The following is a 57,211-nucleotide window of genomic DNA, read 5'->3' on the forward strand; positions in this document are numbered from 1 at the left end:
GCTCCGGTGCTGCTGGCGCCGCCGCGCGGAGTGCGGGTGCTGTTCTCCAAACCCGGCGTCACCGCCGACGAGGTGATCCGCCAGCTGGTGCGCGCCGAGCCGCCCGGCAGGCCCGTCATCGTCGCCTCCACCGACCGTGAGGTGGCCGACGGAGTGGCCCGCGCGGGGGCGCGGCCGGTCGCCTCGGCGATGCTGCTCAAGCGGCTGTCCTGAGCCTGTGCCGAGCCTGTCCCGGGCGTCTGTCCCGGGCGTCTGTCCCGGGCGTCTGTCCCGAAGGTCGAACTTCTAGGTTTAATGCCCGAATTGGCGGGATCGTCACGCAACGTAGCGTCAATCGAGGATCACTGCATGTGAGTTGTGTGCAAAGAATGCATTGCGTGACGGGATTTTTTGGTGTGAGGATTTGATCTGATCACAGGAACATCACTAGGGTCTGGGCTCGAACCTCCGAGCGGGTGATCACTCAGAAGAAGGAGTTCACCTCCGTGCCGTCCCACCGTCGACCCAAGCAGCCGAGTCGCACACGCGTGACCGTGCTGACCACCGCAGCCGCTGCCGCCGTCGCTTTCAGCGCGCAGGCCGCCAACGCCGCGCCGAGCGAGAAGCCCAGCAAGGACGAGGTCAAGGCGAAGGTCGACAAGCTCTACGAGGAGGCCGAGCAGGCCACCGAGAAGCTCGACGGCGCCAAGGAGAAGCAGCAGAAGCTGCAGAAGGAAATCTCCACCATCCAGGACAACGTCGCCCGCGGCCAGGAGGAGCTCAACACGCTGCGCGACTCCATCGGCATGGCGGCGGCGGCCCAGTACCGCACCGGCTCCATCGACTCCTCCCTCCAGCTGTTCCTGTCGTCGAACCCGGACGACTACCTGGACAAGGCGTCCACCGCGGACCAGCTCAGCTCCCAGCAGGTCGAGGCGCTGAAGAAGATCCAGGAGAAGCAGCGCGAGCTCGCCCAGGAGCGGTCCGAGGCCTCCGACAAGCTCAAGGACCTCGCCTCCACCCGCACCGAACTGGCCAAGAAGAAGAAGGAAGTTCAGGGCAAGCTCGCCCAGGCGCAGAAGCTGCTCAACTCCCTGACGGCAGCCGAGCGCGCGGCCCTCGCCGCCGCCGACGCCCGCGCCAGCCGTTCCTCCGCGGACCGCGTGGACCTCGGCAACACCAGCGCCGCCTCCGGCCGTGCGCTCGCCGCCTTCCAGGCCGCCCAGACCCAGCTCGGCAAGCCGTACGTCTACGGCGCCACGGGCACCGCCTCCTACGACTGCTCGGGCCTGACCTCCTGGGCCTACGGCCAGGCCGGCGTCTCCATACCGCGCACCTCGCAGGCGCAGGCCAACGCCGGCACGAGGATCTACAGCCAGAGCCAGCTCAAGGTCGGCGACCTCGTCATCTTCTACAACGACCAGCACCACGTCGGTCTCTACGCGGGCAACGGCCAAGTGCTGCACGCCCCGCGCACCGGCACCGTCGTGCGCTACGAGTCGATCGCCGACATGCCGTTCCAGTTCGGCGTCCGGATCTGACGCTCATCCCCTCGGGGATGCGTTTCAAGATCAGGACACCGAACCGCCCGAACGGGCGAATTGCGTGAACCCGCGCTGACCCCACGCCCCGCCGATGACCTGCGTCAGAGGCGGGGCGTCACGTTGTGTGCCCACGGAGGTCTTTGGCCGGTGCCCTCCCGCGGGGCTACTGTCTGCCGCGTTTCCCTGCTGCGGCGGGGAGGCAGTCCTTGTCGCCAGCGGAAGGAGCGCGGCTTCCCGTGGGGTCTCATCGCCGCCTTGCACCGACGTCCGGGTTCAACCGGGGCGCCGGCGCCGCCCTGTGTGTGTTGTCCGCCGCGGCCTCCGCCCTCGGCGCCGTACCGGCGAACGCCGCTCCGCACGACCACACCAAGGCCGAGGTGGACCGCCTCTACGAGGAGGCCGAGAAGGCCACCGAGGCCTACAACAAGGCCGACGAGAGTGCCGACACGCTGCGCAGGCAGGTGAGCGACGCCCAGGACCGCATCGCCCGGCAGCAGCAGCGCATCAACTCCATGCGGGAGTCGCTCGGTTCGCTGGCCGGCGCCCAGTACCGCTCCGGCGGCATCGACCCCTCCCTTGCCCTGCTGTTCTCCGACGACCCGGCCGACTATCTCGACAAGGCCTCCGTCATCGACCGCATCACCGCCCACCAGGCCGGCGAACTCAAGGACCTCCAGTCCGCGATGCGCGAACTCGCCCAGGAGCGCGCCGAGGCGGCCGGCAAGCTCGCCGACCTGGACAAGAGCCGCAAGGCCGTCGCCACCCACAAGAAGGCCGTCGAGAAGAAGCTCGCCAAGGCCCGCCGACTGCTCAACTCCCTGCCGTACGCCGAGCGTGCCGCCTACGACCGCGCCTCCCGGGCCGGCCGTGACGTCATCCCCGACCTCGGCAGCGCCCTCCCGGCCTCGGCCCGCGCAGCCGCCGCGATCGCCGCCGCCCGCTCGGCACTCGGCATGCCGTACATCTGGGGCGCCACCGGCCCCTCCGGCTTCGACTGTTCGGGCCTGATGCAGTGGTCGTACGCGCAGGCCGGAGTCCATCTGCCGCGCACCTCGCAGGAGCAGCGGTACGCCGGCCGGCAGATCCCGCTGTCCCAGGCGCGCCCCGGCGACCTGGTCGTCTACCGGTCCGACGCCAGCCATGTCGCGATGTACATGGGCAACGGCCAGGTGATCCACGCGCCCTACCCCGGCGCGCCCGTGCGCTACGACCCGGTGGGAATGCTGCCGGTGTCCTCGGTCACGAGGGTCTGACCAACCGCCCCGTCGGCCGTACGATCGGAAAGGTGGCTGGTCGTAGGCGGGCGTCGAGGTCCTCAGTGGTGGCGCTCGTGCTGCTGCTCGTCTCTCTGGTGGCGTGCGGCGGGCAGCCCGGCGGCGGCAGCGCCAAGGTCGATCTGCAGCGGGTCCTCGACCGGCGCTCCACCGCCGTCCTCGACCGCGACCGGGCGGCCTTCCTGAAGACGGGCGCGCTCAGCTGGTTCGAGAACCTGCGCGGGGTGCCCCTCGCCGCCTGGTCGTACCGCGTGACCGCCCTGCACCGCAGCGGCGACAAGGCCACCGCCGACGCCGAACTGCGCTACCGCGTCGAGGGGTACGACAAGGCCCCCGTCACCGTCGGCCGCACCCTGACCCTGTCCCGGGAGATGGACGGGCACTGGTACGTGGACGCCGACGTGCCCGCCAAGAAGTCCGCCCAGCAGCTGTGGGACCAGGGCGAGGTGACCGTCGTACGAGGCAAGCACAGCATCGTCCTCGGCGTCGGACAGTCCAGCGAGGCGCTGCACAGCTACGCGGATCTGGCGGACCTCGCGGTGCCGGACGTGTCCGGGGCGTGGGGCACCGCCTGGATCCGGCGCGTCGTCGTGCTCGTACCGGGGTCGGTGGAGGGCATGGCGGGGCTGCTCGGCTCGCCCGCCTCCCAGTACCGCGGGATCGCGGCGGTCACCACCGGCGAGGTGGGCGGCCCGCCGAACGCGCCCGCGGACCGGATCATCGTCAACCCGGACGCGTACGCCCTCCTCGGTCCCCTGGGCAAGCAGGTCGTCCTCACCCACGAGACCACCCACGTCGCCACCCGCGCTCACACCACGGCCGCGACCCCGCTGTGGCTGTCCGAGGGGTACGCCGACTGGATCGGCTACCTCGGCACCGGCCGCACCCCGGCCGAGGCCGCGCCCGAGCTGGCGCGCGCGGTGGCCGCGGGGCGGGTGCCGGCGCGGCTGCCGACCGACCGGGACTTCGGCTTCAGTGGCGACGCGACAAAGCTGGCGCAGGCCTACGAGGGCGGCTGGCTGGCCTGCCGGCTGATCGCCCAGCAGTGGGGCCAGGAACGGCTGGGCCGGTTCTACCGCGCCGTCGGCGACCACAAGCAGCGGGCGGGCTCGGTCGAGAACGCGCTGAAGACGGTGCTGGGGACGACGCCGGAGGAGTTCACGAAGGAGTGGCGGGGCTACCTGCAGTCTCAACTCAGCTGATCCAGGAGGGCGATGGCCTCCCTGAGCCATGTGCGCTCCGCCTCGCCCGTGGCCCGAGCGACCCGCAGCATGCCCTGCCGGAACAGATCGTCCGTCCCCTCCGCACGGACGGGTCGTCCCTTGTCGTAGAAGAAGCTCGCCGGCGTTTCGAGGAACTCCAGGCGGCGGCGCAGCACTTCGGCCTGCTCCCGGCGGTCCGGAAGGTGCCGCAGGAAGGCGAGGACCGTGTTGAAGCGGACGTGATCCGTGATCTCCGCCTGTTTGGGGTGGCGCAGGCGCTCCAGCAGGTCCTCGCGGCCCTGGTCGGTGAGGGAGAGCATGCGGCGCGGGGCCGCGCTGGTGCCCGGCTCGGTCCGCTGGTCGAGCTTGCCCGCGGTGACGAGACGGGTGAGGGCCGGGTAGAGGGCGCCGTCGCTGACCGGGCGGACGTGGCCGCTCAGCGCCTTGACACGCTCCTTCAACTCGTAGCCGTGGAGCGGTTCTTCGGCCAGGAAGCCGAGGATCGACAGTTCGAGCAATGTTCCCTCCTTGCGGGTGCGGCGAGGCCATGCTACCTCTTATCGAGCTACATCGTTTAGAGGTAGCTCGTTTCGAGGGGGTCGGATCGTGAACTCTCATCGCAATCAGCTCATCTCGCTCGCCCGCCCTGTCTACTTCTCCCTTCTCGCCACCGTCGCCGCCGGGATCATCAACACCGTCTGGGTCTCCCGGCTCGGCAGTCCGGCCGTGGCCGCCGTGGCCGTGGCGACCAACACCGAGAACGTGCTGCTCGGCGTCTCGATGGTCTTCGCCACCGGTACGACGGTGCTGGTCGCGCACGCCAGGGGAGCGCGGGATCCGGCGGCGGTGCGGTCGGCCGTCCGCGGGGGCTGGGCCCTGTGCGCGCTGGTCACGCCCGTCGTCGTGGCGGGCGGGCTGCTGCTGCGCGAACCGCTGGCCCGGCTGGTGCTGGGCGGGGGCGCGGCGCTGCCGCTCGCCGTCGCCTACTTCGCGATCTCGCTGCCGGGCATCGCCGTCTTCTTCGCGCAGAACCTCGTCGACGGCATCCTCAAGGGCGCCGGCGACACGAGGACCCCGATGCGGCTGGCGCTGCTGGCCAACGGGCTGATTCTGGTCTGCGACCCGTTTCTGATCCACTGGTACGGAGTGCGGGGCGCCGCCGCCTCGACGGTGCTGTGCCGGTGCGTGGCCCTTGGGGCGGGGTTGTTCGCGGTGCGGCGGAACGCCTTGCTGCGCAAGGCCGTTGAGGTCCGGCTCGCCGAGCCGGTCCGGGCCGCGCTGCGGCGGACGCTGGCGACCGGGCTGCCCATGTCCGCCGACTTCACCGTGCGGCAGGGCGGTGCGCTGGTCCTGGTCGCCGTCGTGGCGCGGCTCGGGGTGACGGCGGTGGCCGCGTACTCGATCGCGTACAAGGTCATGTACGTCGCCACCATGGCGTTCTACTCGGTGCGGCAGGCCGCCTCGATCCACACCGCGCACACGCGGGGAGCCGGTCGGGACGCGGGGCGGGCGATCGGACGGCAGGCGCTGCTCGTGTCCGGGACGGTCGGGCTCGGGGCGGCCGTGCTGCTGTTCGTCACCGCCCCCTGGCTCATGGCCGCCTTCGGCGCGGGCTCCGGGGTCGCCCACGACGGTGTCCTGTTCCTGCGCTGCATCGGGCCCTACCTGCTCCTGATGGCCTGCTTCATCGCGCTCGGCGGCGTCTTCGAGGGGAGTGGGGGAGCGCCGGTGCTGCTGCGGGTGACGGTGCTCGGCACGGCGGTCCAACTCCCGCTCGCGTACGGCCTGTCGGGGCTCGGCCTGCCAGGGGTGTGCCTGGCGCTGGCACTCGCGATGGCCGTGCAGTGTGCTGTGGTGGCCGTGCTGTTCCGGCGTGCTCGGCGTCAGGACGAGGTCGACGTCTCCCTGGTGCGGGTCGCCTGAGTGGGGAGGGCGGGTACGGGCTCGCGGGAGACCGTCGAGCGCCACAGCTCCACGGCCGCGAGCAGGGCGGCGACGACCAGCAGGCCGTTGCGGACGGTCAGGAGCGTGACGCCGAGGGTGTCGCTCATGACGACGTGCTGGAACCAGATGGGGAACTCCAGCACCGTCACGAAGGCGGCCGCGAGGACCAGGCCCACGGGCAGCCCCATCCGGCTGCTCCGGAAGCACAGGCACACGGCCGCCGTACCGACCAGCCACACCATGTACTGCGGGCTGATCACGCGGCTGGTGGCCGTGAACATCAGCACCCCCGTGAAGGCCGCGTCGGCGAGCGTGTTCGGCAGGAAGCGCGTCGCCATCAGCCGCCACAGCAGCAGCCAGCCGAAGGCGACCCCGGTCAGGAACAGGGCCGCCGAGCTGACGAGGTTGACGTACGGGCCGACGAACTCCACCGAGCCGTAGTTGAACAGCACCCGGCCGTCCCAGCCGAACTGCCGGGCGATGTGGAAGACGAGGGAGCCCAGCGACTCCACCTCGGTGCCGCGGTTGCGCTGGAAGGTCAGGAAGGAGAACGCGCCGGGCATGGACACCGCGAACAGGGCCGAGAGCGCGACGACGGTGCCGGCGGCCCAGCCCCAGGCGCCGCGCTTGCGGACGCCGACCAGCAGCAGCGCCGGCCACACCTTCACCATGGCCCCGAAGCCCACGAGGACGCCCATCACGCGGGGATGCCGGGCGCCCGCGAGCAGGCCTGCCACGGCCACCGCGGTGACCATCACGTCGTAGCGGGCGTACACGGTCGGCCCGAGCAGCGGAACGCCCACCACCCACACCCAGGCCCCGCGCAACGCTTTCCCGGGGCGCAGGCCCGCATACAGGAGCAGCGAGAGGACGGCCAGGTCCGCCACGAAGGCGAGGACGAAGAACGCCGTCGGATACGAGAGGAAGCCCAGCAGGGCGGGGGAGAGGATCGCCAGGGCGGCGGCGGGCGGGTACTGCCAGGTGACGTCGTCCAGCGGGAAGGTGCCGGTGCGCAGCGTCTCGTACCAGCCGTGGTAGATCACGGACACGTCGGTCGTGACGTCCGGGCCCGGGAAGACGAACACCTTGAGGACGAACAGCAGCAGCAACAGCCTGGTCAGGCCCCAGGTCCCCAGCAGTCCCGCCAGGGACCGCCTTGTACCTGCAATGTCCACCGGAGCCCCTGTTCGTCCGCGTCCCCTTGAGGGGAACATGATGTCCTGCCTAGCTGTGTGCTTGCCATAAACGTGGCCGTGCCGAGCTGTGCGCGCCCGTTGGATAGGGTCGGCCGCGATGCACAAGACCCTGATCGTGACGAACGACTTCCCGCCCCGGCCGGGCGGTATCCAGGCGTTTCTGCACAACATGGCGCTGCGCCTGGACCCCGAGCGCCTCGTCGTCTACGCCTCCACCTGGAAGCGGAGCCGGGAGGGTGTCGAGGCGACCGCCGCCTTCGACGCCGAGCAGCCCTTCACCGTCGTACGCGACCGTACGACGATGCTGCTGCCCACGCCGGGCGCGACCCGGCGGGCCGTCGGGCTGCTGCGCGAACACGGGTGTACGTCGGTGTGGTTCGGGGCGGCGGCGCCGCTCGGGCTGATGGCGCCTGCGCTGCGGAAGGCGGGCGCCGAGCGGCTGGTGGCCACGACCCACGGTCACGAGGCGGGGTGGGCGCAGCTGCCCGCCGCGCGCGGACTGCTGCGCCGGATCGGGGAGTCGACGGACACGATCACCTACCTCGGGGAGTACACGCGTTCGCGGATCGCCTCCGCCCTGACGCCGGAGGCGGCCGGGCGGATGGTGCAGCTGCCGCCGGGGGTCGACGAGAAGACCTTCCACCCCGAGTCGGGCGGTGACGCCGTCCGGGCGCGGCTCGGGCTGAGCGACCGGCCGGTGGTCGTGTGCGTGTCCCGGCTGGTGCCGCGCAAGGGGCAGGACACCCTCGTCCTCGCGATGCCGCGCATCCTGGCCGCCGAGCCGGACGCGGTGCTGCTGATCGTCGGCGGCGGTCCGTACGAGAAGGAGCTGCGCAAGCTGGCCCGGGAGACCCAGGTCGCCGACTCCGTGCGCTTCACGGGCGCGGTGCCCTGGTCCGAGCTGCCCGCGCACTACGGCGCCGGGGACGTGTTCGCGATGCCGTGCCGGACCCGCCGGGGCGGGCTCGACGTCGAGGGGCTCGGCATCGTCTACCTGGAGGCCTCCGCGACCGGCCTGCCCGTCGTCGCGGGCGACTCGGGCGGCGCCCCCGACGCGGTACTGGACGGCGAGACCGGCTGGGTCGTCCGCGGCGGCTCGCCCGAGGAGGCCGCGGAGCGCATCGTCGTACTCCTCGGCGACGCGGAACTGCGCCGCCGGATGGGGGAGCGGGGGCGGGAGTGGGTCGAGGAGAAGTGGCGGTGGGACCTGCTCGCGGAGAGGCTGAAGGCACTTCTGTAAAAAGCTGCGCCAAAGGTCCGATCCAACTCGGTGGTAGCTCTAGGCGGAACCGGAAAATCCGCACATGCTGCGCGCATGACAGCAAAACTGATGCAGCGTCAGCTGACGAGACGTCAAATCCTGGGCATGGTCGCCCTGCAGACGGCCGCCGCCTCCGGTCTCACCCGCATCGGACTCCAGTCGGCACAGGCGGCCGAACCCGCCGCCGTCGACAACGCCCCCGCCATCGTGGTCGGTTCGGGCTACGGCGGCGCCGTCGCCGCCCTCCGCCTCGGCCAGGCCGGCATCCGTACCGTCGTCCTGGAGATGGGCCGCCTCTGGAACACCCCCGGCTCCGACGGCAAGGTCTTCTGCTCCACCGCCGCCCCGGACCAGCGCTCCATGTGGTTCCGCACCCGCACCGAGGCACCCTTGGCCACGTTCCTGTGGCTGGACGTCGTCAACAAGGACATCAGCTCGTATCCCGGCGTCCTGGACCGCGTGCACTTCGACAACATGTCCGTGTACGTGGGACGAGGCGTCGGCGGGGGTTCGCTGGTCAACGGCGGGATGGCGGTCACCCCGCTCCAGTCGTACTTCACCGAGCAGTTCCCGGGCGTGGACGCGACGGAGATGTACAACACGTACTTCCCGCGCGCCCGTTCCATGCTCGGTGTCAACACCGTCGACCCCACCTGGTTCGAGTCGACCGAGTGGTACCAGTTCACCCGGACCTCCCGGAAGGCCGCGGCGAACACCGGGCTGAAGACCACCTTCGTGCCGAACGTCTACGACTTCGACTACATGCAGCGCGAGGCGGCCGGAACGGCGACCAAGTCCGCGCTCGGGCAGGAGGTCATCTACGGCAACAACTACGGCAAGCGGAGCCTCGACAAGACGTATCTGGCCTCCGCGCTCGGCACCGGGAACGTCACCATCCACACGCTGGAGCGGGTCAGGGCGGTCAGCCGCGCGAGCGACGGGACGTACCTGCTCACCGCCGACCGGGTCGACAACACCGGCGCGGTCGTCGAGACCAAGCAGTACAGCTGCACCTACCTGTTCCTCGGCGGCGGCAGCGTCGGCACCACTGAACTCCTCGTCCGGGCACGGGAGACGGGCACCCTGCCCGCGCTCGACTCCAGCGTCGGCGCCGGCTGGGGGACCAACGGCAACACCATGCTCGGACGCGCCAACCACATCTGGGACACCACCGGTGCCAACCAGTCGACCATGCCGGTCATGGGCATCGACGACTGGGCCAACACCGACAACCCCGTCTTCGCCGAGATCGCCCCGCTGCCCATCGGGTTCGAGACCTGGGTCAGCCTCTATCTGGCGATCACCAAGAACCCGCAGCGCGCGACCTTCACGTACGACTCGGCGAGCGACGGGGTCAAGCTCGGCTGGACCGCCGCGCAGAGCGCCGTCTCGGTCGCCATGGCCAAGAAGCTCTTCGACCGGATCAACTCGGCCAACGCCACGATCTACCGCTACGACCTGTTCGGCTCCGGGAGCAAGGTCTTCGCCGACGACTTCTGCTACCACCCGCTGGGCGGCTGCGTGTTGGGGAAGGCGACCGACAACTACGGCCGGGTGAAGGGGTATTCGAAGCTGTACGTCACCGACGGCTCACTGGTGCCCGGATCGATCGGGGTGAACCCGTTCGTGACGATCACCGCGCTCGCCGAACGCACGATGGCGCGGGTCCTCGTGGAGGACACCGCGCCATGAGCCGTAGGACCGGGGCGTACTACTTCTGGTAGATCGCCTCGATCTCGTCCGCGTAGTCCTTCGCGACCACATTGCGCTTGAGCTTCAGGGACGGCGTCAGGTGGCCCGACTCCTCCGTGAACTGGGAGGACAGAATGCGGAACTTCCGCACCGATTCCGCCTTCGACACCGCGGCGTTGCCGTCGTCGATTGCCGACTGGATCGCGGCCTGCAGGTCCGCGTCCTCACGCAGCGACGCCGCGGTGGCACCCGCCGGCTTGCCGTGCTCGGTCGCCCAACGGCCCAGGAACTCCTCGTCGATGGTGATCAGCGCGCCCACGAACGGCCGCCCGTCGCCCACCACCATGCACTCCGCGACCAGGGCGTGCGCCCGGATGCGGTCCTCGATCACGGCCGGGGCGACGTTCTTGCCGCCCGCGGTGACGATGATCTCCTTCTTGCGGCCGGTGATCTTGAGGTAGCCGTCCTCGTCGAGGGTGCCGATGTCACCGGTGTGGAACCAGCCGTCGGCCAGCGCCTCCGCGGTCGCGGCCTCGTTGTTCCAGTAGCCCTTGAACAGGTGCTCGCCGTGCAGCAGCACCTCGCCGTCGTCGGCGATGCGGATCACCGAGCCGGGCAGCGGCTGGCCGACCGTGCCGATCTTCTGGCGGTCCCAGGGGTTGAAGGCGGTGGCGGCGCAGGACTCGGTCAGGCCGTAGCCCTCCAGGACCGAGAAGCCGATGCCGCGGAAGAAGTGCCCCAGGCGCTCGCCCAGCGGGGCGCCGCCGGAGATGGCGTACTCGCCCCTGCCGCCGAGGACCGCGCGCAGCTTGCTGTAGACGAGCTTGTCGAACGTCTTGTACTTGATCTTCAGGCCGAGCGGCGGGCCGGACGGGGTGTCCAGCGCGCGGCTGTAGGCGATCGCGGTGTCCGCGGCCTTGTCGAAGATCTTGCCCTTGCCGTCCGCCTGCGCCTTGGCGCGCGCCGAGTTGTAGACCTTCTCGAAGACGCGCGGGACACCGAGGATCAGCGTCGGGCGGAAGGACGCCAGCTCGTCGGTGAGGTTCTTGATGTCCGGGACCAGGCCCAGCTTGATCGGCGCCATCATCGGCGCGATCTGCACCAGCCGGCCGAAGACGTGCGCGAGCGGCAGGAAGAGCAGGACCGAGCAGTCACCGGTGCGGAACAGCGGGCGCAGCCGCTCCACGATGTTCCCGCACTCGGCGAAGAAGCTGCGGTGGGTGAGCACACAGCCCTTGGGGCGGCCGGTGGTGCCGGAGGTGTAGACGATCGTCGCGGGGTCGTCGGCCCGGGCGAGCGAGCTGCGGTCCTCCACCATCGCGTCCGTGACGTCCTTGCCGAGGCGGCCCAGCTCCTCGAGCCCGCCGCCTTCGATCTGCCAGACGTGCTTGAGCGCGGGCAGTGACGCGCGCACCGACTCGACGGCGGCGGTGTGGTTGTCCAGCTCCACGATGCAGGCGGTCGCGCCCGAGTCGGACAGGATCCACTGGACCTGCTCCGCCGAACTGGTCTCGTACACCGGCACGGTCACCGCGCCCGCGCTCCAGATCGCGAAGTCCAGCAGCGTCCACTCGTAGCGGGTGCGGGACATCAGGCCGACCCGGTCGCCGGGCTGGACGCCGGAGGCGATGAGCCCCTTGGCGGCCGTGTGCACCTCGGACAGGAAGACCGTGGCGGTCACGTCCTGCCACTCGCCGCCCACCTTGCGGGCGATCACGGCGGCGTCCGGATGCTGCGCGGCGTTTCTGCGGACGATGTCGGTCAGATTGCCGTCCGCAGGGACCTCGTACAAAGCCGGAAGGCTGAACTCGCGCAAGACTGCTGCTCCTCATAGGGCGCCGGCGCCACGACGTTGTGTGATGCGACGGTGCGGTCCAAGGCTCGGGCGGGTGCTCGGGTCCACCGGAGGGGCTCGGCCCGACTGGTTGAAATCCTGAGCACGACTGGACTGCCCGGACGTTACCCGCCGGTATGGCTTTTTCGACAGGGGGTTCCGGCGAGATGTTCGCTGCGTCACACAGATTGGTGTTCCTTCGCGTACGGTAGTCCACCCGCTAACTGACTGGCCAGTAACCGCAAGGTCGGCCAGCACTGTTCACGTATGCCGCACACGTTTACCCTTGATCGCCATGGCATCCACACCAGCCGGCAATCGCCGGGCACGTGTTCATGTGGTGAGTGACGTGCACGGCAACGCCCGTGACCTGGCCGCGGCCGGCGACGGCGCCGATGCCCTGATCTGCCTGGGTGACCTGGTCCTCTTCCTCGACTACGCCGACCACTCGCGCGGAATCTTCCCCGATCTGTTCGGCGAGGAGAACGCCGACCGCATCGTCGAACTGCGCACCGCCCGCCGCTTCGAGGAGGCACGGGAGTTCGGGGCCCGCCTCTGGAGCGGCATCGGCGCGGACCGGGCCGCCGCGATCGAGCAGGCGGTACGCAAGCAGTACGCCGAGATGTTCGCCGCGTTCCCGACGCCGACGTACGCCACCTACGGCAATGTCGACATGCCGCCACTGTGGCCGGAGTATGCCGGGCCCGGCACGACGGTGCTGGACGGGGAGCGAGTGGAGATCGGGGGCCGGGTCTTCGGCTTCGTCGGCGGCGGGCTCAAGTCCCCCATGCGCACGCCGTACGAGATCAGCGAGGAGGAGTACGCGGCCAAGCTCGAGGCCGTGGGCGAGGTGGACGTGCTGTGCACGCACATCCCGCCGGAGGTCCCCGAGCTGGTCTACGACACGGTGGCGCGCCGTTTCGAGCGCGGCAGCCGCGCTCTGCTGGACGCGATCCGCCGCACCCGCCCCCGGTACGCGCTGTTCGGCCACGTCCACCAGCCGCTGGTCCGGCGGATGCGGATCGGAGTCACGGAGTGCGTGAACGTGGGGCACTTCGCAGGGTCGGGAAAGCCGTGGGCACTGGAATGGTGACCACCCCTTCGAAGCCCGGTCCGTCCCAGGGGTATGCGGGTGAAGTCGGCTGGTCGGGCGCGCGGTAGCCTTCACGCGGCACACACGTGCGCACCATGACCTGAGTAGCGGCCCGCATCTGGAGGAGCCACAGCGATGGCGGAACACACCAGCTCGAGCATCACGATCGAGGCGGCACCGGCCGATGTCATGGGGGTGATCGCCGACTTCGCCCGCTACCCGGACTGGACCGGCGAGGTGAAGGAGGCGGAGGTCCTCGAGTCGGACGCCCAGGGCCGCGCCGAGCAGGTCCGCCTCGTCATGGACGCCGGTGCGATCAAGGACGACCAGGTGCTGGCGTACACCTGGACCGGCGAGCACGAGGTCTCCTGGACCCTGGTCAAGTCCCAGATGCTGCGCTCCCTGGACGGCTCCTACCTCCTCAAGGCGGCGGGCCAGGGCGCGACCGAGGTCACGTACCAGCTGACGGTCGACGTCAAGATCCCGATGCTGGGCATGATCAAGAGGAAGGCCGAGAAGGTCATCATCGACCGGGCGCTGGCGGGGTTGAAGAAGCGGGTGGAGTCGGGGGAGAAGTAGTCCCCGCCGCAGGGGGGCTTGCAGGAGTCCGCGCGCGGGTGCGTTGCGGCTGGTCGCGCCCACGCGGCGGAGCCGCGCATTGACGCAGCCCCGCGCCCCTGGGGTGGTCTCGGTTACCGTTCACCCTCATGCGCACCATCCTGATCACCGGCCCCGGCGGCAGCGGACGTACGACTGTCGCGGCCGCCACCGCCCTGGCCGCCGCCCGCGAGGGCATCCGGACCGTTGTCCTGAGCGCCGATCGAAGCGACACCCTCGGCGCCGCACTCGGTACGGCGACGGGTCCGGCGCCGCAGCAGGTCGCCCCGAACCTCACCGCCTGGCGGCCCGACGCCGCGGCCGGTTTCCGGGACGACCTCACCGCCTTCCAGGAACGCGCAACAGGTGTCCTCGACCTTCTCGGCGCCTCCCGCCTGGACGCCGAGGAAGTCACCCCTCTCCCCGGTGCCGAGGAGCTGACGCTCCTGCGTGCGGTCCGGGACGCGGTCCTCGCCGAGGCGCACGACCTGCTCGTCGTCGACCTCCCGGCCACCCCGCACGCGCTCGCCCTCCTTGCCCTCCCCGAAGAGCTGCGCCGCTATCTGCGCCGCCTGCTCCCGGCCGAGCGGCAGGCCGCCCGCGCCCTGCGCCCCGTACTCGGCCGGCTGGCCGGTGTCCCCATGCCCTCGGAATGGCTGTACGAGACGGCCGCCCGCTGGGACACGGAGCTCGCCGCTGTCGAGGCGGTCCTCGCCGACCGCCACACCGTCGTACGACTGGTCGCCGAACCCGGCCCGGCCGGCGCCGACGCCGTACGCGACGCCGGCCTCGCTCTCGCCCTGCGCGGGCTGCGCCCCGACGTCCTGGTCGCCAACCGGCTGCTGCCCGAGTCCGCCGCGGACGGCCTGCTCGCCGGGCTCGTCGTGCAGCAGCGCAAGGTCCTGGAGGAGTGGCAGGAGTCGTACGACGTCCGGCCGGTCGCCCATCTCGGCCACGACCCGCGCGGCACCGACGACCTCGCCGCGCTCGCCGCCTCCGGTGTCCTGGACGTCAACGACACGACCTCCACCGTCGAGTGGCCCGTCGTCGACCGGCTCGCCGACGACGGCGTGCTCGTCTGGCACCTCCCCCTGCCCGGCGCCATACGCGACGACCTCGACCTCATCCGGCGCGGCGACGAACTCGTCGTCGCGGCAGGCCAGTTCCGCCGTATCGTCCCGCTTCCGTCCGTCCTGCGCCGCTGCACCGTCGACGGGGCGGCGCTGCGCGAGGGCGAGCTGCGCATCCGGTTCGCGCCCGACCCGGATCTGTGGCCGGAGACCCGGTGAACCACGTACGCCCATTCGGGTAACGTCGTAGAGACGAACCGTAGTCAGGAGGTCGTCATGAGCGAAGAGCTCCCCGCGTCCGACGCCGGTGGGCACGAGACGATCGACGAGGTGCGGGCGACCGACGCCGACGCCTGGTCGACGGCATGTGCCGAGGACCTCGCGGCGGAGAAGGCCCGCCGCCGAGCCGAGTACGGCCCGCCGCCGGGCTCGGCCGCCGAGGAACTGCGCCGGCTCGTCGACGCCGTCACGGACAAGCTGTCGTCGATCCAGTCCCCGCTGCTCGGCTCCGTCGCCGGGCCCGCCGCCCAGCAGGTGGTGAAGCAGGTCGTCCAGCAGGCGAAGGCCGCGGTCGAACCCGTCATGGAGCGCAACCCGGACGTCTTCGACCACCTGGCCGCCGCGGGCAACGAACTGCTGGCCGCCTACCGCTCCGCGGTCCAGGCTCAGGAACAGCGCTGGACGACCCGTGCGACGGATCTGCACAAGGACCTGGACGATCACCGAGAGGATGGCGAGGGCACCGGTCCCGGGCAACGCATCGACCTGGACTGACCGCCTGGCGCAAGGCATCCCACGACCCTTTCGGGGCCCGTCCACCGGGCGGACGACGGGAACCCGACGGCAGGGCCTCGGGTACGGTTGGCCGTAGCGGGGCTCGACCGAAACTGAGGGATTCATGGGACTCACCATCGGCGTCGACATCGGCGGCACCAAGATCGCGGCCGGTGTGGTCGACGAGGAAGGCAACATCCTCTCGACCCACCAGGTGCCGACCCCGGGCACGCCCGAGGGCATCGTGGACGCCATCGCCGCCGCCGTCGACGGAGCGCGCGCCGGGCACGAGATCGTCGGCGTGGGCATCGGCGCGGCCGGCTACGTCAACCGTGTTCGCTCGGAGGTCTACTTCGCGCCCAACATCGACTGGCGCAACGAGCCGCTGAAGGAGAAGGTCGAGGCCCGCGTGGGCCTCCCGGTCGTCGTGGAGAACGACGCCAACGCGGCAGCGTGGGGCGAGTACAAGTTCGGCGCGGGCAAGGGCCACCGCAACGTCATCTGCATCACCCTCGGCACGGGCCTCGGCGGTGGCATCATCATCGGCAACAAGCTGCGTCGCGGACACTTCGGCGTGGCCGCCGAGTTCGGCCACATCCGCATGGTCCCCGACGGCCTGCTGTGCGGCTGCGGCTCCCAGGGCTGCTGGGAGCAGTACGCCTCCGGACGCGCCCTCGTCAGATACGCCAAGCAGCGCGCCAACGCCACCCCCGAGAACGCCGAGATCCTGCTCGGCCTCGGTGACGGCAGCCCCGACGGCATCGAGGGCAAGCACATCTCCATGGCCGCCCGCCAGGGCGACCCGGTCGCTGTCGACTCCTACCGCGAGCTCGCCCGCTGGGCCGGCGCCGGCCTCGCCGACCTGGCCTCGCTCTTCGACCCGTCCGCCTTCATCGTCGGCGGCGGCCTCTCGGACGAGGGCGAACTGGTCCTCGACCCGATCCGCAAGTCCTACAAGCGCTGGCTGGTCGGCGGCAACTGGCGCCCCGTGGCCGACGTCATCGCGGCCCAACTGGGCAACAAGGCGGGCCTGGTGGGCGCGGCGGACCTGGCCCGCGAGCCCGACCCCATCATGTGACGTCCACTTCTCGAGCCGGGGGCGTCTGCGCCGCCCGGCAGGGGCGCGGGGCTGTGTAGACATGCGGCTGAGCCGCGTGGGCGCGACGAGCCACAACGCACCGGCGGTCGCGCACACACCTCGCGCCCCGACTCATTGGGCGTAAATTGATCCACATGGAGCCGCTGCCCAACTCCCGCACCGAACCGGACGGTTCCGCCGTCGTCCGAGTCCTCAGCTACAACATCCGCTCCATGCGCGATGACACGGACGCCCTGGCCCGAGTGATAAGCGCCTGCGCCCCCGACCTGGTCCTCATCCAGGAAGCCCCCCGTTTCTTCCGCTGGCGCAAGAAACTCGCAAGGCTGGCGGCCGCCTCCGACCAGGTCATCCTCACCGGCGGCGGCAGCGCCGCCGGCCCGGCCATCCTCTGCACCCTGCGCGCCACCGTCGAGCGCACGGAGGACGTCCTCCTCCCGCTCACCCCGGGCCTGCACCGCCGCGGCTTCGCCACGGCGGTGATCCGTTTCGGTGGCGCCCGCCTCGGCGTACTGAGCTGTCACCTCTCGCTGCAGAAGGACGAGCGGTACGAGCAGGGCGGCATGCTCCTCGACCGGCTCGCCGGCCTGGGTGTCGACCACGCGGTCGCCGGCGGCGACCTCAACGACCGCCCCACCGGCCGCACCTTCCGCCGCCTCGCCGACGGCCTCCAGGACTGCTGGGCCACCGCCCCCTGGGGCAGCGAGTTCACCTTCACGCCGGTCACGCCCTTCCAGCGCATCGACGCGATCTTCGCCACCAAGGGCATCGAGGTGCTCGGTTGCGGCGTTCCCCTCAGTCAGCCCGGAGTGACGGAGACAGACTTGAGGGCGGCCACGGACCATCTGCCGGTCCTCGCCGCCCTCAAGATCCCCGCCGGTTAGACGACGGCTCCCCGCCCCGGATCGTCGTCGTCCTCGTCGTCCGTCCGCATCCGCATCACCAGCGTGGCGAAGCCGCCCAGGAAGCCGCCGATGCCGAGCGTGGCCAGCCACCAGGTCATGTCCCAGCCGAGCAGCACCGCCAGCAGGAGCAGGATCGGACCGCCGACCACCCCCAGCCAGGCGAACTTCGCGGTCGCGTCGGCGGCGGGCAGCGGCGGCGGCTCCGGCGGTACGAAGTGGCCCTCGTCGTCCTCCTCGAAGTCGTCCTCGGACGACTCGGCAACCGGGTGGTCGCGCGGGCCGACGCCGGGCGCGAAGGAGACGGAGCCGCCCAGGGGGCCCGCGGGCTTCTCCTGCTTCGGCTCCTCGCCCTCGGACTCGTTGGTCTCCGGCTCGGGCAGCGCCAGGTCCTCGACCGACTTGTAGGGCTTGGCGCCCGGCGGGTCCTTCGGCTCGTCGCCGTAGCCTGCGACGATCGCGGCCCAGGCGGCGTCCTCGTCGAAGGGGACGCCCTGCTCCTCCGGTTCGAGGTCCTCGCGGTCCGAGTCGTGCTCAGCCACCTGCGGCCGTCCCTTCCTTGCCGACACTGGGTGCGAGCCGGCCGATGAACGAGAGGCTCTCTTCGAAAATCCGGTCCGCATCGTGGTCCAACGTCGCCACGTGGTAGCTCTGTTCCAGCAGGATCTCCGTCACGTCCCGTGACGACACCCGGCCGAGGATCCGCGCCGAGTCGGCCGGCGGCACGACGTGGTCCTGCGGGCTGCGCAGCACCAGCAGCGGCTGCGTGACCTGCGGCAGTTCGCCGTCGACCAGCTGGAAGAAGTTCCGCAGGGAGTGCGCCGCTTGCAGCGGCACCCGGTCGTACCCCAGCTCGGCGCCGTCCTCCTTCGCGATGTCGCTGGCGATCCCCTTCGTCGTCCGTACGAGATGGCGGGCCACCGGAAGGGCGTACGGCGAAAGGCCGTGCATGCGGTTCGCCGGGTTGACGACCACCACGCCGCTGACCGCCTCCCCGTGCTTCGCCGCCAGGCGCAGCGCGAGGGTGGCGCCCATGGACAGACCCGCCACGAACACCTCGCCGCAGCGCTCGCGCAGGGACCGCAGCTCGCGGTCCACCTCGGCGTACCAGTCCTGCCAGCCGGTGAGCTGCATGTCCTCCCAGCGGGTGCCGTGCCCGGGCAGCAGCGGCAGCGAGACCGTGAGACCGCGGTCGGCGAGATGCTCCGCCCAGGGGCGCAGCGACTGGGGGGAACCGGTGAAGCCGTGGCAGAGGAGGACGCCTACCTCCCCGCCCTCGTGGCGGTACGGCTCGGCTCCAGGAAGGACCGGCACCTTCGGTCTCCTGTTCATGGAAGGGGATCAAGGAAGAGGGACACAGAGGATGGAGCGCCTGCAGGACCTTCACCGTACGCGACCGCACTGACACCGACCAGGGTCGTCGGCGCCTTTGACAGTGCTCCGGGTTAAGGTCTGAGCGACGGAAACAGGAGGCACTCGGTTGTTGTACGGCACGATGAAGGTTGCCATCGGGGGACCGCTCAAGGTCGCCTTCAGGCCCTGGGTGGAAGGCCTCGAGAACATTCCGGCCGAGGGCGCCGCCATCCTGGCGAGCAATCACCTCTCCTTCTCCGACTCGTTCTTCCTGCCCGCGGTCCTCGACCGCAAGGTCACCTTCATCGCCAAGGCGGAGTACTTCACCACGCCAGGCGTGAAGGGCCGTCTGACGGCCGCCTTCTTCAAGGGCGTCGGCCAGCTCCCGGTGGACCGCTCCGGCGCGCGCGGCGCGGGCGAGGCGGCCGTCAAGAGCGGCATCGACGTCCTGGAGCGCGGTGAGCTGTTCGGCATCTACCCCGAGGGCACGCGCTCGCCCGACGGGCGCCTCTACCGGGGCAAGCCCGGCGGCCTCGCGCGCGTGGCGCTCGCCAGCGGTGCGCCGGTCATCCCCGTCGCGATGATCGACACGGAGAAGATCCAGCCGCCCGGCAAGGTGATGCCCAAGCTGATGCGCCCGGGCATCCGCATCGGCAAGGCCCTGGACTTCAGCCGCTACCAGGGCATGGAGCACGACCGCTTCGTGCTCCGTGCGGTCACCGACGAGGTCATGTACGAGATCATGAAGCTCTCCGGCCAGGAGTACGTCGACATCTACGCGACGGCCGCCAAGCGGCGGATCGCGGACGCGGCGAAGGCCGAGAAGGAAGCGGAGAAGGCGGCCAAGGCCGTACTCGCGCAGGCGGAGAAGCAGAAGGCGGAAACGGAGAAGTCCGGGTCCTAGTGGCCGGGGACAGGGCAGTCTGGGCCGCGGAAGTGAGCCGTAGGTGAGCGACTCGGCAAGAGGGGGCGGGGGAATTGGCCAAGCGTGAGCGGGTCATGAGGATGTCGGTCGAGCTGCCGCTGTGGCGTGCGCTCACCGCGTACCGGGTGCTCACCATGCTGTACGCGGTCGGCCTGTTCGCCGCCGCCTACGACGAGTACGACCGCCCGGTCATCGCCATCGCCTACTACGTCGTCCTGTTCGTCTGGACGTTCGCCACCCTGCCGCGCGTCCAGAACGCGGTCGCCTGCACCAAGCGCTTCCTCGCCGTCGACCTCACCATCGCGCTCACCGGCATCCTCCTCACGCCGCTCGCCGCCAACGACGAGCACATCCACAGTGGCGGGGCCACCCTGCCGTCGATATGGACTGCCGGCTCGGTCCTCGCGTACGCCATCAAGGGCGGCTGGCGCTGGGCCGCGTTCGCCTCCACACCGGTGGCCGCCGCCAACCTGATCGAGCGCGGCGCCCCCGCCCGCGACACCGTCCACAACGTGATCCTCGTCTGGGTCGCCTCCATCGCCATCGGCTACGTCGTCGAGGTCGCCCGCGCCTCCGAGCGCACCCTCGCCCGCGCCCTGGAGATCGAGGCCACGACCAGGGAGCGGGAGCGGCTCGCCCGGGACATCCACGACGGCGTGCTGCAGGTGCTGGCCATGGTGCAGCGCCGCGGTGCGGTCATCGGCGGAGAGGCGGGCGAACTGGGCCGGATGGCCGGCGAGCAGGAGGTAGCGCTGCGCATGCTGGTCTCCGGCGGACTGGTCCCCGTCTCCCGGGTGTCGAAGGACGTCGCGGAGGGTGCGGTCGTACTGGCCGTGGACGAGCCGTCGTACGACGAGGACGGTCCGGTGGACCTGCGCGCGCTCCTGGCTCCGTACGCCGCGGCGAAGGTCAGCTTCGCCGAACCCGGCGCCCCCGTGCTGCTGACGGCGCCCGCCGCGAAGGAGCTGACCGCGGCCGTCGGCGCCGCTCTGGACAACGTGCGCAGGCACGCCGGTGAAGACGCGCGCGCGTGGATCCTCGTCGAGGACGAGCCCGACGAGGTCGTGGTGACCGTGCGGGACGACGGACCCGGCATCCCCGAGGGACGGCTCGCCCAGGCCGAGGGCGAAGGGCGGCTCGGCGTCGCCCTCTCGATCCGGGGCCGGCTGCGCGAGCTCGGCGGCAGCGCCGAACTGATCTCGGTGCCCGGCCAGGGCACGGAGGTCGAGCTGAAGGTACCGAAGGACGCGAAGGACCCACGGGGGAAGGCAGAGCTGCGATGACGGATTCCACCAAGGAGCATCAGGGCCCGATCAAGGTCATGGTGGTCGACGACCACCCCATGTGGCGCGACGCCGTCGCCCGTGACCTGGCCGCGTCCGGCTTCGACGTGGTCGCCACCGCGGGCGACGGCGACCAGGCCGTGCGCCGCGCAATGGCCGCCGCCCCCGACGTGCTCGTCCTCGACCTGAACCTGCCCGCCAAACCCGGCGTCCAGGTCTGCAAGGAGCTCGTCGGACACAACCCGGCGCTGCGCGTCCTGGTGCTGTCGGCGAGCGGCGAGCACGCCGACGTCCTGGAGGCGGTGAAGTCGGGCGCGACCGGCTACCTGCTGAAGTCGGCGTCGACCGAGGAACTGCTGGACGCGGTGCGCCGCACGGCCGTCGGCGACCCGGTGTTCACGCCCGGTCTGGCCGGCCTGGTCCTCGGCGAGTACCGCCGCCTCGCCTCCGAGCCCGCGCCCGCCTCCGACACCGACGAACCCAGGGCCCCGCAGCTCACCGACCGCGAGACCGAGGTGCTGCGCCTGGTCGCCAAGGGCCTGAGCTACAAGCAGATCGCCGAACGCCTGGTCATCTCCCACCGCACGGTCCAGAACCACGTACAGAACACCCTCGGCAAGCTCCAGCTGCACAACAGGGTGGAGCTGGTGCGGTACGCGATAGAGCGCGGACTTGACGACGAGTAAACCGAGCGCCTGACAGTTCACCGGAATTGCCCGTCCCGCCCATCCCTGTGTGACCTGGACCACCATTAGCGTGGCCTCACAGGCAACCGCGGCGAAGGGACATTTCCATGCGGGTCGGAGTACTGACCGGAGGCGGCGACTGCCCCGGGCTCAACGCCGTCATCCGGGGCATTGTCCGCAAGGGCGTGCAGGAGTACGGCTACGACTTCGTCGGCTACCGGGACGGCTGGCGTGGACCGCTCGAGGGCTACACCGTCCGCCTCGACATCCCCGCGGTGCGCGGCATCCTGCCCCGCGGCGGCACCATCCTCGGTTCTTCGCGCACGAATCCCCTCAAGCAGGAGAACGGCATCCGCCGCATCAAGGAGAACCTCGCCAAGCAGGAGGTCGAGGCGCTCATCGCGATCGGCGGCGAGGACACCCTGGGCGTCGCCGCACGCCTCAACGACGAGTACGGCGTCCCCGTCGTCGCCGTACCGAAGACGATCGACAACGACCTGTCCGCCACCGACTACACCTTCGGCTTCGACACCGCGGTCGGCATCGCGACGGAGGCCATCGACCGCCTGCACACCACCGCCGAGTCCCACATGCGCGTCCTGGTCTGCGAGGTGATGGGCCGTCACGCCGGCTGGATCGCGCTCCACTCCGGGCTCGCGGGCGGCGCCAACGTCATCCTCATCCCCGAGCAGCGCTTCGACGTCGACCAGGTGTGCGCCTGGATCACCTCCCGCTTCAAGGCCTCGTACGCCCCCATCGTGGTCGTCGCCGAGGGTGCCATGCCCAAGGACGGCGACATGGTCCTCAAGGACCAGTCGCTCGACTCCTTCGGGCACGTCCGGCTGTCCGGGGTCGGCGAGTGGCTCGCCAAGGAGATCGAGAAGCGCACGGGCAAGGAGGCCCGGACCACCGTCCTCGGGCACATCCAGCGCGGCGGCACCCCCAGCGCCTTCGACCGCTGGCTCGCCACCCGCTTCGGCCTGCACGCCATCGACGCCGTCCGCGACGGCGACTTCGGCAAGATGGTCGCCCTGCGCGGCACCGACATCGTCCGCGTCCCGATCGCGGAGGCGACGGCCAGGCTGAAGACGGTGGATCCGAAGCTGTACGAGGAGGTCGGGGTCTTCTTCGGCTGACGAGGAAACGGACGTCTGGGGGCGACAGCCCCCAGACGGCTACACGGTCGTGTTGCGCAGCTGACCCACCAACTCCCGTACGACAGCTGCCCCGTTCAGCGTCAGGATCGACTCGGGGTGGAACTGCACGCCGGCGAATCCGAGACCACGCAGGGCGTGCACCTCCCCGTTGTCGGCCCGGCTGACCTCGACGTCGTGCGCGGCCAGTTCCCCGGCGGCCTCGTCGTCGCAGCGCGCCACGAAGCTGTTGTAGAAGCCGACGGTCTCGGTCCGCCCGAACAGCTCGACGGTCGTCTGCGCCCCCTGGTACGGAACTTCCTTCCGTACGATTTCCAGCCCCAGCTCGGCCGCGATCAGCTCGTGCCCGAGGCAGACCCCGAGGACGCCGTGCCGGTGTTCGCCCAGGACCCGGGCGGTGAGTTCCCGCAGGAACCGCATCTTGGGGTCGTCCAGGTCGGACGGGTCACCGGGGCCGGGGCCGAGCACGACCGGCCCCTCGTGCCCGAGCACCGCCTCCCGCAGCCCCGGCTCGTCGTAGCGCCGGACGGTCACGTCCAGCCCGCTCGACCGCAGCACGTGCGCGAGCATCGCGGTGAAGGTGTCCTCGCCGTCGACGACCAGGGCATGTCCGGTGAGTTCCGCGCCCTTCTTCACGGGTTCCTGCATCCGCAGCCAGAACGGCGCGAGCGAGGCGCGGCGCCCGTCCAGCGCGGCACGCACGCGTGGGTCGTCGGCGAGCCGCACGCGCGCGTGCGGCTCACGCGGGCGGGACGGCCGTACGCCCAGGGCCGTCAGCACACCCGCGGCCTTCGCGTGCGTTTCCGCGACCTCGCTCGCCGGGTCCGAGCCCCGGACGAGAGTGGCCCCGACCGGCACCCGCAGCCGGCCGTCCGTGCCGATGTCGGCGGTGCGGATGAGGATGGGGGAGTCGAGGGTCTGGGCGCCCCCGGAGTCGCGGCCGAGCAGGGCCAGCGCGCCCGCGTAGTAGCCCCGCCCGCCGACCTCGTGCCGCTCGATGACCCGGCAGGCGTTCTGCACCGGCGACCCGGTGACCGTCGCCGCGAACATGGTCTCCTTCAGGACCTCCCGCACGTCCAGGGACGACTTCCCGCGCAACTCGTACTCGGTGTGCGCGAGATGGGCCATCTCCTTCAGCCGCGGACCGACCACGACCCCGCCCATGTCGCCGACGGTGCACATCATCTTGAGCTCCTCGTCGACGACCATCGACAGCTCCTCGATCTCCTTGCCGTCGGCGAGGAAGTCGAGCAGGTGCTCCGGGGTCGGGCCCTGTGCCGGGTAGCGGTACGTCCCGCTGATCGGGTTCATGACGACCGTGCCGCCGGACATCCGCACGTGCACCTCGGGACTGGCGCCGACCAGAGTCCGCTCCCCGGTGTGCACGACGAACGTCCAGTACGCACCCCGCTCGCCCTCGAGCAGCCGCCGGAACAGCGCGAGGGCGTCGCTTCTGGAGAAACCGGGGATCTCACCTTCGTACGTCCGCCGGATCACGAAGTTCGCGCCCTCCCCGGCGCCGATCTCCTCCCGCAGCACCCGCCCGACGATCTCGCCGTACTCCTCGTCGTCGACGTCGAAGCCGCCGCCCGCCACGCGCACGTCGTGCGCCGGGAGCTGCGTGAGGGCGTCGGCGAGCGGGATCTCGTACGACTCCTCGGGGGTGAGGAACGCCAAGGGGGTGCCGTCGTCGCGGACGTCGAAGCCGCGCTCGCGGATCTGGCGGAAGGGGACGAGCGCCAGGCCCTCGTCGGGGAGGGCGGCGAGGCGGTCGTGCGTGGTGACCGGGCCGACGAGCAGCTCGACCGTGTCCTCGTCATGGCCCGGCGCGCGGCGGCGCAGCAGGGCGAACGGGCGCGGGTCGTGCAGGAGCCGTACGAGATCCATGGTTCCTCTTCCGTCGATGTCGCTGTCGATATCGGCGAGGAACGACCCCGGACACACCGAAGGCCGCCCCTCGGGCGGCCTTCGCGAAGTCTTGCGTACGCGCAGTCAGTGGGCCGCCGGATGAGCGGTCCACCACCAGTTCTGGGTCGAGTGCGCGAACATGCGACGCACCCTACCGCACGACCAGGCCGTCCGGACGGTGGTCGCTCCGTCTCACCAGTCGAGCGGGACAAAAAGCAGTCGACACGACCCCGTAATGTTTACGGGGTGACCGTGAACGCAACGACCAGCGCGAGCGCTGGCAACACCTGGCGAGACCTGCCCGCGGCGCAGCAGCCCGAGTACCCCGACACCGAGGCTCTGCGCGCAGTGATCGCGGACCTCGAGTCGTATCCGCCGCTCGTCTTCGCGGGCGAGTGCGACCAGCTGCGCGCCCGGATGGCGGCCGTCGCCAAGGGAGAGGCGTTCCTCCTCCAGGGCGGCGACTGTGCCGAGGCCTTCGACGCGGTGTCCGCCGACCAGATCCGCAACAAGCTCAAGACCCTGCTCCAGATGGGCGCCGTGCTGACGTACGCCGCCTCTGTGCCGGTCGTGAAGGTCGGCCGGATCGCCGGTCAGTACTCCAAGCCGCGCTCCAAGGGCACCGAGACCCGCGACGGCGTGACGCTGCCGACGTACCGCGGCGACTCGGTCAATGGCTTCGCCTTCAACGAGGCGGCCCGGATCCCGGACCCCGAGCGTCTGAAGCGGATGTACAACGCGTCCGCCTCCACGCTCAACCTGGTGCGCGCCTTCACCACCGGCGGCTACGCCGACCTGCGCCAGGTGCACGCCTGGAACCAGGACTTCGTGAAGTCGTCCCCCTCCGGCCAGCGCTACGAGCAGCTGGCCCGCGAGATCGACAACGCGCTGAACTTCATGCGGGCCTGCGGCACCGACCCGGAGGAGTTCAAGACCGTCGAGTTCTACTCCTCGCACGAGGCGCTGCTGCTCGACTACGAGTCCGCGCTCACCCGCGTCGACTCCCGCACCGGGAAGCTCTACGACGTCTCGGCGCACATGGTGTGGATCGGTGAGCGCACCCGGCAGCTGGATCACGCACACATCGAGTTCGCCTCGAAGATCCGCAACCCGATCGGCATCAAGCTCGGCCCGACGACGACGGCCGAGGACGCGCTGCAGTACATCGAGCGTCTCGACCCCGACCGCGAGCCCGGCCGGCTGACCTTCATCGTCCGCATGGGCGCCGACAAGGTCCGGGACAAGCTGCCCGAGCTGGTCGAGAAGGTCACCGCCTCGGGCGCGACCGTCGCCTGGATCACCGACCCGATGCACGGCAACACCTACGAGGCGGCCTCCGGCCACAAGACCCGCCGCTTCGACGACGTGCTCGACGAGGTCAAGGGCTTCTTCGAGGTCCACAAGGGCCTCGGCACCCACCCGGGCGGCATCCACGTCGAGCTCACCGGTGACGACGTCACGGAGTGCGTGGGCGGCGGCGACGAGATCTTCGTCGACGACCTGCACCAGCGCTACGAGACGGCCTGCGACCCGCGTCTGAACCGCAGCCAGTCCCTTGACCTGGCGTTCCTCGTCGCGGAGATGTACCGGGACCAGTAGCAGATCATCGACTGACACGCCTGTTACAGGGGCATGAAGTGGGGCGCGGATCACATACGATCCGCGCCCCACAGCACTTTTATGGTCCCCGGGCGCCGGGTAAGGTTAGGTTAGCCTCACCGATTAATCGGGACGGCACCACTTTTCGATCCCGGCGGGAGGTGAACCGCGTGTACATCTGCAGTTGCTTCGGCATCACCGAGCAGCAGGTCAAGAAGCACGCGGCGGACGGTGCCTGCACCCCTCGCCAGATCGCGTCCGCCTGCAAGGCCGGCACCGACTGCGGCTCCTGCGTCCGTCGTATTCAGGCGCTCCTCGGTCGAGGCGAGTGCCCGCGACGTGAGCTCCTCGAGCAGGGAAAGCCCGCTCTCGCCGAACTGGACGAGGCCGCCTAGCTCTCCGGCTGCTCGATCAGCTGCGCGATGTAGAGCGCCTCGCCGAGCTTCTCCACCAGTTCCAGCTGGGTGTCGAGGTAGTCGATGTGGTGCTCCTCGTCCTCGAGGATCGACTCGAAGATGTTCGCAGAAGTGATGTCACCCTTTGTGCGCATCACCTCGATACCGCGCTTGAGCCGGTCGATCGCCTCGACCTCGACCTGCCGGTCGGCCTCGAACATCTCCTTGACGGTCTGTCCCACGCGCACGTGGAACAGTCGCTGGTAGTTCGGCAGCCCCTCCAGGAAGAGAATCCGGTCGGTGAGAACCTCGGCGTGCTTCATTTCGTCGAACGATTCGTGCCGCGTGTACTTCGCGAGCTTCGTCCAGCCGAAATTCTCCTGCATCTTCGCGTGCAGAAAGTACTGGTTGATCGCGGTCAGCTCGCCGGTGAGCTGCTCGTTGAGGAATTCGATGACCTCGGGGTCGCCCTGCATCGCAGAGGCTCCTTCCAAGCGGGGGAACTGGCAGGTTGCGCCGCATGATTGCACCGGTGGGAAAGATCGTCCAGTAAGTCTTCACTTAGTAAGTGAGTCCACGCTTAGTCGCGATTGCGCCGGTTTGGTAATGCTGGTCAAGGACACCGTCCTCGGTCTGTCAGGATGGAGTCATGGGTCAGCCGGTGGAGCGTGAATCGGGAGAACGCGATTCAGGAGGAGCAGCACAGGCCGAGCTTCCGCCGGGGCAGCGCCTGCAACGCGGCTGGCCGGTCACGCACTACGGGCCCGTTCCCAAGTTTCGCCCGGAGCGCTGGGAGTTCCGGGTCTTCGGCGCCACCGCGGACGGCGAGAAGTACTGCTGGAACCACGAGGAGTTCACGGCTCTGCCGTACACCACTTTCGTGGCCGACCTGCACTGCGTCACGAAGTTCAGCATGCTCGGCGCCGAATGGGGCGGCATTCCGGCTCGTACGATCCTGGAGATCGCGCCGCCCGCGCCCGCGGTCACCCATGTGATGGTGTGGGCCGAATACGGATTCAGTGCCAACCTCCGCCTGGCGGACTTCGCGTCCGAGCAGACCATCTTCGCCACCCATAAGGACGGCGAGCTGCTGACGGCGGAACACGGCTTCCCGCTGCGCCTCGTGGTGCCCCATCTGTACGCCTGGAAGGGCCCCAAGTGGGTGCGCGGCGTGGAGTACATGACCGCCGACCGCCGCGGCTTCTGGGAGGAGCGCGGCTACCACAACGTCGGCGACCCCTGGAAGGAACAGCGCTACTCCTACCAGGAGCAGCCCGGGGACGGCCCCGAGCTCTGACTCCTGGCGTCTTCCGTCTTCCGTCTTCCGTCTTCTGTCTCTCGTCTTCGTCAGTGGTACTGGTGCACCACCGCGTGGCCCTTGCCGCGGCCGATCATCCACTTGTTGACCGGCACGGTGACCACGAAGGCGATCGCGAGGGAGAGCGCCAGCGAGATCCAGAACAGTGCGTCGGCCAGTTCCGCGTCCATCGCGTCCGGCCACACCACGATCACGCCGTTGTCGATCAGCTCCATCACGGCGATGGACAGGGTGTCCGCGGCCAGCGCCACCCGGATCGCGGCGCGGAAACCGAGGCCCGCCCTCAGAACTCCGCGCAGGGTGAGCGAGTAGCCGAAGAAGAACGCGAGGACGATCGCCAGGACCGTCGTCGCGACGTTGCCCCAGCCGAGCGCCGTGCCGATGACCATGCCCAGCACCTCGCCGATGGCGCAGCCGGTGAGGCAGTGCAGGGTCGCCTGGGCGGCCGTGCTCCAGGTGGCGGCGGCGGGGTGATGGTGTGCGTGTGCCTCGTGCTGCATGACTGCCCCCAATGTCAGGTAACGGTTCCTGCGTCGAGCAGAAACCGTATACCCCCCAGGGGTATTCCCCATCCCTCTGCGGACTACGAGTCGCGCAGTTTCTTCAGGCGCTCCACGTCCGCCGCGTGCCCTTCTTTGCCGCCGGGCGTCTCGATGATCAGCGGTACGCCCTCGGTCGCGGGGTGCGTCATCAGCGCCCGGAACGGGTCCTCGCCGATGTGGCCCGCGCCGATGTTCTCGTGCCGGTCCTTGTGCGCGCCGACGACGTCCTTGGAGTCGTTGGCGTGGATCAGCTTCAGCCGCCCCTCGCCGACGGTGTCCACCAGCAGGTCCAGCGTCTGGTGCATGCCGCTCGGCCCGGTCAGGTCGTGGCCGGCCGCGAAGATGTGGCACGTGTCCAGGCAGACGCCCAGCTTCGGATGGGCGTCCAGCGCCTCGAAGTACGGCCCGAAGTCCCAGGTCCGCGAACAGAGCGAGGAGCCCTGCCCGGCCGTCGACTCCAGCAGCAGGAAGGGGTCGTCGTCGTGCGTCAGCTCGTCGAGCAGCGGCAGCAGGTGCTCACGTACCTGCTGCAGTGCCACGGAACGCTCCCGGCCGCCGGTCGCGCTGCCCGTGTGGACGACCACACCGAGCGCCCCGATCTCCCGCCCGCGCCGCAGGGAGTGCCGTAGCGAATCCACGGACTTCTCGACGGTCGCCTCGGTGTGGGAGCCGAAGTTGATCAGGTACGGGGCATGGACGTACGCCGGAACCGACTCGGCCTCGCACGCCGCCCGGAACTCCTCGTCCTGCCGCGGATTCCCGACGGGCGTGGCCCAGCCACGCGGGTTGGCGACGAAGACCTGCACCGTCTCGGCCTTCAGCTCACGGGCGTAGGCCACACCGACGGAGTGAAGACCACCGGCGACGGGGACATGGCCGCCGACGGGGTTGCGGGTGGGGAAGGGGAAAGGTGTTCTGCTCATGACGTGGTCCAGGATGCCAGGACGTGTGGGGGAGGGCGCTCGCAGGGTACGAGAGCAGCAGTGCATGGGAGCAACTCGGCCTGGGGAGGGCGTAGATGGGGGACGTGGTCAGGTTTGCGTTGCGGGACGGCGGCAGCATCCTCGTGGAACCCGTTGACGACGAGGCGTACGGCCTGGAGGAGATCTCGGTCAGCGGGAACACCGTCGTGCGACGTGCCCAGCAGAGCCTGGGAGCCGCCCTGGACGGCATCCGGGAGATGGCGGCCGAGGCGCATGCCCGGATCACCGCGCTCGACGTCGCCCCTCACCGGCTGGAGCTGGAATTCGGGGTCAGGCTGAGCGGCGAGGCCGGGGCGGTGCTGGCACGGACCAAGGGCGAGGCGCATCTCGTCGTACGGGCCGTGTGGGAGAAGGAGGGGTAGCCCTACGGGCCGCGGGGGAGGAACTGGTGGACCGGTGCGGCCCGACCGACTCCGGTGTCCGGGACGGCGCACCGGGCTGAAAGGCCGTCTCCCGTCCGAACAGGGATCCGCCTACCATGCCCTTGCGGCCGAGTGCCGCAGCGTCGGGCCTGGTGCCGGATGTCCCAGGAACTGGAAGGGGCACAGGCATGGAAGAGACGACGGGGGTCGAGTGCGGACTGCCGGACATCGCCGGATTCACGATCGACCAACTGCGCGCACTGCCGGGCTCCGTGCTCGCGGTCGCCCTGGAACGGCTCCAGACGGAGGCCGCCGAGTCCGATGAGGACGAATACACCAGCTGGCAGGCGAGCGCCTGACCATCACGGAGTCGACGTCGCAGCCCTCCTCGACGAGGGCTGGCGGCCCGTCCCACTGCGCCAGTTCGTGCTGAAGATACGCAGCCGGTGCAACCTGGCGTGCGACTACTGCATCATCTACGAGCACGCCGACCAGACCTGGCGCCGCCAGCCGCACGCCATGAGTCAGGAGACCCTGCGCCAGACGGCCCGCCGTGTCGCGGAGCACGCCGCCCGGCACGGACTCAGCAGTGTCCGGATCGTGCTGCACGGCGGTGAGCCCTTGTTGGCGGGCCACGGGGGCATCGCCCTGATCGCGCGGACGGTGCGCGAGATCGTGCAAGAGGCGGGCGCCGAGGCCGAGTTCACCGTCCAGACCAACGGCACTCTGCTCCGTACGCGCATGCTGGACACGCTGGCCGAACACGGGATCCGTGTCGGTGTCAGCGTGGACGGTGACCGCACGACACACGACGCGCACCGTCGAACCCCGGCCGGCCGGGGTTCGTACGGCCGAGTCATGGCAGGTCTGAGCCTCCTGGCCGACGACTACCCGCAGTTGTACGCAGGCCTGCTGTGCACCGTCGATCCCGTGTGGGACCCGGTCGCCGTCTACGAATCGCTGCTGCCGACCCGCCCGCCGCAGATCGACTTCCTGCTGCCGCACGCCCATTGGGGAGCCCGACCACCGCAGCCGCCCGGCGCGTACGGGCGTTGGCTCGCCGCCGTTTTCGACCGGTGGGCGGGAGCGCCGCGCAAAGAGACCACCGTGCGGATTCTCGACGAGTTGCTGCACACCGTGCTCGGTGGCCGCAGCCGGCTCGACTGGGTGGGGATCACCCGGACCGTTTCCGTCTTCGTCGAGGCCGACGGGAGCATCCACCACAACGACACGCTGCGCACGGGCTATGACGGAGCCTCTGTGAGCGGCCTGGATGTGTTCCGGCACTCCTTCGACGAGGTTCTCCTGCATCCGGGCTTCGCCGCGCGGCAGGCCGGTGAGCGCGCCCTCGCGGACCAGTGCCGACGCTGTCCCGAACTGTCGGTGTGCGGCGGCGGGGAGTACGGGCACCGCTACCGCCCGGGCGTCGGCTACCGCTCCCCGACCGTCTACTGCGAGGACGTGCTCCTCCTGGTCGGCCACATCCGTCGTTGGCTCGCCCGCTCGACGGAGCAGTCGTGATCGCTCCCTATGTGATCGCGGACGCCGTCTTCGACGCGCTCGCCGCAGGAGAGGGCGGCCGGGAAGCGATCGTGCTGCTGCGCCGGGCGAGGCGCAGCCGGAACCTCCTTCTGCTCCGGCACGTCCTGGACGGCCCGTGCGGCGCGGCCGCCCAGGCGGGCGCCGACCTGTTGTCCCAGGTCGAGGGCGTGGCCCCGGAGACGGTGAAGGCACTGCTCGACGGTCCCTCGTTCGGGGCCTGGGCGGCACATGCCGCGGCGGACTGCCCGTCGCACGGGGACGGGATCTGCACAGCCGGAGACCTCGCGGCGCTCGCGGCGGTCGTGGCGATCCGCGCGGGTGTCGTGGCGGAGGTCGCCGTGCCGGTACGGGCGGGGACCCTGCGATTACCGGGGCTGGGAACGGTGACGGGGATCCGGGACGCGAGGCAGCAGGCAGTGCTGGCGACAGGGGTGGGGACCGGGGCCGGCTGCCGTGACCTTCCGGAACCGCCGGCGACCGTCGACGCCGGTTTCTGCGCGGGCTCCGCCGGGGTGCGTTCGGCCCCTGGCGCCGTCGATGTCAGGGTCCCCGGCGACGTACACAGGCTGCCGCGCGATCTGACCCGGGAAGGACACCGGTGGCAGCCGGTCGCCGTGCTTCGGGCGGAACACGGCGGATTGACGCTGTGTCTGCCGCTGGAGACCGCCGATCCGCGTCTGCCCGCCCTGGACACCTTGCGTGCGGGGCCGGTGGCCTGGCAGGGGCTGCTGCAGTCGGCCTGGAAACTGCTCGTCGACAGTCATCGTGCACGCGCCGAAGAACTCGCGGAGGGCCTGAACGGCATGGTGCCGCTTCCGGCTCCGGCTCGCGGTGTCGCCTCCGCGACCTCACGCCATGCCTTCGGCACGGTGCTGGCATCCTGGCCCGCGAGCCCGGAACGGCTGGCCCTGACCCTGCTGCACGAGTTCCAGCACAGCAAACTGAGCGCACTGACGGATCTGGTGCCCCTGTACGAGCCCGGCGGTCCGGCCTGTCTGTACGCGCCGTGGCGTCCCGATCCGCGGCCGCCCGGAGGACTCCTCCAGGGCATCTACGCCCACCTCGGCGATCTGGCGTTCTGGCGCGCCCGAAGCGGTACGCGGCATGAGCCCGAGCAGGCCGATGTGACCTGGCGGCTGGCCCGGACGAGGGCGCAGGGCGAACGTGGCCTTGCCGAGGCGTTCACCCATGTCCGCCTGACGCCCCTGGGCATCCGCTTCCTGGAACGGGCCGCGGCGGCGATGGGCACGGTGGACGGCGGTGACAGCGGCTATGACAGCGACATCGGTGGTGGCACGGATGCCAGGACGACGCGGGCGGTTCTGCGCGTCGAGGCCGGAAGTGAGGCTGTCTGGCGGCTGCGTTGGGCGCAGGTCGACGAGAAGGAGACGCAACGGCTCGCCGAACTCTGGCTCACCGGGCGGGCCGCGCAGCAGCCGCCCCAGGACGACGTCCGGGCCGCCGACGGGTCCGTGACCGGGCCGGGGCCGGAATTCGGTCGATGGGCGGCACGGCAGCGCGGGGCCGGGCGGGCCGGATCCGCTCAGGAGGCGGCCGCCGCCGTCGTCGCTCGGCCGGACCGTCCCGAACGCTGGGCGGAACTGGCCGCGGCCGCCGCCGAGGAAGGCCAGCCCGGGGCGGGCGTGCTGCGCCACCGCACCGAACTCGTCAGGAACCTGCTGCTGCACCTGGTCGAAGCGCGCCCGGACCAACCGCCGCCCGCTGAAGCCCGCCGAGCCGAAGCACGGTCGGCCCGACCGTCACCACCGGCGGGCGAGGATCGCCCGCCGGACCCGCTGGCCCTCGCTGCCTGGTTGGCAGTGGTGCACCCGCGACCGCCCCAGCCGCGCACATCCCCTCAGAACACCGGGGTTTCGATGTCGCAGAACGCCCGGTCTCCCCTGGAGAACACCTCAGCCACGGGGTAGGACTCTCCCAAGGTCTGGGCGAAGCGTTCGAGAACGTCCTCCAGCAAAGCCTCGGCCTCTGCTTCCTGCCCCAGAGACCGACGGTCGTGCGCGAGATTCCCCTGGCACACCAACGTGACGGGGTGGTCGGGGCCGAGCTTGTTGCGAAGGGTCTCCAGGTGCCGGGAGTTGGCCTGCTCCGCTTCCTCGAGACGGCCTGCGGTGTGCAGGTCGTTGGCGAGATTGACGCCGCAGCGCAAGGTGCAGTTGTGCTCCGGGCCGAAACGCGCCTCCAGCTTTTCGTACGCCGAGAGGTTGAGCGACAGGGCTCGGTCGTGCTCGCCGATCGCGCTGAGGATCAGCGCGTGGTTCGTCTCCGTCATCGGCACATAGGGGTGGGTGGCCCCGAAGAGCTGCTCATAGCCGGCCACCGTCTGTGCCGCCAGTCGCTCGGCGTTCTCCAGGTCCCCCCGCAACAGCAGGTCGATGGCGTAATTGCCCACGGCGGCAAGGGTGTTGAGATCGCCCTCGCCGTACTGGGCGCGATACCGTTCCACGGTCCGGTGTGAACGCTCGTACGCCTCGTCGTACGCGCCCATCGCCCGGAGCGATACCGCCAGGTTCTTCGCCACGTCGAGTGTGGAGGGATGCTCGCGACCTTGGCTGTCGCGGAGTTTCGGGTACACCGCGCGGAGCGATTCGGTGGATCCTCGGTAGTCGCCCAACTCCCGCTGGTCGCGCGCGTAGTTGGCCGCCACGACGAGGGTGAGTGTGTCGTCGGGGCCGAAGATGCGCACGCGCCGCTCGTAGGTGTCCGCGTCCAGCTCCAGTGCATCCTGGAAGCGGCCCAGAAGGCGCAGGTCGAGGGCGTGGTTGGCGGCGGACATCAACGCCAGCGGATAGTCACGGCCGAAGACCCTGGTCAACCGTTCCAGGGTGTCGCCATCACGGTCGGCGGCCTGTTCGAAGTCGCCGAGCACGCGAAGGTCGGCCGCCGTGCTGTTGGCGATCGCCAAGGTCTCCTCGTGGTCCTCGCCGAACACCCGGCGGGCCCGCACCAACAGGTCGGCGTTGAGGGCCCGGGCCTCTTCGTACCGGCCGAAGTTGCGGATCAGCGTGGCGTAGGAACGCGTGACGCGCATGGTCTGCGGGTAGTCGTCGCCGAGGCGCTGCTGCCATTCCTTGCGGGCGAACTCGGCCAGTTCCGTACCACCGGTGTAGTCGCCGTGCAGATACAGGTACCGGATCTCGTTGATGACCAGGTCCCGCACCTCCCGGTGATCGCACTCCACGGCACGGGTGGGCCGGATGTGCGGCCGCAGTTCGGCGTACCGGCGCCAGTTGGCGTTGTCCTCCGGCTCCTGCGGGTCGGCCGCGGCCAGCAGGACATGCGTGAGGTGGTAGGTGTCCTCCTGCTCCTGTGGCGACATCTGGTTCTGCAGCACCGCCTGGACGAGCCGGTGCATCTGCAGGCTGTTGCTGCGATGGTCGATCCTGGCCAGGGCCAGCCGGCCGATCTCCCGTGTGGCCAGGCCGAGTTCCACCGGGTCGCGCAGCGCCTCGGCGAGCGGTGAGGGCAGCGGAGCGAACGCGGCGCTGCGCAGCATGGCCCAGCTGATGGGCTCCGGCGCCATGCAGGAGCACAGCCGCAGCAGCTGCACCGCCGCGGGGTTGCGCTGGGACAGGCGCTCCATGGACAGGTTCCAGGTCGCCACCACCGAGTGCTGGTAGCCGGACGGGACGGCGGTGTCCAACAGCCGTCCCGCATGTTCACGCAGCAGCTCGAGATAGTCGTCGACCGACATCGCCGTCTCCGCGTGCCAGGCGCCGGCCTGTTCCACGGCGAGCGGCAGGTCGCCCAGTGCCTCCGCGAGCCGGGAGGCGTCCTCGGTGGGCATACCGGGTGCCCTGCGCTGCAGGAAACGTACCGACTCCTCGCGGGAGAAGACATCCACCGAGATGGGGTGTGCGTGGCCGGCCCAGCTCTGGTTGCGCGAGGTGATCAGGATGTGGCCCTCGCCGGAGGGGAAGTAGTCCTCCAGGTCCTCGGGACGGTCGGCGTTGTCGAACACAAGAAGCCACCGGCGGTAAGGGGAGCCTCGGCGCAGCGCGTCGAGGACGAGAGGAAGCGCCTCGTCACCGCTGGGGCCGGACTCCAGGCCCAGGTGCGGTGCGAGCGCGGCAATGGACGAGCGGACCAGCGCCGGGTCCTCCGAGTTGATCCACCAGATGAGCTGATACTGCGACTGATACCGATAGATGTACTCGACAGCTAGTTGCGTCTTGCCTACTCCGCCGAGCCCGAAGAAGGCCTGCGGGACGATTGCCGCACGCCGGTCGGCCAATCGGTCACGGAGCTGGGTGATGAGTTCGTCACGCCCGGTGAAATTGTGGTTGCGGGGTGGAATGCGCCGACCCCACACCTGCGGAATGGTCTCCTCGAACCGCACGGGACGTGTGATGCGGGGCGGTGGGCCGACCGGGGGCGCCTCTGTGCTCGGCGGGGAGGTGAAGTCGGCCAGTCGAGGCGCGGACTCGGCCACGGATGATTCCCTTTCCGGTGGTTGCTGGGAGGGTTCCCCTGTCGGTGCGAGCTCTGCCGGCACGCTGGTGGCGTGCTCGGTCGGGAGCAGCTGGTCGGCTGTCTCGTCAATAGCGCTCGGCATGGATGTGGTATCAGTCACACCGTAAGCGTATGACGACTCTGCGTCACTGCTCGCGGGCGGCCGGCTTCGATGCGAAATGCGGGCGCGGAGCTCGCGGGCCCTGGTGGCGAACCCTCCGCCCAGGGCATCCGCGACGGCCGCGTCGACCTTGGCGAAGGGCAGGCTCTCCGAACTGATCCAGGACGGCAGCTCGGAGGACGGATCGGCCAGGGTCGCGTCGAACCGGTACGGCGCCGACGAATGTTCGGCCAGGTAGTCCGAGACGGCTGCCAGGACACGCCGGCTTTCCTGCTGGTGCAGTGATCCCAGCAGCAGCGACCGTACGGCCTCCGGGAAGTCGAACTCGGTCTGCTCGGAGGTGTGCGGGTGGCCGGGTGCCACGGGGTGCAGCAGGCCTGAGAGGAACACCTCCGCCAGGTGTGATGGCGTGGTGCGCGGCGCCATCACCTGCTGGACCAGCCGCATCACCGGGAGAAACAGGGGAGCGGCCGACAGGTAGCCGGCCAGTTCGAAAGCCTGGGGTGACGCCTCCGCGCGGAACGCGAGCACGCGGTCCAGCGGAGACAGCCGATCGTCCCGCCGAGTCGGTACCGGCTCCGGGCCGTCCGGTGGGGTGGGGCTGTGCCCGTCGCTTTCCGGACAGACGGCGAACCCCTGAAACGGCGACTCCTCCGGGCGGGCGACCAGCCGCGCCCACATCTGCAGAGCCGCCGGCGCGAGTTCCATGACGGGCACCAGGAGACCCGGGCTGTCGGTGTCCGTGTCGGTGTGCAGGCTGCTGTTGGCGGCGCCGGGGCGGGAGGCTCTCAGGGTGACGGGTGCCGGGCGTAACGCGGTGCGGTGCCACAGCCGCCGGTCCAGCGGCTGGACCAGGGCGGTGGGCCGGCTGCGGGCCCAACGGTTGAGCAGCCGGCCCACCGCGCCCGAGCCCCAGCCGGTGTTGATCGCGTCGCTGAGGACGAGTACGGCGGTGCGCGGTGAGCGGAAGACGTGCCGACCGAGGTCGTCGTCCCGGGATCCGGCGTCCCGCCACGGCGGTGCGCCGGTACGCATCGTCACCGTGCCGTCCGGCAGATGCTCCAGCCAGCGCACCGTGATGGAACGGAACGCCCCCACCCGGCGCAGAACCGTGCGCAGCTCGGCGACGGCGCCGTCCCACAGCACCATCGACTCGCCCGTGTCGACCACCAGCACCAGGTCGAGCCAGCGCTCGTCCTCCGGGATGAGCACCGGCTCCCATACATCGGTCTGCGCCGCTCGGTCGGCCGTCGCCTCCTCGTCCAGTCGGTGCCGGACCGCGGAGGCGGTCCGCCGGCGCAGCGGCCGCAGCGCTCTGCCGAGTTCGGCGGCCTTGGGCAGCGGCCGCACCCCGGGCGAGCGCACGGGCAACGCCGGAAGCACTGCCCCCGGCGCTTCCATGGGCAGGCCGAATCCGGGCACGTGCAGTTGCGGTTCCTGCGGCGTCTGGCCGGGCCCGTCGGACGGCTGCCGGCCGTCCGGCGCCGGCGGACGCCGGTCCTCCCGCGCGGAGCCCTCACGCCGACGGCGTGGCACGCCGGGCTCCAGTGGCCCGGTGATCCCGGACAGCGGGTGCGGGCGGGCGGCCCTCGGTGTCGGCCCTGCCTTCTCGGTGGCACGGGCCAGCCGCGCCGCCAGCCAGAGGACCTCGGCTATCTCCTGCGCATTCGGAGTGGGGCGCTCCGGTGGTTCGTACGGCATCAGGGCCCCGTTTCGAGGTGGCGCCACAGCGTACGGAGCAGATCCTGCCACTGCTCGGGGGATTCGTCGGCGCCGGCGCGGGCCAGCTGTATGGCACTCAGCAACTGGTCCACGGCGACAGCGCCGTTGCTCTGCTCCGCGAGGAACGCCTGCACCAGCGGCTGTGCCTGCTCGAGGACCTCGGGTCCCAGGTGTGCGGCGACGATCGCCGCCAGCCGCTCCGGACCGGGCTGCTCGATGTCGTGGCGCACGCAGCGGCGTGCGAAGGCGGCGGGGAACTCACGTTCCTCGTTCGAGGTGATCACCACGAACGGAAAGGCCCAACAGGTGACCTGGCCGTCCGTCACCTGCTCCTCTCCGCCGTCGGCGGTCTGGATCCGTACGTCGCGCTGTTCAGGAGGAAGTCGCAGCAGCTCCTGGATGGCGAAGCGGCCCTCCTCGAAGACGGTCAGCAGATCGTTCGGCAGGTCTATGTCGCTCTTGTCGAGCTCGTCGATCAGCAGCACGCGAGGTCGACGCCGCGGTAGCAACGCGGTGCCGAGCGGGCCGAGCCGCAGGAAGCGGCCGATCTCACCGAGGCCCCCGACGCCGCTGCCCGTGTCGACTCCGGCCCGCTGCAGATTCGCTTCGTGCAGCCGGCCGATCGCGTCGTACGAGTACAAGCCGTCACGCAGCGTCGTCTTCGAGGTCACCGGCCAGTGCAACACGGGGCCAAGACCGAGTTCGTAGGCGACGGCGTGCGCGAGCGTCGACTTGCCCGTTCCCGGCTTGCCGGTGAGCAGCAGCGGTCGGCGCAGCAGCAGGGCCGCATTGACCACGTCCACCAATGCGCGGTCGGCCTGGAAGACCCGGCCGCGCCGGGTGTCGGCCGGCGCCGTGCTCGTCACGCTGTCCTGCGGCGGCATGCCCTGCTGCAGCGGCCGCCATTTCGGTGGGTCGGGCAGCCGCTCGATGGCGTTGTGCGGGATTCCGTCACCGCGGTAGACCCACCACGCGGGTGTCTGCGGGATTCCGGTCTCGGTCACGAGGGGTTACCTCCGGGAGCGGGAGCGGGCGGTGCCAGGGGAGTTCGCGGGGGCAGGCGGTCGAAGGGGTCCCACAAGAACCCCAACTGCAGACCGCCGTCGACGCGATGGGGGGCGGTGACGGGCCCTGGCGACCGCTCGCCGCGGCGTGCCCTGCGTACCACCTCGGGCAGCGTCCGGGCGCTGGCGTTGCGCAGTCGCTCAGGGAGCTCCTCGGCCACGCGCGGTCCTTCCCGCTCGTCGTGCGCCCAGATCAGGGCAGGCACCCCGGCGTCGAGAGCCGCGTCGAACTCCGGGTCGGGGGCACGCTTGCGAGGCACCCTCGGGGGAAACCCGAGGACCAGGGCCAGGGGGCCGTCCTCGGGGTACAAGGCCAGGAACAGCGCTTCGTAGGGCGTCCTGTCCTGGCTGCGGGCAGGCATCACATCCACCACGCCCTCTCCGGAGAGTGCGGGCATCGTTTTCATCCTGTCCCACTTCTGCGACCAGTTATGCCCCCAGTCGACCCATTCCGACGCATTCTGGCGCTCAAGGCTGCGAAAGGCGACAGGGTGCACTACCCCCAAGCGCACCTTCGCGCCGCTGGGCGTCGTGATCAACAGGTCGTCGAAACGGCGTCCCAGCAGCTCACGGGGTAAGACCGCCTCCACGAACAACTCCGGTGCGTCCATGGCGCGTTCTCGCCGCATACGGACGATGTGATCCACCATCAGATTCTCTATCCGGCTCAGCCGCATGGCCTCGGTGTACTGCTGGACCGCCTCGCGTGTGGCGCCCTCGTGCTGCCGGAAGACGTCCAGGAGGTAGTGCCCTCTCACCGCGGCCGGGGTGATACAGAACGTGGCGTACGTCCACTGGGCCCCCACCCCGGAGGGGCGGGGATGCCGTTCCAGGAGAGGTCCCGGATCGACGGCGGGGGTGCAGTGGCCGGCCCGGCCGCGCACCCAGCGGGCCAGTTCCGCTCCACGTAGACCCGGGATCCGTCGGGACAGCGCAGCCACGAAGGACAGCAGCGGCGGTACCGGGCGTCCGGCCTGGGAGATGTGCTGCAGGTCGTGCACGATGCCGAGAATGTCCTCGGGGGCGCCCTTCCAGAAGCGGCGCACAGGCCCGAGCGCCTCGTCACGCAGCGCCACCAGCCCGAGTAGCGGTACGCGCCCGTCCAGCAGGAGCCGGTAGAGGTCGTCCATCGCCTCCGGATCGAACGGCCCCGCGTCCACCTCCGGGTCCGGCTCGGTCGCGAGTCGATCCGGCAACGGCTCCCCGGACAGGGCGAGCGCGGCCCTCAACGGAGGCCAGGAACGGGCCAGTCGAGCCATCGGGATCATCCAGGTCACTCCGGCATCCGGCGATTTGTCCCGCAGTACGGCGAGACCGGCGACGCGGGAGGTCGAGGCGTCCTTCACTCCACAGCCGCTGTATCCCCTCTCCACCTTACGGCCGGTGTCCGGGGCGTCGTTCAGCTGGATCAAGGCCTTCTCCCGGCCGCCCTCCCCGGCCATCACGCAGTCCGCCCACACTCCGTCCGGCTGACCTTGCGGGTAGCCGTACACCTGCATCGGGCGCCTGTTGACGTAGCCGCCGCCGGAGAGGTGGGCGTGGGAGCCGGGTAACTGGCCGTTCGCCGCGCCCAGATCGCCATGCAGGGTGAGTACCGAGAAGTCCTCATGGTGGCTGCCGCCGGTGTAGTGGTGCCCGCCCCCGGGAGAGCCCTCCAGTTCGAGGCCGCCGCTCAGGCTGACCCGGACCGTGGCGTGCGGATCGTCCTCCAGCCGTCGGCCCAGGGCGGTCGTCACCACATGGGCGCAGGTCAGCACATAGCGCGGAGGTACGAGGACACCTCCGCCCACGGGCTTCCCGGTGGCGCCGAGGATGCTCACCTGCCAGTCGCCGATGGAGGCCGATTCCGCGACCGGTTGCACCCCCAAGGCACCTCTCCCCCCGTGTCGTCCGCAGGGCCCCGACCGCCTTGCGAGCCGCCATAGTAGCGGCCCTGTCCTGGGGATTTGCAGGGGGTCAACAGCGTGCGTTCAAGGGTCAGTTGGCCTTGCGGCCAACGGAGCGTCAAGCGATCTTGTCGGTGATCGAAGACGGGGTTGTCACCGGATCTTGATCGTGATCGTCGACCCCTTCGGCGCCGTCTCCCCGCCCTTCACGGACTGGCCCTTGACGGTGTCGCCGAACAGGCCGAGCAGGCCGCGGTCCTCGTCGACCTTGAAGCCGGCGTCCTCCAGTGCCTTCTTCGCGTCGTCGACGCTGTCGCCGGTGACGTCCGGGACCTCGATCATCTCGGGGCCCTTGGACAGCGTCAGCGTCACCGTGTCGCCCTCGGCGGCCTGGCTGTCGCCCTCGGGTGTCTGCGCGGCGACCTGGCCCTTGTCGTACTCCGAGTTGACCCGCTCGGAGGCGACCTTCACCGTCAGGCCGGCGTCCTCCAGGTCGGCCTTCGCGTCCGTCAGGTCCTCACCGGTGACGTCCGGGACGTCGACCGGGCTGCCCTTGCTGACGACCAGGGCGATCGCCGCACCCGCGTGCCGCTTCGTGCCCGACTCCGGGTCCGTGGAGATCACGGAGCCCTTGGGGACGTCGTCGCTGAACTCGCGGGTGACCATGCCCGGTTCGAGCCCGCCCTTCTTCAGCTGGGCCCTCGCCTCGGCCAGCGGCCGACCCTCGAGGTCGGGCACCTGAACGGTCTCCGGGCCGTCGGAGACCGTGAGCGCCACCGACGCGTTGTCGCGGATGCGGGTGCCGGGAGCGGGGTCCGAGCTGATGACCGTGCCCCGCTGCACCGTGTCGCTGTAGGCGTGCCGGACCTTCCCCAGGTCCAGTCCGGCCTCGCTCAGCTGCTTCCGGGCCTGTGCCTGGGTCTTCGCCAGTACCAGCGGGACCTTGGTGAACTGGCCGGAGTTGATGTACCAGACGCCCGTGCCGACCCCGAGGATCAGCAGCACGGCGACGACGATCGCGAGCGGACCGCGCCGACTGCGCGCGCCGCGGCGGCGCGGGGCCAGGGGAGGGGGAGTCTCCAGCACGCTCGTGTGGTGCAGGTCCTGCCGGCCCTCGTCCTCGTTCACCGGCAACGGGCGCTGCACGGTCAGCGCGCGCGGGATCACGCTCGTACGGTCCTCGGAGATGTTCCGGTGGTCCGCGGCGAGCGCCTGCGGTGGCATGGCGTCCAGCTGCTCCACGCCGAGCCCGGCGCGCACGTCGCGCGTGTGCGCGAGCAGCGCGACCGCGTCCTGGGGGCGCCGGCCGGGGTTGCGGGCCGTGGCCACCGCGACCAGCTCGTCCAGCTCGTACGCCAGCCCCGGGACGGCGGCCGACGGCGGCGGGACGTCCTCGTGGATGTGCTTGTACAGGACGGTGGCCGGGGAGTCCCCTTCGTGCGGCCGGCTGCCGGTGAGCATCTCGTACAGGACGACACCGCACGCGTACACGTCGACCCGGGGGTCGGCGGTGCCGTGCTCGATCTGCTCCGGTGCGAGGTACGAGACCGTGCCGAGGACGGTGCCGGTCGTGTTGGTGACCGTGTCCACGGACCGGACGAGCCCGAAGTCGGCGACCTTGACCCGGCCGTCGTCTCCTATCAGCACGTTCTCCGGCTTCATGTCCCGGTGCACGAACCCGGCACGGTGCGCGGCACCGAGCGCGGCGAGCACCGGCTCCAGGATGTCCAGGGCGGCGCGCGGCTGCAGCGCCCCGCGCTCGCGCAGCACGTCGCGCAGGGTGCACCCGGCGACGTACTCCATGGCGAGATACACGTACGACCCGTCGGTGCCCTGGTCGAAGACCTGCACCACGTTCGGGTGCGCCAGCCGGGCGACCGACTTCGCCTCCCGGATGAAGCGCTCGACGAAGGTGCCGTCGGCCGCGAGCGAGGGGTGCATCACCTTGAGCGCGAGCACCCGGTCGAGGCGGGTGTCCAGGGCCCGGTAGACCGTGGCCATCCCGCCGACCGCGATCCGCGCTTCCACGTGATAGCGCCCGTCGAGCACCTGCCCGACCAGAGGGTCCTGAAGGGTCGTATCCACGCAGGTGAGTGTACGAGCCGTGACTGACAGGGCTGCCGGATCACGCCGGATCGGGGCGGGACTGCAGCCGAGCTGTGACGGACATCGCACCGAATTCCGGCCAGTATCGAACGCCCGTTCAGAACGCGGGCCGCTCCGGATCCAGTCGCGCCAGCCCCTCCGCCGGAGAGGACGCCGCCGCGAAATGCCGCCGCGGAATCCGCCCCGCGAGCCGCGCCAGCCGCCCCGCCTCCACCGCGTGCTTCATGGCCTCGGCCATCAGCTGCGGCTCCTGCGCCCGCGTCACGGCCGAGGCCAGCATCACACCCGCGCATCCCAGCTCCATCGCGAGCGCCGCGTCCGACGCCGTACCGGCGCCCGCGTCCAGGATCACCGGCACACGCGCGTGCTCGGTGATCAGCTGGAAGTTGTGCGGGTTGCGGATCCCGAGCCCGGAGCCGATCGGCGAACCGAGCGGCATGATCGCCGCACAGCCGACGTCCTCCAGCTTCCGGGCGAGAACGGGATCGTCGTTCGTGTACGGCAGCACAGTGAAGCCGTCGTCGACCAGGGTCTCGGCAGCGTCCAGCAGCTCGATCGGGTCGGGCAGCAGGGTGCGCTCGTCGGCGATGACCTCAAGTTTGATCAGTTCGGTGCCGAGCGCCTCGCGCGCGAGGCGGGCGGTGAGGACGGCCTCCCCGGCGGTGAAGCAGCCCGCTGTGTTCGGCAGCACCTGGATGCCGAGCTTGTCCAGGACGGACAGCACCGAGCCGTGCACCGAGGGGTTCACGCGCCGCATCGCGACCGTCGTCAGCTCCGTGCCGGACGCCACCAGCGCCCGCTCCAGCACCTCCAGGCTGGGGGCACCGCCGGTGCCCATGATCAGGCGGGACGTGAAGGACGTACCGCCGATGACAAAGGGGTCGTCGGCCATGGGTCAGCCTCCTTGGACGGCGGTGAGGACCTCGACGCGGTCCCCCTCGGAGAGGGAGGTCGACGGCCACTGCGCGCGCGGGACGACGGTTTCGTTCAGGGCGGCGGCGACTCCGGCAGGGGCCGGGGTCAGCGTGCGCACGACGGTGTCGAGAGCCGTTCCGGGAGCGAACTCCCGTGACTCTCCGTTGACGGAGATGTTCATGCGGGCTGCTCCAGGAGAGCGAAACGCCTGGGGGTGAACGGGCGCGCCTCGTCCGGGAGTTCACCGGTGGCCAGGACCTGCGCCAGCGCGTCGCCGGTGACCGGCGTGAGCAGCACGCCGTTGCGGTAGTGGCCGGTGGCCAGCAGGAGTCCGGGGAGTTCCGTGGGGCCGAGCAGCGGCGCGTTGTCGGGGGAGCCGGGACGCAGCCCCGCGCGCGTCTCCGTCAGCGGCAGTTCCGTGATCCCGGGGACCAGCTCGTGCGCGTCGCGCAGCAGCTCGTACACCCCGCCCGCGGTCACCGTCGTGTCCCAGCCCAGCTCCTCGCTGGTCGCGCCGATCACCAGCTCGCCGTTCTCCCGCGGCACCAGGTAGACCTGGCTGCCGCGGACGACGGCGCGCACGGTGCGGCTCAGGAACGGCGCGTAGCGCTTCGGCACGGTCAGCCGCAGCACCTGCCCCTTCACCGGCCGCACGGGCGGCAGTACCTCGTCCGGCACGCCCGCGAGCCGCCCGCTGAGGCTGCCGGCGGCCAGCACGACCTGGGCGGCGCTCAGCTCGGTGCCGTCCGCGGTCGTGACGCCGGCGGCCCGGTCCCGTACGACGCGCAGGCGCTCGGCCCACACCCGGTGGAAGACCACCCCGGCCCGCTCGCACGCGGCCACCAGCGCGCGTGCCAGCCGCCGCGGGTCGATCTGGTGGTCGCCGTCCACCCGGAGCCCGCCGCGCACGCCCGGCGCGAGCATCGGCTCCAGGCGCCGGCAGTCGCGCCCGGACAGCCACTCGGACTCCAGGCCCGACTGCCGCTGCAGGGCGTGCAGTTCGCGCAGATGGGCGCGGTCGTCGGCGTCCAGGGCGACGGCGAGTGTGCCGCACTGGCGGTAGCCGAGGTCGTGACCGGTGAGGTCGGTGAGCTCGGCCGCGAAGTCCGGATAGCGGCGGGCCGAGGCGAGGTTCAGGCCGAGCAGCGTCTGCTCGCCGTAGTGCAGCTCCGTGACCGCGGCCAGCATCCCGGCGGCCACCTGGGCGGCCCCGCCGCCCGGCTCCGGGTCCACGACGGCCGTGGCCAACCCGCGCTGCGCGGCCCGCCAAGCCGTGACCAGGCCGATGATTCCGCCCCCGATGACGAGGACGTCTGACGTACGTGACGACATGGGCGTCCAACCCCTCCCTTCGCCGGCATGACCCGGATCAGGTTCGTACGGTCGGAGGCCGCCAGCCTCCCTCTCAGCCCGGTGCGTCCGGGCTCCCGCGAGTGCTTGTACGTTGGCCACCCTAGCCCGCCGCTCCGCGCCTCTGTAAGGGAGCCTCCCGCCATGCCCCGCTCGCTGGACGGCCTCGTCCTCGCGCCCCTCGCCGACCAGGCCCCAGGTCAGGTGGGTACGCGCACCCGGTTCACGTACCACGAGAAGGACGGCGAGATCTGGGCCGAGTACGCGGGCGGCGATGTAGTACGCGGCCATCTGGTGGGTACTCGGGCCGGTGACCGGCTGGACTTCCGGTACGTCCAGCTCAAGCACGACGGGACGACGTCCTCGGGGCACTGCGTGTCGACGGTGACGGAGTTGCCCGACGGGCGGGTGCGGCTCGAGGAGACGTGGGAGTGGGAGTCGCAGCCCGGCAGCGGGACCAGTGTGGTGGAACAGGTCGCCGACGTCTGAACAGGCCGTTGTGCAGCATGTCACGGCGCACGAGTCCTGACTGACAATCTGTCAGTTGTCTATGGTGATCAGGTGAGCGAGCAGACGCGGGAATCGGGCACGTCGCAGCCGCGGCGCGTGGTCGTCGTGGGCGCAGGCATGGCCGGCGTGCAGACCGCGGTCGCCCTGCGGGAGCAGGGTTTCACCGGCACCGTGACGCTGATCGGCGCCGAGCCCCACCAGCCGTACGACCGGCCGCCGCTGTCCAAGGCGGTCCTGCTCGGCAAGTCAGAGGGCTCCGCCTTCGACGTCGACTTCGAGGCGCTCGGCATCGAACTGCAGCTGGGGCGCGAGGTGCTGGGCGTGCGCCCCGGCGAGCACGAGCTGGACACCGAGGCCGGGCCCGTCCCCTACGACGTCCTGGTCCTCGCCACCGGAGCCGAGCCGATCCGGCTGCCCGGCGCGGAGGGCGTGCCCGGCGTGCATCTGCTGCGCACCCTGGACGACGCCGAGCGGCTGCGGCCCGTGCTCGCCCGGCAGCACGACATCGTGGTCGTCGGCGCGGGCTGGATCGGCGCGGAGTTCGCCACGGCGGCGCGCGAGGCGGGCTGCGCGGTGACGGTCGTCGAGGCAGCGGACCGGCCGCTCGCGGGCGCACTGCCCGCCGAGGTGGCCGCGCCGATGGCCGCCTGGTACGCCGACTCCGGTGCCGCGCTGCGTACGCACGCACGCGTGGAGCGCATCGAGCCGGGCGAGGTCGTCCTCGACGACGGCTCGCGGCTGCCCGCGGGCGCCGTCGTGGTCGGGATCGGCGCGCGCCCCGCCACGGCCTGGCTGACCGGCGCCGGCATCGAGCTCGGCGCGCACCGCGAGGTCGTGGCCGACGCCCACCTGCGCACCTCGGCACCCGACGTCTACGCCGTCGGCGACTGCGCCTCCTTCCCCTCGGGACGGTATGGCGAGCGCCTGCTCGTCCACCACTGGGACAACGCCCTCCAGGGTCCGCGCACGGTGGCCACCAACATCATCGGCGAGGCCACCGGCGAGCCCCTGGCCGTCTACGACCCGGTCCCGTACTTCTGGTCCGAGCAGTTCGGCCGTTTCGTCCAGTACGCCGGCCACCACGCCTCCGCCGACACGACCCTGTGGCGCGGCGACCCGTCGGGCCCCTCCTGGTCCGTCTGCTGGCTGCGCGACGGCCGCCTGGTCGGACTGCTGGCGGTGGGCAGGCCGAGGGACCTGGCGCAGGGCAGGCGGCTGATCGAGGCGGGCACGCCGATGGACCCGGAGCTGCTGGCGGATCCGACGAGGCCTTTGAAGGGGGCCACGGCGTAGATCCGGGCGTCCGAAGGCGGCCACGGCGTCCACAGGCGGCATGGCGTAATGAAAAGCCGCAGGTCGGGCGGTCCTGGCTTCCGACTGTCAGTGCGGGATGGCAGGCTTGATTCCGTGACCGAGATTGACGCAAAGATCGATGCTCTCGTCCCCGCCTGGCTCACCCTCCCCGACATCGCAGAGATGCTCGATGTCGAGGTGACGCGTGTGCGGCAGCTGGTCAAGGAGGGCCAGCTCATTGCCGTACGCCGTGGTGAGAACCGCGCGCTGCACGTCCCCGCCGCCTTCATCGACGGGGCCGAGCAGAAGGTCGTCAAGGGCCTGTCCGGGACCCTGACGCTCCTGCGGGACGACGGCTTCTCCGACGAAGAGATGCTCGAGTGGCTCTTCACCCCCGACGAGAGCCTGCCCGGTACCCCCGCACAGGCCCTCAGCGAGAATCGCGGCACGGAGGTGAAGCGCCGGGCCCAGGCGCTCGCCGTCTGATCCGACCCGGCTGAACCGAACACCGTCCGGCGTACGGGCCGGGGTCCGCACAGGCCACGGCCGTGGTTCACTGCGGGCCGCAGCCCGTACGCCACCGACCACGGGGGGAACATCCGCATGCCCGACACCGCCGCCACCGCACGAGCCCGGCTCGCCGACGCCCGCGTCTACCTCTGCACGGACGCCCGCAGACGACAGGGCGATCTGCCCGAGTTCCTGGACGCGGTCCTGGCGAGCGGTGTCGACATAGTGCAGCTGCGCGACAAGGGCATGGAGGCCGCCGAGGAGCTGGAGCACCTGAAGGTCTTCGCCGACGCCTGCGCCCGCCACGGCAAGCTCCTCGCCGTCAACGACCGAGCCGACGTCGCGCACGCCGCCGGCGCCGACGTACTCCACCTCGGGCAGGGCGACCTCCCGGTGCCCGCGGCCCGCGCGATCCTCGGGGACGACGTCCTCATGGGCCGCTCCACGCACGCCGAGTCGGAGGTGGCCGCGGCCGCCGTCCAGGAGGGCGTCGACTACTTCTGCACCGGCCCGTGCTGGCCGACCCCCACCAAGCCCGGCCGCCACGCCCCCGGCCTCGACCTGGTCCGGTACACCACCGCCCTCGCCACCGACCGCCCCTGGTTCGCCATCGGCGGCATCGACCTGGGCAACCTCGACGAGGTGCTCGAGGCCGGAGCCCGCCGGGTGGTGGTCGTCCGCGCGATCACGGAGGCGGACGACCCGGGCGAGGCGGCGACGGAGTTCGCGAAGCGACTGCGGAGCGCCTAGCGGAGTCCGGGCCCGGTCTCGTCGTCCGACGGGGGTGTCCGATGGGTGGACAACTAATCGACAAATCCGGCAAATGTCCCGCATCCGGTTGGGGGACTGCCGCCCCCTGGCTAACCTGCGGGTATGGCCCTCGGAACCGCATCCACCAGGACTGACCACGCACGCACCGTGCGCGACATGCTCGCGTCCGGCAAGACGACGTACTCGTTCGAGTTCTGGGCCCCCAAGACGGAGAAGGGCGAGCGGAACCTCTGGAACGCGCTGCGCAGGGTCGAGGCCGTGGCCCCCAGCTTCGTCTCCGTGACGTACGGCGCGGGCGGCTCCACGCGCGCGGGCACGGTGAAGGCGACCGAGCAGATCGCCGCCGACACCACCCTGACCCCGGTCGCCCACCTCACCGCGGTCAACCACTCCCTCGCCGAGCTGCGCAACATCATCGGCCAGTACGCGGACGCAGGGATCCGCAACATGCTCGCCGTGCGCGGCGATCCGCCCGGCGACCCCATGGGCGACTGGGTGCCGCACCCGACGGGACTGACCTACGCCGCCGAACTCGTCCGACTCATCAAGGAATCGGGCGACTTCTGCGTAGGCGTCGCGGCCTTCCCGGAGATGCACCCGCGCTCCGACAGCTGGGACACGGACGTCACCCACTTCGTCGACAAGTGCCGGGCCGGCGCCGACTACGCGATCACGCAGATGTTCTTCCAGCCGGAGTCCTATCTGCGGCTGCGTGACCGAGTCGCCGCGGCCGGCTGTGAGACCCCCGTCATCCCCGAGGTCATGCCGGTGACCAGCGTGAAGATGCTGGAGCGGTTGCCGCAGCTCAGCAACGCGGCGATCCCCTCCGTCCTGAAAGAGCGAATCCTCACAGCAAAAGACGATCCGGCCGCTGTACGCTCCATTGGCATTGAATTCGCCACGGAGTTCTGCGCGAGGTTGCTGGCCGAAGGAGTGCCCGGACTGCACTTCATCACGCTCAACAACTCCACGGCGACGCTGGAAATCTACGAGAACCTGGGCCTGCACCACCCGCCGCAGGCCTAGACCGGCCGCACGGGTATACGACACACTGCGTAGCGGCGACTGGGAGAGGGGCGTACATGGGCTGGACGGTCCTCTACATCGCGTTCGGAATCGTGGCGTTGTGGCTGCTAGGTGAGGTGCTGCTGCAGTACAAGGCGCGCCTGCGCTGGCGTCTGCTGGCCTTCGCCGGCTTCCTCGGCGTCGTGCTCGGGGTACTGATCCCCTCCGTGATCGTCATCGGTCTGGGCGCGGCCGCGTTCGCGGTCGGCCAGACCTACGTCACGCTGTCGTTCCGCCGCGGCTTCGCCTCCGGCTGGGCGGTCAGCCGGTCGGGCGTCGGCGGTATCAGCAAGCGCCGCCGCGGCGAGCCGGACCACCAGGACCCGACTCTGGAGGTCTCCGACCTCGAGCCGGGCGAGAGCGGATACGGCGACCAGGGCGCCTACAACCGCGCGAACGCGTCCTACGACGACGAGTACGACCGCGACGACGTCTTCGCGCCCGCCCGATCCGTCGAGCCCACGGCCGCCGAGTCCACCGCGGTGTACGAGCCGCAGCCTCTGCCCGACGACACCGGTTCGTACGGCATATACAGCGACAACGCGTACGCGGCCGCGAGCGACCCGTCGTACGCGAACGCGGGCCAAGCCGCACAGGACCAGTACGCAACGGCAGCCCAGGGCGCCGACCAGGCCTACGCCTACGACTACTCCGGGTACGACCAGCAGCAGTACGGCTACGACACCACCGGTCAGCAGCAGTACGCCGCCTACTCCGACCCGTACATCGGCACCCAGACCTATGGCGGCGGCTACGACGCCAACTACGGTCAGTACACCCAGCAGGGCTACGGCCAGGACCAGTACGCCACCGGCACCTACGGCGGCGAGACCCCGTCCGGCGGGGTGTGGGTCCCGCAGCAGCGCACCGACGAGGCCTACGGCGGCGAACTCCCGCCGGAGCAGCCCTACCCCTACCAGGACAACGGCAACGGCCAGGGGCAGCCGCAGGGGAACGGGTACGACGAGCAGTACCGCTTCTGAGGACCCTTCAGCGCGGGGCGCTCACTGAGAGCCCCTGAACTCCGGCCCCTCCACGATCAGTCCGGCCACCAGCGCGCCCGACATGCCGGCATGGGGCAGGCCCCCGCCGGGGTGCGACCAGCCGCCCACCCGGTACAACCCCGGGAACCGGGTGGTGTTCGCCGGGTGCAGGAAACGCCCTTCCCCAGCGGCCAGTGAGGGAGCGGACACGCCACCGAAGCCGGCGCCCGTCTCCTCCTCGCCCTGGTCCGGCGTCCGCACCTCCCGCCACAGAACCCGCTCCCGCAGGCCCGGTATCGCGGCCTCGGCGGCGGTGACCAGCAGGTCGGCGAGGCGTTCGCTCCTCTCGGGCAGATGCCGGTCCGTCTCCGTCGGCACCACCGCGGACAGGACCACGGACTCGTGCTCCTCGTCCGGTCGCAGAGCCGGGTCGTCCGGCCGCAGCACGGTCACCGTGGGCCGCACGGGCTCGGCCGGTCGGGAAGCCAGAGAGTCCAACTCGGCCGTGCGGTCGGGTGCGTGCACGACCGTGCGATGCACCGCACCTGCCTCCCGCGGCCCGCGCAGGGCCAGCAGCACGGTGAACCGCCCGGGGCGGGGGGCCGGGTCGGGCCGTACGTCGCCCTCGTCGTCGAGCAGGCGCTCCGTCAGGCCGCGCAGGCGTACGGGATGCACTCCGGCGACCACGTGGTCCGCCTCTGTCACCTGCCCGTCGGCCAGTTCCAAACCGGCCGCTCGGCCGTTCTTCTCCAGCACCCCCGTCACCTCGGCGCCGAAGTGGAACTCGACCCTGCGGGCCACGCACCGCTCGTACACCGCGCGCGCCAACTCCCGTACGCCGCCCCGGACATACCAGCTCCCGAAGGCGTGCTCCATGTACGGCAGCACGGCCGCGCTCGCAGGAGTCACGCGCGGGTCGAGGCCGTATGCGAGGGCGTGGCTCTCCAGGAGCACCGCGAGCCGCGGATCGCGCAGCTCCCAGGCGCCGACCTCGGCGAGCGTGGCGGCGCGGCGGGTGCGCAGCAGCCGCTTGTGCGGGACCGCCGGATACGGCTCACGGTCCGCCAGGACCTGCCAGTCGGGCCACAGGGGCTCCTCCAGCAGCGGTCGGCGGGTGCGGTCCCAGGCCTCGCGGGCCCGCACCAGGAAGTCGCCCCAGCGTCCGCCCGCGCCCGCCCCGAGCGCCTCGTCCAGGGCGGCGACGACACCCGCGCGCGAGGCGTTGGGCACCGCGACCTCGGTGCCGTCCGCGAAGACGTGCCGTGCGGACGGGTCGACCTGGACCAGCTCGACGCACGCCTCCAGCGGCTCCTTCCCGGTCTTGATGAACAGGTCGCGCCAGACCGCGGGCAGCGTCAGCAGACCGGGACCGGTGTCGAACCCGAACCCGTCCCGCTCGAAACGGCGCACCGCCCCGCCGTACGTCTCGGCACGTTCGTACACCGCGACCCGGTGGCCCGCGACGGCCAGCCGGGCGGCGGCCGCCATCGCGCCCATCCCGGCGCCGATCACCGCAATCCGTCCCATGCCTGCGACTTTATCGACCGCCACTGACAACCAGGCCCGCGGGCGGGCCGGGGCGGTGGCCGTCCGTCCTGCGCGGCGAGCCGCCGGTGCCGTGCTTTCCGGGGGACAAACCCCCAGGCCCCCGGCCGGAGGGAGTACGGACACGGAGGCGATCGTGACCAGTCGTCAACGGAGCGTTCTGGGGGTGAGTGCGCAGGACTGAGTATCCGTACCTAGGGGGTGAGTTGAGTACGCGCGCGGATGGGGCGCGACCTGCGTGAACGAGAGAGTGGTGTCACGGAAAAGGGGCACGGCTCCGGTACCGGCGACACGGGGCGTCGGAACGGAGCGGCCCTGGATCCGCTCCTTCCGCCGGCGGTTGTCGGCGGGAGCGAGGCACGGGGGAACCCGGAGAAAGGACCGAACGGGGGCCCAACGGGGGAAATCGGGGGAGTACGGGGGAGCACGGGAAAGCGCCGGTTCGAGGTGGCCCGCGGGGGACGCGGCCAGATCGGACCGGCGCTTTGGTGTGTGCCGTGGTGTGCGTGCGGCTGCCGGCCTCAGCCCCGGCCGCTCACGCGCCCCTGGAGCAGCCGGGACAGTGCCGCGTGGACGTCGTCCAGGGAGCGCTCCGGCTGGAAGGACTGCCAGTCCAGGGCGGCCACCAGGACCATGCCGACCAGCGCCGACGCGGTCAGCGGCACATCGATCTCGTCGCTGAACTCTCCGCCCGCCACGCCCTCGCGCAGCACGCCCTCGACGACCGCCACCGCCTGCTGCCTGACCACCATCAGCGTGGACTGCCAGGCCCTGTTGGTGCGCCACAGCTCGGCCACGTACAGCTGCGTGAAAGCCGGATAGCGGTCGATGAAGACGAGACCGGCCCGGATCATCGCGTCCAGGGCGTCCACCTTGCTGCCGCCGTCCCTGGCCGTCCGCTCGGCCGCCTCCCGCAGGGAGGCCGTGAGGAGTCCGACGCCGTGCCGCAGCAGCTCCTCGAAGAGGACGGACTTGCTCGCGAAGTTGTAGTAGACCGTGCCCTTCGCGACCCCGGCCCGCTCGGCGATCTCGTCCACCGTGGTGGCGGAGAAGCCCTGCTCGGCGATGAGCGTGACGGCTGCCTCGTAGAGCTTCTGCCGGGTGGCCTCGCGGCGCGTGCTGCCGCCCGACGTGGCGCTGCTGCTTTCCATGGTCCTGATTGTCACAGGAGCCGGACCTCGAGATGTCACCGCAGGGCTCACAGGGTCAGCTCCGGGTGCAGCCGGTCCAGCGTCCACACCTGCCGGCGGCGGGCCGACAGCGCGGTGAGCGCGAGCGCGCCCGCGGTGAACGCGACGAGCACCACACACGCGTGCCACACCGGTCCGAGCCCGCCGCCCGTGATGAGCCTCCGCAGAGCTTCCACGACGTAGCTCATCGGCAGGAAGGGGTGGATCGCGTTGAAGAAGCCCGGACTGGTCTGCACGGGGTAGGTGCCGCCCGCGGACGTCAACTGGAGCATCAGCAGGGCGAGGACGAGGATCCGGCCCGCCGCTCCGAAGCGCGCGTTCAGCCACTGCACGATCGCCCCGAAGCAGGCCGTCACCAGGAACAGGAAGCCGACCGTGCCGGCCGCCCGCGCCATCTGCAGGCCGATCGCCCAGTGCAGCACCGACATCAGGGACACCGTCTGCAGGACGCCGATCGCCACCACCGGGAGCCAGCCCGCCAGCGCGATCCGCCATGCCGGGGCGCCCGTGGCGAGCGCGCGCCGGTTCATCGGCGGTATCAGCATGTACGCCACCATCGCGCCCACCCACAGGGACAGCGGGATGAAGTACGGGGCGAACCCGGTGCCGTAGTTTGGCGCCTTGTGCAGGTCCTTGGAGACGAGCCGGACCGGGTCGGCCATCACCTGGGTGCGTTCGTCGCGGTCCTTCTTGTCGTAGTCGGGGATCTGGCCGGCCCCGTCGTGCAGCCCGCCCGCGAGCTTCCCGGAGCCGTCGACGAGCTTGTACATGCCGTCCTTGAGGTCGTAGGCGCCCGTCTTGAGCTTGCCGACGCCCTCGTCCAGGTCTCCCGCGCCGCTCTTGGCCGAACCGAGGCCCTTGTGCAGCTTCTTCGCCCCCGAGGCGACCTTTCCTGCACCCTCGTTCAGCTTGTTGATCTTGGTGACGGCGTCGTCGAGGTCCTCGGACAGGTGCGGCGCCCGGTCGGCGAGCGCCTGGGCCTGGTCCTGAAGGGTGGCGAGGTTCTTGTCGAGCTTCTTCAGGTCGCCGTCCTGGTCGCCGATCAGCGTGTTGACGTCGTCGGCGATCGTCGCCACGTCGTCGGCCGCGTTCTTCGCCTTCTTCAGGTCGGAGCAGGCCGGGTCCGGCAGTACGGCGTCCTCGCACCGCGCCTGGTAGACGCCGTCCAGCGTGTCGGAGGCCGCGTGAGCGCCCTTGGCGGCGACCGGCGCCGTCTTGACCAGGGTGTCGAGGTTGGCCCGGATCGCCTTCGAGGAGTCGGCGACCAGCTGGGCGGTGTCCCCGATGGTCTTCTCGTTGTCCTTCAGGAACGGGCCCACCTTCTTGTCGACCCCGTTGACCTTGTCGGCGAGCGTCTGTGTGCCCGCCGCGACCTGCTTCGAGCCGTCCTCCAGGTCGCCCGCGCCCGTGTTGAGCTTCTTCAGGCCCTTGGACAGCTTGCCGCTGCCGTCCTTGGCGTCCTTCAGCCCGTCGGCGAGGTCCTTCGAGCCCTTCTCGGCCTTCCCGATGCCGCCGTTGAGCTTGTCGGCTCCCTTCGCGGCCTTCACCGTCGCGCCGTGGATGTCGGAGAACGAGATGAAGATCCTGTCCAGGAAGGACCGCGACGTCTTCGTGGACGCGGCCTGGCGCACCTCGCTGAACACCGTCCGCGAGATCTGCCCGACGATGTAGTTGTTCGCGTCGTTCGTGCGCACCTGAAGGGCGCCCGTCTCGGGGGAGTCGCCCGCACTGGACGCGATCCGCTTGCTGAAGTCGGCCGGCATGGTGAGCGACAGGTAGTACGTGCCGTCCTCCACGCCCGCGCGTGCCTCGTCGGCGCTCACCTCCTGCCAGTCGAAGGTGTCGCTCTTCCGTAGTCCCTCGGCGATGGAGTCGCCCGCCGCGAGCTTCTTCCCGTCGGCCGTCGCCCCCTTGTCGTCGTTGACGAGCGCCACGGGGATGCGGTCCAGACGGCCGTACGGGTCCCAGAACGACCACAGGTACAGGGCGCCGTACAGCAGCGGCAGCACCAGGAGCGCCACCAGGGCCGCCCGCGGAAGCCTGCCCCTGCCGAAGCGCCTCAGCTCAAGGGCGGCCAGTTTCGGCGAGCGCATCGGCCTTCTCCTTCCGTGTCGTGGCTACGGCGACGGTGTCCTGCGGAGCCTCGCTGCAGACCGCCACGACGGTCGTCCCGGCCGCGGCGATCGACCTCAACAGCGCCCAGACCTCGTCCCGTTCGGCATCCGAGAGCTTCAGGTCGGTGTCGTCGACGCCGAGCAGCCGGGGGCGGCCGAGCAGGGCGAGCGCGATGGACAGCCGCAGCGCCTCCAGCCGCTCGAGATCGCGTACGGCGGTCCGGGAGCCCTTGGGCAGCGTCTCCCGGTCCAGCCCGGCGGTGGCCAGCGCGGTGTCGATACGCAGCTTCGCCTCCGTCACGCGCTCGGCCCGCGGCCGCAGCAGCCCGCGCAGCGAATCGCCGAACCGCCGCTGCAGCAGCGCCCGTTCGTGCAGATGCTCGCCGACGGTCAGAGCCGGTTCGAGGTCGGTGACTCCGGCGACGTGCGCGAGCCCGCTGACCCGGCGCACGGCCGCCAGCTGCTTGGGCAGCTTCCCCTCGCCCACCGCGGCCGTTCCCTCGGTGGGCTTCATCCGCCCCGTGAGCGCTAGCAGCAGGCAAGTACGGCCGGACCCGGACGGTCCCTCGATCGCGATCAGCGAGCCGGGCTCCGCGTCGAACGTGACGTCGCGGAAGGCCCAGCCGCGAGGGCCCCTGAGTCCGAGGCCGTGGGCCGTGACACCGGTTCCGGGCACGGTTCCCCCCATCCCCTGAATTTGAACTGACTGGTCAGTGCAAAAACTATCCCGAACTTTCGATCGAAGCAAAAGTGCAGGTCAGAACGGATTGTCAGTGGCATACCGCACGATGGGCACATACGGCAGCCCGTATCGGGGCATGCCGTCACGCAGACGACAGGAGGTTCGTCATGGCCACCTACCACGCAGCAGCCGCCCGCCGGCGCCGTGCCACCGGCCCTGCCCCCTCACTGACCGGCCCGGCGAGCGACGTCCACCCGGTGCTCCGCCGGACCACGGCCCCGCCCGCCGCCCTCGACCTGCTCGCCCAGGCCCGCGCCGGACTGGACGAGGCAGCCGTCCTCGAAACGTCCAACGAGCGCTATGCCACCGCCCACCTCGCCGCCCTGCGCACGGCCGCCGCCGTGCTCGCCGCGCGAGGGCGCCCGGAGCCGTCGTCCCGACGCCGGGCCCGCATCAGGAGCGCTTGGGAAGTGCTCCCCGAAATCGCGCCCGAACTGACCGAGTGGAGCGCGCTGTTCGCCTCCGGGGCCCGGCGCCGCGCCCGGGCCGAGGCGGGCATCCAGGGCGCGGCCAGTCGCCGGGACGCCGACGACCTGATACGTGACGTGGCGATGTTCCTGCGCCTCGTCGAGCGGATGCTCGTCCTCCAGCCGGTCCTCCCCCAGCCGCGCCAGGACGCCGACCACCCACAGCCCGACGCGGAGAGAGACCGTGACTTTCCGGATGCGGGGTGAGTGCGTCCGCCGTACGAGACGTTCGGTGGGGCACGTCACCGCAGTGACCAGGTAGGGCACCGGAGGCCATAGGGTGGAGGGCGCCTGAAGCCTTCCCTCCCGCGTGCCGGCCGGGGAGGCACCCCGTTCGCTCCGCCGTGCAAGGGGCGGTGCCGCGCCGAGGAGTCAACTGCCGTGTCGGACCCGATGCGCCCGCCCGTCTCCCACCACCACCCTCGAACGACGTCGCTGCGCGCCGACCCCCCTCGCCCCCGTGCCTCTCTCCGTACCGCCGTGGTCTGGGAGGTCCTCCAGGACGCCCTCGAACGCCGGGTCAAGGCCACGGGGCGGGAGTCGCTGGACGTCCTCGACACCGGGGGCGGCAGCGGCAACTTCGCGGTGCCCGTCGCCCGCCTGGGCCACCGGGTCACCGTCGTCGACCCCAGCCCCAACGCGCTGTTCGCGCTGGAGCGCCGTACCGCCGAGGCCGGCGTCGCCGACCGCGTGAAGGGCGTCCAGGGCGACGCCCACGGCCTCTTCGACGTGGTCGAGCGCGGCGGCTACGACGTGGTGCTGTGCCACGGCGTCCTGGAGTACGTCGACGACCCGGCCGAGGGCGTACGCAACGCCGTGGCCGCCCTGCGGTCCGAGGGCGTCGTCAGCCTGCTCGCCGCGGGCCTCGGCGGCGCCGTG

General features: G+C 70.8%; 53 protein-coding genes and 1 riboswitch (2 of these 54 only partly in view). Of the genes, 32 read left to right on the top strand and 21 right to left on the bottom strand.

Annotated elements, in window-relative coordinates; translation table 11 throughout:
* The 4 genes from OG303_RS35530 to OG303_RS35545 form a co-directional block, all read left to right on the top strand.
* Positions 1-213, top strand: the 3' end of a protein-coding gene (locus OG303_RS35530) for an NYN domain-containing protein (protein ID WP_405873617.1). 1,131 nt of this gene lie to the left of the window's left edge; only the last 213 of its 1,344 coding nucleotides appear in the window; the start codon falls outside the window, past its left edge; its stop codon occupies positions 211-213.
* Positions 214-485: 272 nt separating this feature from the next.
* Positions 486-1,520: an NlpC/P60 family protein gene (locus OG303_RS35535; RefSeq protein ID WP_405877652.1), complete on the top strand. Its 1,035-nt coding sequence runs from the start codon at positions 486-488 to the stop codon at positions 1,518-1,520.
* 239 nt (positions 1,521-1,759) lie between these two features.
* Positions 1,760-2,776 carry an NlpC/P60 family protein gene (locus OG303_RS35540; RefSeq protein WP_405873618.1) on the top strand — a complete coding sequence of 339 codons (1,017 nt, stop codon included), beginning with the start codon at positions 1,760-1,762 and terminating at the stop codon, positions 2,774-2,776.
* Positions 2,777-2,808: 32 nt separating this feature from the next.
* A complete protein-coding gene (locus OG303_RS35545; RefSeq protein ID WP_405873619.1) occupies positions 2,809-3,999 on the top strand; it encodes a hypothetical protein in 1,191 nt (396 codons plus the stop codon).
* On the opposite strand, the gene OG303_RS35550 is transcribed toward OG303_RS35545, so the two are convergent.
* Entirely contained in the window at positions 3,987-4,517 is a 531-nt protein-coding gene (locus tag OG303_RS35550; RefSeq protein ID WP_405873620.1) for a PadR family transcriptional regulator, read from the bottom strand. The genes OG303_RS35545 and OG303_RS35550 overlap by 13 nt on opposite strands.
* Positions 4,518-4,605: 88 nt before the next feature.
* Here OG303_RS35550 and OG303_RS35555 point away from each other — a divergent pair, with 88 nt between their 5' ends.
* Positions 4,606-5,922 (top strand): MATE family efflux transporter, encoded by a 1,317-nt coding sequence (locus OG303_RS35555; protein WP_405873621.1) that lies wholly within the window; start codon positions 4,606-4,608, stop codon positions 5,920-5,922.
* Here the strand turns inward: OG303_RS35555 and OG303_RS35560 are convergent.
* Complete coding sequence (locus tag OG303_RS35560; protein ID WP_405873622.1) at positions 5,883-7,118, bottom strand: glycosyltransferase 87 family protein; 1,236 nt, start codon at positions 7,116-7,118, stop codon at positions 5,883-5,885. The genes OG303_RS35555 and OG303_RS35560 overlap by 40 nt on opposite strands.
* Positions 7,119-7,236: 118 nt before the next feature.
* Here OG303_RS35560 and OG303_RS35565 point away from each other — a divergent pair, with 118 nt between their 5' ends.
* Both OG303_RS35565 and OG303_RS35570 read left to right on the top strand, forming a co-directional pair.
* Positions 7,237-8,379 carry a glycosyltransferase family 4 protein gene (locus OG303_RS35565; RefSeq protein WP_405873623.1) on the top strand — a complete coding sequence of 381 codons (1,143 nt, stop codon included), beginning with the start codon at positions 7,237-7,239 and terminating at the stop codon, positions 8,377-8,379.
* Positions 8,380-8,505: 126 nt separating this feature from the next.
* On the top strand, positions 8,506-10,092 hold the full coding sequence (locus OG303_RS35570) for a GMC oxidoreductase (RefSeq protein WP_405877654.1): 1,587 nt from the start codon (positions 8,506-8,508) through the stop codon (positions 10,090-10,092).
* Between the two features lie 19 nt (positions 10,093-10,111).
* Here OG303_RS35570 and OG303_RS35575 read toward each other — a convergent pair whose 3' ends face one another.
* Positions 10,112-11,908 (bottom strand): AMP-dependent synthetase/ligase, encoded by a 1,797-nt coding sequence (locus OG303_RS35575; protein ID WP_405873624.1) that lies wholly within the window; start codon positions 11,906-11,908, stop codon positions 10,112-10,114.
* A gap of 355 nt (positions 11,909-12,263) precedes the next feature.
* On the opposite strand from OG303_RS35575, the gene OG303_RS35580 reads away from it, so the two are divergent.
* From OG303_RS35580 to OG303_RS35605, 6 genes are all read left to right on the top strand, one after another.
* Positions 12,264-13,019 (top strand): metallophosphoesterase, encoded by a 756-nt coding sequence (locus OG303_RS35580; RefSeq protein WP_405877656.1) that lies wholly within the window; start codon positions 12,264-12,266, stop codon positions 13,017-13,019.
* Between the two features lie 135 nt (positions 13,020-13,154).
* On the top strand, positions 13,155-13,598 hold the full coding sequence (locus OG303_RS35585) for an SRPBCC family protein (protein ID WP_405873626.1): 444 nt from the start codon (positions 13,155-13,157) through the stop codon (positions 13,596-13,598).
* Positions 13,599-13,726: 128 nt separating this feature from the next.
* Entirely contained in the window at positions 13,727-14,905 is a 1,179-nt protein-coding gene (locus OG303_RS35590; RefSeq protein ID WP_405873627.1) for an ArsA family ATPase, read from the top strand.
* Positions 14,906-14,962: 57 nt separating this feature from the next.
* Complete coding sequence (locus tag OG303_RS35595; protein WP_405873629.1) at positions 14,963-15,460, top strand: DUF5304 domain-containing protein; 498 nt, start codon at positions 14,963-14,965, stop codon at positions 15,458-15,460.
* A gap of 124 nt (positions 15,461-15,584) precedes the next feature.
* The gene (locus OG303_RS35600) at positions 15,585-16,538 is read left to right on the top strand and encodes an ROK family glucokinase (RefSeq protein WP_405873630.1); all 954 of its coding nucleotides are present in this window, start codon (positions 15,585-15,587) and stop codon (positions 16,536-16,538) included.
* A 155-nt stretch (positions 16,539-16,693) separates the two neighbouring features.
* Complete coding sequence (locus tag OG303_RS35605) at positions 16,694-17,440, top strand: endonuclease/exonuclease/phosphatase family protein (RefSeq protein ID WP_405873632.1); 747 nt, start codon at positions 16,694-16,696, stop codon at positions 17,438-17,440.
* Here the strand turns inward: OG303_RS35605 and OG303_RS35610 are convergent.
* Together OG303_RS35610 and OG303_RS35615 are read right to left on the bottom strand one after the other, a co-directional pair.
* Positions 17,437-18,000 (bottom strand): hypothetical protein, encoded by a 564-nt coding sequence (locus OG303_RS35610; RefSeq protein WP_405873633.1) that lies wholly within the window; start codon positions 17,998-18,000, stop codon positions 17,437-17,439. The two genes, OG303_RS35605 and OG303_RS35610, sit on opposite strands and share 4 nt — an antisense overlap.
* Positions 17,993-18,772, bottom strand: a complete 780-nt coding sequence (locus OG303_RS35615) for an alpha/beta hydrolase (protein ID WP_405873635.1) — start codon at positions 18,770-18,772, stop codon at positions 17,993-17,995. The genes OG303_RS35610 and OG303_RS35615 overlap by 8 nt, the downstream gene beginning before the upstream one ends.
* A 181-nt stretch (positions 18,773-18,953) precedes the next feature.
* Here OG303_RS35615 and OG303_RS35620 point away from each other — a divergent pair, with 181 nt between their 5' ends.
* The 4 genes from OG303_RS35620 (at position 18,954) to OG303_RS35635 (ending at position 22,841) form a co-directional block, all read left to right on the top strand.
* Positions 18,954-19,715, top strand: coding sequence for a lysophospholipid acyltransferase family protein (locus OG303_RS35620; protein WP_405873636.1), 762 nt, complete (start codon positions 18,954-18,956; stop codon positions 19,713-19,715).
* A gap of 74 nt (positions 19,716-19,789) precedes the next feature.
* Entirely contained in the window at positions 19,790-21,019 is a 1,230-nt protein-coding gene (gene macS, locus OG303_RS35625) for a MacS family sensor histidine kinase (RefSeq protein WP_405873637.1), read from the top strand.
* A complete protein-coding gene (locus OG303_RS35630) occupies positions 21,016-21,705 on the top strand; it encodes a response regulator (protein WP_405873638.1) in 690 nt (229 codons plus the stop codon). The genes macS and OG303_RS35630 overlap by 4 nt, the downstream gene beginning before the upstream one ends.
* A 107-nt stretch (positions 21,706-21,812) precedes the next feature.
* A complete protein-coding gene (locus OG303_RS35635) occupies positions 21,813-22,841 on the top strand; it encodes a 6-phosphofructokinase (RefSeq protein ID WP_405873640.1) in 1,029 nt (342 codons plus the stop codon).
* Positions 22,842-22,880: 39 nt separating this feature from the next.
* Here the strand turns inward: OG303_RS35635 and OG303_RS35640 are convergent, their stop codons facing one another.
* Together OG303_RS35640 and OG303_RS35645 are read right to left on the bottom strand one after the other, a co-directional pair.
* Positions 22,881-24,746 carry an anthranilate synthase family protein gene (locus OG303_RS35640; protein ID WP_405873642.1) on the bottom strand — a complete coding sequence of 622 codons (1,866 nt, stop codon included), beginning with the start codon at positions 24,744-24,746 and terminating at the stop codon, positions 22,881-22,883.
* A 105-nt stretch (positions 24,747-24,851) separates the two neighbouring features.
* Positions 24,852-24,908: a trp operon leader peptide gene (locus OG303_RS35645; protein WP_071528813.1), complete on the bottom strand. Its 57-nt coding sequence runs from the start codon at positions 24,906-24,908 to the stop codon at positions 24,852-24,854.
* A gap of 105 nt (positions 24,909-25,013) precedes the next feature.
* Here OG303_RS35645 and OG303_RS35650 point away from each other — a divergent pair, with 105 nt between their 5' ends.
* Both OG303_RS35650 and OG303_RS35655 read left to right on the top strand, forming a co-directional pair.
* Positions 25,014-26,366, top strand: coding sequence for a class II 3-deoxy-7-phosphoheptulonate synthase (locus OG303_RS35650; RefSeq protein WP_405873644.1), 1,353 nt, complete (start codon positions 25,014-25,016; stop codon positions 26,364-26,366).
* Positions 26,367-26,527: 161 nt separating this feature from the next.
* The gene (locus tag OG303_RS35655; RefSeq protein ID WP_405873646.1) at positions 26,528-26,761 is read left to right on the top strand and encodes a bacterioferritin-associated ferredoxin; all 234 of its coding nucleotides are present in this window, start codon (positions 26,528-26,530) and stop codon (positions 26,759-26,761) included.
* Here the strand turns inward: OG303_RS35655 and bfr are convergent.
* On the bottom strand, positions 26,758-27,237 hold the full coding sequence (gene bfr, locus OG303_RS35660) for a bacterioferritin (protein ID WP_405873647.1): 480 nt from the start codon (positions 27,235-27,237) through the stop codon (positions 26,758-26,760). The genes OG303_RS35655 and bfr overlap by 4 nt on opposite strands.
* 173 nt (positions 27,238-27,410) lie before the next feature.
* On the opposite strand from bfr, the gene OG303_RS35665 reads away from it, so the two are divergent.
* Positions 27,411-28,058 (top strand): sulfite oxidase-like oxidoreductase, encoded by a 648-nt coding sequence (locus OG303_RS35665; RefSeq protein ID WP_405873648.1) that lies wholly within the window; start codon positions 27,411-27,413, stop codon positions 28,056-28,058.
* 50 nt (positions 28,059-28,108) lie between these two features.
* On the opposite strand, the gene OG303_RS35670 is transcribed toward OG303_RS35665, so the two are convergent.
* Positions 28,109-28,579, bottom strand: coding sequence for a DUF4396 domain-containing protein (locus tag OG303_RS35670; protein ID WP_405873650.1), 471 nt, complete (start codon positions 28,577-28,579; stop codon positions 28,109-28,111).
* An 83-nt stretch (positions 28,580-28,662) separates the two neighbouring features.
* A complete protein-coding gene (locus OG303_RS35675; RefSeq protein ID WP_405873652.1) occupies positions 28,663-29,544 on the bottom strand; it encodes a deoxyribonuclease IV in 882 nt (293 codons plus the stop codon).
* A 95-nt stretch (positions 29,545-29,639) separates the two neighbouring features.
* Between OG303_RS35675 and OG303_RS35680 the strand changes: the two genes are divergently transcribed.
* The 4 genes from OG303_RS35680 to OG303_RS35695 all read left to right on the top strand — a co-directional run bounded on the left by OG303_RS35680 (position 29,640) and on the right by OG303_RS35695 (position 33,436).
* Complete coding sequence (locus tag OG303_RS35680) at positions 29,640-29,966, top strand: CU044_2847 family protein (protein ID WP_405873654.1); 327 nt, start codon at positions 29,640-29,642, stop codon at positions 29,964-29,966.
* 188 nt (positions 29,967-30,154) lie between these two features.
* A complete protein-coding gene (locus OG303_RS35685) occupies positions 30,155-30,325 on the top strand; it encodes a hypothetical protein (RefSeq protein WP_405873655.1) in 171 nt (56 codons plus the stop codon).
* 67 nt (positions 30,326-30,392) lie between these two features.
* Positions 30,393-31,487 carry an FxsB family cyclophane-forming radical SAM/SPASM peptide maturase gene (locus OG303_RS35690; RefSeq protein WP_405873657.1) on the top strand — a complete coding sequence of 365 codons (1,095 nt, stop codon included), beginning with the start codon at positions 30,393-30,395 and terminating at the stop codon, positions 31,485-31,487.
* Positions 31,484-33,436 carry an aKG-HExxH-type peptide beta-hydroxylase gene (locus tag OG303_RS35695; protein WP_405873659.1) on the top strand — a complete coding sequence of 651 codons (1,953 nt, stop codon included), beginning with the start codon at positions 31,484-31,486 and terminating at the stop codon, positions 33,434-33,436. Before OG303_RS35690 ends, OG303_RS35695 begins: the two co-directional genes overlap by 4 nt.
* On the opposite strand, the gene fxsT is transcribed toward OG303_RS35695, so the two are convergent.
* The 7 genes from fxsT to thiO form a co-directional block, all read right to left on the bottom strand.
* Positions 33,367-37,800 (bottom strand): FxSxx-COOH system tetratricopeptide repeat protein, encoded by a 4,434-nt coding sequence (fxsT, locus tag OG303_RS35700; RefSeq protein ID WP_405873660.1) that lies wholly within the window; start codon positions 37,798-37,800, stop codon positions 33,367-33,369. The genes OG303_RS35695 and fxsT overlap by 70 nt on opposite strands.
* Complete coding sequence (locus tag OG303_RS35705) at positions 37,800-38,825, bottom strand: AAA family ATPase (RefSeq protein WP_405873661.1); 1,026 nt, start codon at positions 38,823-38,825, stop codon at positions 37,800-37,802. The genes fxsT and OG303_RS35705 overlap by 1 nt, the downstream gene beginning before the upstream one ends.
* Entirely contained in the window at positions 38,822-40,747 is a 1,926-nt protein-coding gene (locus OG303_RS35710) for a hypothetical protein (protein WP_405877658.1), read from the bottom strand. Before OG303_RS35710 ends, OG303_RS35705 begins: the two co-directional genes overlap by 4 nt.
* A 177-nt stretch (positions 40,748-40,924) precedes the next feature.
* On the bottom strand, positions 40,925-42,856 hold the full coding sequence (gene pknB / locus OG303_RS35715) for a Stk1 family PASTA domain-containing Ser/Thr kinase (protein WP_405873662.1): 1,932 nt from the start codon (positions 42,854-42,856) through the stop codon (positions 40,925-40,927).
* Positions 42,857-42,974: 118 nt separating this feature from the next.
* Positions 42,975-43,769 (bottom strand): thiazole synthase, encoded by a 795-nt coding sequence (locus OG303_RS35720; protein ID WP_405873664.1) that lies wholly within the window; start codon positions 43,767-43,769, stop codon positions 42,975-42,977.
* A 3-nt stretch (positions 43,770-43,772) separates the two neighbouring features.
* The gene (gene thiS, locus OG303_RS35725; RefSeq protein WP_405873665.1) at positions 43,773-43,973 is read right to left on the bottom strand and encodes a sulfur carrier protein ThiS; all 201 of its coding nucleotides are present in this window, start codon (positions 43,971-43,973) and stop codon (positions 43,773-43,775) included.
* Positions 43,970-45,124, bottom strand: coding sequence for a glycine oxidase ThiO (gene thiO, locus OG303_RS35730; protein ID WP_405873666.1), 1,155 nt, complete (start codon positions 45,122-45,124; stop codon positions 43,970-43,972). Before thiO ends, thiS begins: the two co-directional genes overlap by 4 nt.
* Positions 45,121-45,233, bottom strand: a riboswitch (TPP riboswitch). (Overlaps the previous gene by 4 nt.)
* A gap of 53 nt (positions 45,234-45,286) precedes the next feature.
* Between thiO and OG303_RS35735 the strand changes: the two genes are divergently transcribed.
* From OG303_RS35735 to OG303_RS35760, 6 genes are all read left to right on the top strand, one after another.
* On the top strand, positions 45,287-45,631 hold the full coding sequence (locus tag OG303_RS35735) for a hypothetical protein (RefSeq protein WP_405873668.1): 345 nt from the start codon (positions 45,287-45,289) through the stop codon (positions 45,629-45,631).
* Between the two features lie 72 nt (positions 45,632-45,703).
* Entirely contained in the window at positions 45,704-46,945 is a 1,242-nt protein-coding gene (locus OG303_RS35740; protein ID WP_405873669.1) for an NAD(P)/FAD-dependent oxidoreductase, read from the top strand.
* Between the two features lie 114 nt (positions 46,946-47,059).
* Entirely contained in the window at positions 47,060-47,431 is a 372-nt protein-coding gene (locus OG303_RS35745; RefSeq protein ID WP_405873670.1) for an Rv2175c family DNA-binding protein, read from the top strand.
* A 117-nt stretch (positions 47,432-47,548) separates the two neighbouring features.
* Positions 47,549-48,205: a thiamine phosphate synthase gene (gene thiE / locus OG303_RS35750; RefSeq protein ID WP_405873671.1), complete on the top strand. Its 657-nt coding sequence runs from the start codon at positions 47,549-47,551 to the stop codon at positions 48,203-48,205.
* Positions 48,206-48,328: 123 nt separating this feature from the next.
* Positions 48,329-49,252: a methylenetetrahydrofolate reductase [NAD(P)H] gene (metF, locus tag OG303_RS35755; protein ID WP_405873672.1), complete on the top strand. Its 924-nt coding sequence runs from the start codon at positions 48,329-48,331 to the stop codon at positions 49,250-49,252.
* A 56-nt stretch (positions 49,253-49,308) separates the two neighbouring features.
* On the top strand, positions 49,309-50,274 hold the full coding sequence (locus OG303_RS35760) for a hypothetical protein (protein WP_405873673.1): 966 nt from the start codon (positions 49,309-49,311) through the stop codon (positions 50,272-50,274).
* 21 nt (positions 50,275-50,295) lie between these two features.
* Here the strand turns inward: OG303_RS35760 and OG303_RS35765 are convergent, their stop codons facing one another.
* The 4 genes from OG303_RS35765 to OG303_RS35780 form a co-directional block, all read right to left on the bottom strand.
* A complete protein-coding gene (locus tag OG303_RS35765; protein WP_405873675.1) occupies positions 50,296-51,801 on the bottom strand; it encodes a phytoene desaturase family protein in 1,506 nt (501 codons plus the stop codon).
* A gap of 539 nt (positions 51,802-52,340) precedes the next feature.
* Positions 52,341-52,970: a TetR/AcrR family transcriptional regulator gene (locus OG303_RS35770; RefSeq protein ID WP_405873677.1), complete on the bottom strand. Its 630-nt coding sequence runs from the start codon at positions 52,968-52,970 to the stop codon at positions 52,341-52,343.
* A 47-nt stretch (positions 52,971-53,017) separates the two neighbouring features.
* The gene (locus OG303_RS35775; protein WP_405873679.1) at positions 53,018-55,102 is read right to left on the bottom strand and encodes a YhgE/Pip family protein; all 2,085 of its coding nucleotides are present in this window, start codon (positions 55,100-55,102) and stop codon (positions 53,018-53,020) included.
* A complete protein-coding gene (locus OG303_RS35780) occupies positions 55,074-55,811 on the bottom strand; it encodes an ATP-binding cassette domain-containing protein (RefSeq protein ID WP_405873680.1) in 738 nt (245 codons plus the stop codon). Before OG303_RS35780 ends, OG303_RS35775 begins: the two co-directional genes overlap by 29 nt.
* A 161-nt stretch (positions 55,812-55,972) precedes the next feature.
* On the opposite strand from OG303_RS35780, the gene OG303_RS35785 reads away from it, so the two are divergent.
* Positions 55,973-56,539, top strand: a complete 567-nt coding sequence (locus tag OG303_RS35785) for an SAV_6107 family HEPN domain-containing protein (RefSeq protein WP_405873681.1) — start codon at positions 55,973-55,975, stop codon at positions 56,537-56,539.
* Positions 56,540-56,713: 174 nt separating this feature from the next.
* Positions 56,714-57,211 carry the 5' portion of a methyltransferase gene (locus tag OG303_RS35790; RefSeq protein ID WP_405873682.1) on the top strand. The gene runs 330 nt beyond the window's last position, so 498 of the gene's 828 nt are visible here — the first part of the coding sequence; it begins with the start codon at positions 56,714-56,716; the stop codon falls past the right edge of the window.

This window comes from Streptomyces sp. NBC_00005, from assembly GCF_045160215.1.
In the GTDB taxonomy this organism is placed as follows: domain Bacteria; phylum Actinomycetota; class Actinomycetes; order Streptomycetales; family Streptomycetaceae; genus Streptomyces.

Excerpts from the sequence above, each read along its gene's own strand:
- OG303_RS35635 (WP_405873640.1), top strand. The coding sequence starts at position 21,813 with ATGCGGGTCGGAGTACTGACCGGAGGCGGCGACTGCCCCGGGCTCAAC.
- metF (WP_405873672.1), top strand. The coding sequence starts at position 48,329 with ATGGCCCTCGGAACCGCATCCACCAGGACTGACCACGCACGCACCGTG.
- OG303_RS35760 (WP_405873673.1), top strand. The coding sequence starts at position 49,309 with ATGGGCTGGACGGTCCTCTACATCGCGTTCGGAATCGTGGCGTTGTGG.
- thiS (WP_405873665.1), bottom strand. The coding sequence starts at position 43,973 with ATGAACATCTCCGTCAACGGAGAGTCACGGGAGTTCGCTCCCGGAACG.
- OG303_RS35780 (WP_405873680.1), bottom strand. The coding sequence starts at position 55,811 with ATGGGGGGAACCGTGCCCGGAACCGGTGTCACGGCCCACGGCCTCGGA.
- thiO (WP_405873666.1), bottom strand. The coding sequence starts at position 45,124 with ATGTCGTCACGTACGTCAGACGTCCTCGTCATCGGGGGCGGAATCATC.
- OG303_RS35675 (WP_405873652.1), bottom strand. The coding sequence starts at position 29,544 with ATGAGCAGAACACCTTTCCCCTTCCCCACCCGCAACCCCGTCGGCGGC.
- OG303_RS35775 (WP_405873679.1), bottom strand. The coding sequence starts at position 55,102 with ATGCGCTCGCCGAAACTGGCCGCCCTTGAGCTGAGGCGCTTCGGCAGG.
- OG303_RS35680 (WP_405873654.1), top strand. The coding sequence starts at position 29,640 with ATGGGGGACGTGGTCAGGTTTGCGTTGCGGGACGGCGGCAGCATCCTC.
- OG303_RS35585 (WP_405873626.1), top strand. The coding sequence starts at position 13,155 with ATGGCGGAACACACCAGCTCGAGCATCACGATCGAGGCGGCACCGGCC.
- OG303_RS35735 (WP_405873668.1), top strand. The coding sequence starts at position 45,287 with ATGCCCCGCTCGCTGGACGGCCTCGTCCTCGCGCCCCTCGCCGACCAG.
- OG303_RS35720 (WP_405873664.1), bottom strand. The coding sequence starts at position 43,769 with ATGGCCGACGACCCCTTTGTCATCGGCGGTACGTCCTTCACGTCCCGC.
- OG303_RS35765 (WP_405873675.1), bottom strand. The coding sequence starts at position 51,801 with ATGGGACGGATTGCGGTGATCGGCGCCGGGATGGGCGCGATGGCGGCC.
- fxsT (WP_405873660.1), bottom strand. The coding sequence starts at position 37,800 with ATGCCGTACGAACCACCGGAGCGCCCCACTCCGAATGCGCAGGAGATA.
- OG303_RS35785 (WP_405873681.1), top strand. The coding sequence starts at position 55,973 with ATGGCCACCTACCACGCAGCAGCCGCCCGCCGGCGCCGTGCCACCGGC.
- OG303_RS35685 (WP_405873655.1), top strand. The coding sequence starts at position 30,155 with ATGGAAGAGACGACGGGGGTCGAGTGCGGACTGCCGGACATCGCCGGA.
- bfr (WP_405873647.1), bottom strand. The coding sequence starts at position 27,237 with ATGCAGGGCGACCCCGAGGTCATCGAATTCCTCAACGAGCAGCTCACC.
- OG303_RS35605 (WP_405873632.1), top strand. The coding sequence starts at position 16,694 with ATGGAGCCGCTGCCCAACTCCCGCACCGAACCGGACGGTTCCGCCGTC.
- OG303_RS35595 (WP_405873629.1), top strand. The coding sequence starts at position 14,963 with ATGAGCGAAGAGCTCCCCGCGTCCGACGCCGGTGGGCACGAGACGATC.
- OG303_RS35665 (WP_405873648.1), top strand. The coding sequence starts at position 27,411 with ATGGGTCAGCCGGTGGAGCGTGAATCGGGAGAACGCGATTCAGGAGGA.
- OG303_RS35590 (WP_405873627.1), top strand. The coding sequence starts at position 13,727 with ATGCGCACCATCCTGATCACCGGCCCCGGCGGCAGCGGACGTACGACT.
- OG303_RS35600 (WP_405873630.1), top strand. The coding sequence starts at position 15,585 with ATGGGACTCACCATCGGCGTCGACATCGGCGGCACCAAGATCGCGGCC.
- OG303_RS35570 (WP_405877654.1), top strand. The coding sequence starts at position 8,506 with ATGGTCGCCCTGCAGACGGCCGCCGCCTCCGGTCTCACCCGCATCGGA.
- OG303_RS35630 (WP_405873638.1), top strand. The coding sequence starts at position 21,016 with ATGACGGATTCCACCAAGGAGCATCAGGGCCCGATCAAGGTCATGGTG.
- OG303_RS35565 (WP_405873623.1), top strand. The coding sequence starts at position 7,237 with ATGCACAAGACCCTGATCGTGACGAACGACTTCCCGCCCCGGCCGGGC.
- OG303_RS35670 (WP_405873650.1), bottom strand. The coding sequence starts at position 28,579 with ATGCAGCACGAGGCACACGCACACCATCACCCCGCCGCCGCCACCTGG.
- OG303_RS35640 (WP_405873642.1), bottom strand. The coding sequence starts at position 24,746 with ATGGATCTCGTACGGCTCCTGCACGACCCGCGCCCGTTCGCCCTGCTG.
- OG303_RS35770 (WP_405873677.1), bottom strand. The coding sequence starts at position 52,970 with ATGGAAAGCAGCAGCGCCACGTCGGGCGGCAGCACGCGCCGCGAGGCC.
- thiE (WP_405873671.1), top strand. The coding sequence starts at position 47,549 with ATGCCCGACACCGCCGCCACCGCACGAGCCCGGCTCGCCGACGCCCGC.
- OG303_RS35620 (WP_405873636.1), top strand. The coding sequence starts at position 18,954 with ATGAAGGTTGCCATCGGGGGACCGCTCAAGGTCGCCTTCAGGCCCTGG.